Source organism: Allobosea sp. Tri-44 (genome assembly GCF_004123845.1).
Classification (GTDB): domain Bacteria; phylum Pseudomonadota; class Alphaproteobacteria; order Rhizobiales; family Beijerinckiaceae; genus Allobosea.
Window position 1 is genome coordinate 1 of sequence record NZ_NBDP01000005.1, and the last position, 56,952, is coordinate 56,952.

The window sequence follows — 56,952 nt, forward strand, 5'->3', positions numbered from 1 at the left end:
CTCAGGAAACTCGCCAAGCTCCTGCCGAAGGGACCGCAGCTCAGGCCGGCATGAGAGGCCGAGGTTCGATCGGCCAAATCCGAAACGCTCTCGCGTCGCTCTCCAGGCCGACTTTTTCAACGACATCGGCCAATAGCGGACTTCGGTGATGTCCGCTTACCGGCAGGCCAGTTGAGGACCCGCCTCAATGGCTCGCGCTGGCCCCTTGCGGACTCTGGTGATGTCTGCTCCTGGGTGTCCTGATGCTTTAGTCTTCCGACGCATACCGAGAATTCGTCAGGCCGGCAGCCGAGCCTGTTGCGGGTGAAGCTTCCGGGCCGCTCAAATGATGCGAGCCAGAGACCGGTATTGCTCGACGCGTGTGGGGACGGTCTCGCGCAGCGGTTCGAGAGTTGATAGCCGCAAGAACGTGTTGTGACAGACCAAGCCATTCGGCATTGTCTTGCTCCGCTCGATATCGGCCGCATATGGTCGCAAACGGATACGGTGGCCTATCGCCTTGGCTTCTGCGCCGTTCCAGCCTGTTGAAGCTGCGGCGGCCCGGTCGAAATTCTGGGGGCCTTCGATGAGCGATGTCTCTCATCGCATCGTGAGTATTCTGACGGCGAACCCGTTTTTTGCGGGCTTCGAGCAGAGTGCGCTCGAGAAGATCGCGGCTATCTGCAGGCAACGACATCTGGCCGCGCGGGAGATTCTGTTCCTCAAGGGCGATCCGGGTGACGGGCTTTATGCCATTCGACGTGGCTTGATCCGCATCGGGACAGTGGATGATCTCGGCCAGCAGATGACGATGAACGTCCTGGGCGGCGGCGACGTCTTCGGCGAAATCACCTTGCTCGACGGCCAGGCCCGCACGGCTGATGCAGTGGCGATGGAAGACACCGACATGTTCTTCCTGCCGCGGCACGACTTCTTGAACTTGCTGAATCGTGAGCCGCCGATCGCCTTGCAGCTGATCGACCTCCTCTGCGCCCGGCTGCGCGATGTCATCGGCCGGCTGGAAGAAACGACATTTCTTCCTTCCGCAATCCGGCTCGCGCGACGCATCCTGGTGCTCGCCGCCGACTACGGCACGGATGTCCATGCGTCCCAGGAAGAACTGGCATCTCTCACCGGCGTGACGCGCGAAACGGTCAACCGCCACCTCCAGTCCTGGAAGCGTAGCGGCGTCATTTCGTTGGGGCGAGGACGACTGCTGATCCAGGATATCGACGATCTGCGGCGTCTGGCAAAGGTCGACGCCGCCTAGTGGCGCCAGTAAACACCGCAGCTCGACTTGCGCGCTTACCCGGTTGCCGCTTCGTCCGCAGCGAAAACCCGAATTGGTCGGTCGAAGCCCTGCAGGACGCGCGCATCCAATTCAACGAGAGGCGCCCGCCCGCCGGCTGCCTCCGCAGCGGCCATATCGACGAGGATTTCGGCATTGCCTGCGCTTGCGCACAGGCGCGAGGCAAGATTCACAACGGTTCCAATCGCGGTGTATTCGAGTCGACCTTCGGAGCCGATACGCCCCACGGTCGCAGGCCCCATCGCGAGCCCGACCCCGAAGCCGAGACGGTGATCCAACGTCTGTCGATCGCGCAAGAGGGACTGGACGGTCTTCTGCATGTCCCGCGCCATATTGACGGCGCACAAAGCCGGATCTGGACGGGACACCGGGGCATTGATCAGGACCATCATTCCGTCACCTGAGAAATGCGTCAGCGTGGCGCCGTGGTCGATCACCACCCGGTCCAGCGCGTCGTAGTATTCGCTGAGGAAACTCATGACGATTTCGGGCTCGGCGCGCGCCGAAAAGGCGGTAAACCCCCGCAGATCGCCGAACACGACCACCACCTCGATACGCCGACCGTCGAGCACGCTGTCGTCGCCGGAGCGGTCGACCAGTTCGGCCACCTGCGGCGCGAGAAATCGCTTGAGCCGGCCGATCCGTTCCGAGCGTTCCTGCGATACCGCCAGATCGCCGGCCATCTCGTTGAAGCGTGTCGCCAGCCGCTCGAATTCGTCGCCCGTGGCGATGTCGATCCGGTGATCGAATTGCCCGGCGCCGATCCGCGCCACGCCCTCTTCCAGAACGCGGATCGGCTCGATCATGCGTTGTGTGAGCCAGTAGGCCAGCGCCGCCGCGAGGCCGGCACCGACGATGAGGAAGGCGCCCGTCCGCCACAGGGCCGCATAAATCGGCGCGAAAGCCTCGGCAACCGGCTGCTTGACGACGACGCTCCAGTCGACGCCGGGTATCGGCGCCATTGCGGCCAGAACCATATGGCCACCGATGTCGCGTCCTGAGGTCGCCTGGCCGCTTTGCGCCGCAATCCTCGCCCTGAGTGCCTGGAGTGGCCGTATCGCGGTCTGGTCGGCTCGCAGGACCAGACTGATATCGGGATGAGCGATGAGGCGCCCCGGTTGGTCGAGAACGAAAGCGCTCCCGGTCCGGCCGACCCGGATCGCCGAGATGACGTCCCAGATCAGTTTGAGATTGACCTCGGCGACCGCCACGCCGACCGCCGAGCGGGTGCCGGCGACAGCAATGGTCAAGAAGGGTTCGGAGCCGGCATGGAAGGTAACCGGGCCATACCAGGCGCCGCCCGGACTGACGTTTCTGAGCGCTGGGCTGGCCGAGTGGTCCGTGCCGCCCTCAATCTTGTTGAGTCCCATGCGCGATATGAACAGGCGCTCTCGTCCGGTGGCGTCGACAAGGGTCAGGCTGACCACGGCAGGCACCTGGCGCAAAAGGCGAAAGGCGTCGAGCCTGCGCCTTTCATCCGCGCCGTCAGACCATGGCAGCTGAACGGTCCACACTAACTGATCGCGGATCCCGTCCAGGAAGTCCTGAATTTTCGCAGCGGCGGACCGGGCTTCCGCTTCGAGAAGGTCGTTCAGCCTGGCCTTCTGGTCGTGATGGCCGAACCAGGCTTCGCTGCCACCGGCGACAAGAAGGGGCACGACGACCGCCGCGAACAGCGCGATGAAATACTTCGCGAAGAGCGAGCTCCGTGGAGCGGATGGCGGTTGAGTCACCGTGACAGCTCATGCGCCGGCTTTCCGGCCAAGTTTATTCGATCACCACGTCTGCACTGCTCAAAATCGAAGGCGGCACGGTCAGTCCGAGCTGCCCGGCCGCCTTCAGATTGACGAACAGCTCGACCTTCGTCACGCGCTGGACCGGCAGATCGGAGGGCTTCTCACCCTTGATGATCCGGCCGGCATAGATCCCGGTATGGCGGTGCGACTGCCGGAAATCACCGCCATAGCTCATCAGGCCGCCGGCGTTCGGGAAATCTCGCGCCTGGGTGATGGCGGGTACTTTATGACGTACGGCAAGCTCGGCGAGGCGCCGACTTCGGTAGGCGAAATAGGGATCGGACGTGAAAATCAGCCCGGGTGGCTGCATCAGGGATACGGCCGCGAACAGGGTCTCCAGTTCCGGCTCGCTGCTGGCATTGAGGAGACGCAGCTCCAGTCCGAGACTGCTCGCGGCGGCCTGCAGGTTTCTCGATTGCGAAGCCGAGGTCGGGCTCCTAGGGTTGACGGCGACGGCAAAAGTCCTGGCGGCCGGAAACAGCTCGCTCATGAACTCCAGCCGTTTGAGCGAGACTTCCACGCTGAGGCTGCTCACACCGGTGAGATTGCCACCTGGCCGGGACAGGCTGGCGACCAGGCCGAGCGCAACAGGATCGCCACCCATCTCGAAGACGATCGGGATCGTCTTGGTGGCGGATCGTGCGGCGAGCGCGACCTCCGCACCACCGGGCGCGACCATGACGGTGACCTGACGATCGGCCAGATCCATCGCGAGCGCCGGCAATCGACTGTACTGGCCTTCGGCCCAGCGGAAATCGATCGCGACGTTGCGGCCGTCGACGTAGCCTGCTTCGGCCAGGCCCTCGGCAAAGGCAGCGAGGCGACTGCCGTATGGCTCGGGCGATTCCGAGCCGAGATAACCGATGACCGGCGTGGTCTTCTGCTGCGCACGGGCGGAGATCGTCGATGCCGCCATCGCGCCGAGCAGCGCGATGGTCTCGCGCCGCGTCGCTGGAACAGTCTGGCGCAAGAAGCAGGGCATGAACCGCACGGCCGTTCCCCTTCCGACCGAGATCCGTGCAGGTCGGAAAGCGCCGAACCTGCACAGATGCGCTTATATCATGCCGGATAAGCCGTGTCGTTGAACCAGTCCGCGGGGGGCCGATCTGAGGAGCCACGAAGGTCGTGGATCCTCAGTTCGAGCGGCCTGGCTTCGTCGATGCGAAAGACGCGCTAGCGTGTGGTTGGAGCAGCCGCCCGGGCACAGACGCGGACCGAGGCGGCCGAACTCAATTCAGCCCTCGTGTGACGACGACCTCGAGATAGCTGCTCGGCACCACCATGGTCGCATCGCCCGATCGGTTGAACTGGTCGACCAGCGCCGTCAGATCCTGTGTGAGTGCCTCCCGGGCTGGCGGATCCAGTGTCGCAAACGCCTTGAGCACCGGTCCGTAATAGCTGGTGAAGACCTGGAGCCAGTGCTCCGGCGAGCGATAGCGGAAGACGAAGTCGCGCCGCGTCGTCTGGACCGAGGCGCCAGCCGAACCGAACAGCTCGGCCAAGCGTTCCTCGGTGCCCCAGAGGGCGGGCGATCGCAGCCCGGGAGCAGGCGCGACATGCTTCCCGATCGTTTTGAAGAGCTGACCGATGAAGCCGTCCGGCGTCCAGTTGGCGAGGCCGATCTTGCCGCCATGCCTGCAGACGCGCAGAAGCTCTGCGGCCGCGCGCTCCTGGTCGGGCGTGAACATCACCCCGAAGGTGGACATGACCGCGTCGAAATGGCCATCCGCGAAAGGCAACGCTTCGGCATCGGCTTCGCGGAAGGCGATATCGAGGCGCTCGGCCGCGGCACGCTCGCGGCCACGCTCGAGCAAGGCTGCGACATAGTCCGTGCTGGTGACGTCGCACCAGCGGCGAGCCGCTGCGAGACTGGCATTGCCGTTTCCGGCGGCGACATCGAGCACGGCCTGGCCGCTGCGCAGATCAAGCGCCTCGCATAGACGCTCGCCGACGATCTGCAGGGTCGTTCCGACGATGGCGTAGTCGCCGGACGACCAGGCGCCATGCTGGCGGAGCTTGATCGCCTCGTGGTCGATCTTCTGCGGGGCAGCGGCTTGAAGCATGGTGGACATTGGATGTTTCTCCCTGTGAGGTTCGCTCGGTAGGCTCGGATGAACGGGGGGCATGGCGCTTCGGGGGGCCTCGCGCCGGGCAGTGAGTGGTCATGGCCGCGGATCGACGTGCCGAACGCTGAACTCGATCTCCGAACGGCTGATGCCGATATCCTTCAGCATCCTGTCGTCGAGGCCCGACAATGCGCTTGCCGCGTGGCGCATCTGCGCCCCGAGGGCGATCCTGCGCAGCCGTCCCGACAGCGCCTCGATCAGCCTGGTCGTCAGAGGGCGCCGGGCAGGTTTGCGATGAGGCGGGACGAAGGGGCCGTGGACCTCATAGAGAAATTGCTCGCCGAAGATCTGGCCAACGGCCATGCGTCCGACCAGCCGGTCGAGCATCGACTTGGTGCGAGGCCGCAGCATGTCGGCCAGGCTGTCGATGTCGGAAAGAAAATCGCCTTTCAACGCATGCATTGTGCCGCTCCATTGCTCTGTCCGCCGCCTCCTCGGGCGGTGTTGCGGCGTTGTGGCGGCTCAAGGGGCATCTCGTCTGTGAGGTGCCGCACATAGGCGATTCAGCGTGATGGCGCGGCCGATTATGGAACTGTGGTCGGCAGGCCTGCCGACGACGACGGGTCAGGCGTTGAATGATCCGGGCGGTTGCGGGGATGCCGCCACTACGGGCTTATCTCTTAGCTTCGGCGGACGATCGTCAGGGCCAGAGCGTCTCGCGTCCATCAAGGCTCGCTGCGCCTCGCCCAAGGCCCACGCATTTCGTTCTGTGATCCGTGCCACATACCTTGGGCCAGACTGCGTCTCTCTAGCGCTTCAACAGAACATGGGAGCGCAACGTGGGCCGCATCGTCGAAGAGAGACTTGAGCAATTCCATCGCAGAGCGATCGAGCAAACGCACCGCGCGGGGTTGTGTGCTTATCTTTTAACTGAGGATGGCAGCGTGGTGCGTTATTGGCCCAATCGAAGAAATGAATTGATCATGCCTAAGCCGACTTCTGGAATGTTCAGTCTGACCTACGTCGTCAGGATTTCAGGGGCGCCCGGAAGCGTAGACCAGTCGCCGACTTTATAGGGACGGTGTCGAGGCAGGCATGCCGGGACGCTGTAATTGTTTTCGGCTGCATCGCCACATCGCTTGTGCGGCCCTACTTGATATAGTTAGCCCGGAGGCAGCGTCAAAGACTCCGCTGAAGCCGCGTCATATCTGGTGCGCCGCTGACCAAGTTCAAACGTTGCCGACGCCTAACTTGGTATCTTGGCGAGCGGGTTCTTGAGCCCGTGCTGAACCCGGTAGTCGGAATATTTCTGCATGTGCATCCTGAGTAAGGATCGCGTTGGCCAGGGTTCTTCGAGGAAGGCTTCGCGTTCCTGCTCCCAGCGACCGGGCTCGACGCGTTCTTTGACCACGTCGAACGCCGCTTCAGTCTCCTCGCGCAGGACCTCCCACAGGCGCGGGCCCTGGAAGCCGTACTCATCCGATAGGACGAGCGCGACCTCATGGAGATGGCTGACGAACGCGGCGTCGAGCACGAACATGCGTACCGGTTCGACATCGCCGCTGAAGACGGTCGGCAGGATGCCCTGATAGACATAGGGTTTCAGCGCGTATCCGCGTTCGTTCAGCCAGGGCGCGAAGGTGCGGCCGTCGCCAAAATCGCGGATGAGCAGGCCAGCGGGCTTATTGCCGGCCTCGAAGACGACGGTGGTGTTCTGTTGATGCGCCTCGAGCGCGATCCCGTAGAGCAGGTAGATCGCGACCACCGGCCGGGTCACAACCCGGACATAGTCCCGGAAGAAGGCCTCGACCGCCGCCTGCGAAGCGCGCGATCCGTCACCCTCGATCAAGGACGTGATGAACGGCCGGCCGGTCCCGGGCAAGCCGGTGAACAAGGTCGCGACCGTAACCGGCAAGCTGCCGTCGGGAAGGGAGAAGGCCGCTTGCGTCGACCGATAGACGACGGAGAGATGCCGCCCTGGCGCATCGTCCTGACGGGTGGCATGCTTGTAGTACAAGCCGACCTCTTCGGGGAAGATATCGAGCATGTTGTCGAAGCCGCTCTCGGCCTCGAGGATCGCGCTGATCACCGCGCTGATCCGCGGCCCCATTTGGATCGACTTGGCCTGAAGGCTGCGCTGCTCGCTGGTCATCCAGACCGCGACCGGCAGCTTGATGAACGGCGCATCGGCAGGCTCGCCTGGCATCATGGTCCGGAATGACATGCTTGGCCGCGTCAGGAGGTCCGGGCCATCGAGGATCAACACCCCCTCCTCGATTTCGGCCGCGTAGGTCCCGCGGACGAAGGCCTCGAGGTGCCAGCCATGAATGGGCAGAGGCAGCCAATCCGCCTCGACAACCCCCCTTGCCTCCAGCCCGGTCTGCCAGTCCTGCCAGAGTTCCGGAAAATGAGCAGCGAACCAGTCCCGGTAGCTGGCCACCTGGAGCACGTGTTCAACATAGGCCATGTCGGCGCGCAGCGCGGCGATGCGGACCTGGACCTGCGCATCGAATTCGGGCGAGAGCCGTGAGACTTCCTCGGAAGGGAGGCCAGGCCTTGCTTTCCAGGTCGGGTAATAGGGATGCCCCTCCAGCGCGCCCCATTGGTCCAGGAATATGGCCGCGCCGCGAGGGCTGTGCCGACTGCGGAGATAGTCGGGCAGATTCGAGACGCCCGCGGCACGCATCCCGTGCTCGATCCGACCATTCCAGGCCGCACGTTGGCGCCGGGCCTGAACATCGTTGTGAATGCTGTTCTCCATGTCGGCCTTGAGGCCGGCGATGCCCTCGTCGCTCGGCGCGAAATCGAAGGAGTCGCGCAGAAGGTCGATCAACTCGGCATGGTCATCGATGACCTTCTGGCTGGAATCGCCCGAGATCAGCATGACCGGACCATGGTTGATCACGGTCCAGGCCGGGGCGAACCAGATCTCGGGAAAATACAGGATCGCGTTCTGGCGCCAGAGCGGCAGCCAGGCCGAGCGTCCGCCGGGCGAGCGGACGAGCATCCGCCGGTCAACGATGCCTTCGGCGAACAGGCAACGGATCAGGCGCCTCAGGGCGTTCCGGCGCGAATAGACGAGGCTCCCCTGGTCAGCGGATGTCGGCCGAGCATCGTTCTGCGGCAGAGCGGGCGGCGGCAGGTGGTGGTTCACTGCGGTTCTCCTGGCCAATCAGGGGGAAAATACGCGAGCGACGAGCCTCTCAGCCCGCCCATATAGGACACGTTCCAGGCGAAGATTTCTTCGAGGTGGGGCGCCCTGACGTTCAGGCGCCGCGCCATCTCGACCAGAAGCGCCAGGCCATAGGCGACATCCTCGTGGAACGCCCGGCTTTCGCGATCGATGGCATAGCCCTCGCCGCCGGCGATGGGCACGAGCGGAGCGGGAATGTCGTCATAGGCCCGATTGGTCCGCAGGATCGAGAGCATCGTGCCGGCATCGGCGATCTGGTCGCCATAGGCTTCGACGATCTCCTGCCTGAGAGGCTTGACCGAGCCCAGATCCAGCCCGAAGCGGCTCTCGACAGCGCGGCATAGCGCCAGACACTCCTCGTCCATTCGCTCGAGAAAATAGGCACCGAGCTGCGGGCAGTCGCGCCACCAGCACAGCGGATCCGGAATCGACCGGCCATGCCATTGAGCGTACGGCCCGATCAGCCCGTAAATCACGGAGCTGTGCATGATTGGATTGCCCGGCGTCAGGGTGATTTCCATGTAGTCGTCGAGCAGCGCGACCGGCACATCGAACAGCGCTTGCAGATACGAGAGCAGCTCGCCCCTTCGCTCGTGGCTCTCGCGCCGGTGGGTGCCGACCGACAGCTCCTGTTTGGCTCCCCCCATGCGGATGGATTTTCCGGGATCGAGGGCGAAGGCCGTATGCGGCACGTCCTTCAGACCCCAGATCACGGCATTGGGGCGGCCGCGCAGCGCTTCGGCCGCGAGCCAGTCGAAGCCGCAAAAGCCTGGGATCGCCCCGACATGGACCGGCTTGTCACGCGGGAGATGCTCTGCGATCGCCTCCAGCACGGCAGGTCGGACGTGAGCCGGCGCAGTGACCACTACCACATCGGCTTGGGCGACGGCCGCTGCTGCATCCATCGTCACCAAATCCGGCCGAGCGCTGAAGGCTTCGCCATTCGGCAACTGAACCGTGATTTCGCCGCCGCGCAGCCGGGCGACCACCTCTTCGTTGCGTGTCAGCAACGACACATGGACGCCGGGACGTCGGGCAAACAGGGCAGCGTTGAGATGCCCGGTCCGGCCAGCGCCACAGATTGCGACATGAAGCTGCGTCATTGCGCGTGCCTGCGCAGCCGCGGCGCCCGCCAAGGCGATGAACTTGATCGATCGAGCCGAGCTTCTTCCATCTCGCAACCACAACCATTGGTAGTTAAGGGGGATACGCCCAAGCCCTGCCATAGCTTCAGCGGATGCGAAGCGGCGGAGCTCTCCGCGGATGAAAATCACCCGCTTCGACGCCTGTCAAGTCAGTATTTATGGGAATCGGTTTCTAATATATTTCAAATTTTATAATACTGAATCGTTTTCATAGATACTCGATGAGCTTACGTGACGTTATTTGCTTTAGATAATTTCTAAAAACAACATTTATCTGGCAAACACTTCATTGGTGCATTGACACATCGCAGCTTCAATTACATATAGCGTCGCATTGGAGCTCCGAGGCGAAAGAAATCGCAGCTCCCAATCATTCCATAGAATCAGCTATCAGCCTGGAGAGGATGGTGTCGCCCACACCCATCATGGCAACCTGACCGACATCGCGATGCAATCACCGGTCGCATTCCGGTGATCGCGGAAAGCCCTGGAGTGGGCGCGCACCAGCTTGGAAGATCCAGATGCAGCCACCGGTCTCTTATCTGTTCGTTCCTGGGAATCGGCCGGAGCGTTTTGACAAAGCGGTCTCCGCTTGTCCCGGCGCCGTGATCCTCGACCTGGAGGATTCAGTCCACCCGGACAGTAAGGCTAGCGCACGCACGGCTATCAGCGCCTGGCACGAGGGGACGCCCTCCTCCGCCTGCCTGCGCTATATCCGCCTCAACGGAAACACCGTCGCCGGCCTGAAGCAGGATCTCGACTGGCTCACCGGTCTCGGCGCCTCCGAGCGCTGCGCCGGGATCATGCTGCCGAAAGTGGAATCCGCCGAGGTGCTCGTGCACGTGGCGGAGCGGCTCGCGAGCTGGAACAGCGCGGCGCATGTGGTCGCGATCATCGAGACCGCCAAAGGCCTGCATGGCGTCGACCGAATTGCCCCCGCGCCGCGTGTTGCCCGCCTCGCCTTCGGTTCGCTCGACTTCTCGCTCGACACCCAATGCCAGCATACCAACGAGGCCTTCTTGCTGGCCCGCAGCCGTATCGTGCTCGCGTCCCGCGTCGCTGGACTGCCGGCGCCGATCGATGGCGTCACACCTGCGTTCAAGGAGGCGGAAACGCTGCTGGCAGACGCCGCCCATGCCCGCTCGCTGGGGTTTGCCGCCAAACTCTGCATCCACCCCGCGCAGGTGGCGCCGGTAGAACGTGCCTTCCAGCCCAGCCGCGAGACTCTCGATTGGGCTCAGCGCGTCATCGATGCGGCCGCATCCGGCAACCATGCCATTCAGGTCGACGGCGCGATGGTCGACCTGCCGCTGATCGAAGTGGCCAGGAAAGTCCTGCAGCAGGACGCCCTTCCCGTTCCCCACTGACACGACTACCCGCCTATCGAGGTGCCTGCGATGGAACTCCATTTCTGCGAGCCGGGCCGGCTTCGGCCCACCGAAGATCACGACCGCCACGCCGTCGAAGCGCTCTACGGCAAGATCCAATCCGAGGATTGCTGGCGAGTCCCGCTCCTGGTTCACAAGGGCAGCCTGGCGATCCTCGACGGCCACCACCGGCGCGAGGTCGCCCTGCGGCTTGGCCTCGACTATGTGCCCTGCCTGCTGGTCTCATACGAGGACGGGATGGTCGAGCTCTCGTCCTGGCGGGAGGATGTCGTACCAACCTATGACAGCGTCATCGCCGCCGCCCTCTCGGGCAGGCTGTTTCAGATCAAAACGACCCGTCATCGGCTGAAAGCGGCTCAAGCGGAGCTCGCAATCCCACTCAGACTACTGGGGAGGGACGCTTTCGCCTGCCCTGACGAAACCGTCCCGCCAAGGTATCCGGTGACGGCGAACGGCCACCAGCTCAACCCGCTGTCGTAGCCGTGCGTGCCCCCCAGAAACGCGGGCTCCGCCAAGGCCGAAACGAGTGCGTCCGGCACGGCTTCACCACCAATCTCAACGAGGCATCGGGATATGACTGCCCTAGTTCTCGACGATATCCGCCAGTCCCTGCGCCCGCGATCGTGGCAGCCGGACACACTTCCTCCTATTCTGGACCCGCGCATCAACGCGCTCATCCAGGACGCCCCCAACACGTTGTTTTCGCTTGTCGAGCAATACGGCTCACCGCTCAATATCGTCTGGCCCGATATTCTTCAGGACAACGCTCGCAGGCTGGCTGGTGTCCTGCAAAGCAGCGGCGTCCCATTCCGCATCTTCTATGGCGCCAAGGTCAATAAATCCCCGGGCCTGGTGGAGGCCGCGGCCCGCGCCGGGATCGGTATCGACATATCGAGCCCGTACGAGCTTCGGGACGCGCTGCATGCCGGCACCCCGCCTGAGCTCGTCTGCGCTTCGGGACCAGCCAAGACCCGGGACTTCCAGCGGGAGCTGATCCGCCGGAAGGTGCTCATCTCGGTCGATTCCATCGAAGAACTGCAGGAACTCGACGGCTTGCTTGCCGAGTGCAGCGACGGCCCGGCCCGCATATTGCTGCGCTACCGGCCTGCGAGCGCAACGGCAAGTCGTTTCGGGATCGGAGCCGTCTCCTTCTCCAAGTGCCTGCGTCTCGTCGCCGCCCAGCCCGGCCGTTTCGCCTTCGAGGGCTTTCATGTTCATTTGAGCGGCTATCAGTATGACGGGCGCGTCAAGGCCGTCGCAGAACTGATCGATTTCGTCCGCGAGGCGCGCGCCCTGGGGCTCGATCCGCAACTGATCGATATCGGCGGCGGGCTGCCGATCCAGTACGTCGCCGCGCAAGTTTATGACGACTACCTCGCTGCACAGAGCGACTGGCACTACCGAAACGGTACGATCCCGAAGTCCTTCTACCCCTATGGAAGTCGGGTCGATGCGGCGCAGTGGCTCGAGCTCTTGCTGGCAGCGCCATGCCGGGAGGGGCTTGCGCTAGCCGAGCTGCTCAAGGCCGAAGCGCTCACGCTTGCGATCGAACCCGGGCGCAGCCTTGCCGATCAGGCGGCAGTCTCGGTCTTCAGGGTCAACCTGGTCAAGGCGCTGCCGGGCGGAACCCACGTCGTTTTCGTCGAGGGCAGCAGCTTCAGCGCCTGCGAGACCTGGTTCGCTTCCGAATTCCTGGTCGATCCAATCCATATCGCCCGGGATGGTGGCGCCGAGGCCGAGGTCTTGCCGATGCGAGCCTTCATCGCTGGCCATAGCTGCCTCGACGATGACGTCGTCACCAACCGGCTGCTCACCTTCCATAGACGGCCGAAGCGGGGCGACCTGCTGCTCTTCGCCAATACAGGCGGCTATCAGATGGATCTGCTCGAGAACGAGTTCCATCGCCACCCGCTGCCACGCCGGATTCGCGCCGATCGCGATGCCGCCGGCGCCGTCGTCTTCACCCCCGATGATGCCATGGAGTAATCAGATGATCGCGACCAAGGTCACCGATTTGATCGGCAATACACCCATGCTCGCACTGCCCGTACCGGCGCGGCAGGCAAGTCTGCTCCTCAAGGTCGAGAAGACCAATCCAGGCGGCAGCATGAAGGACCGCATGGCCCGCAGCATGATCGTGTCCGCGCTCGAAACCGGCCGACTGAAGCCCGGCGGCGCGGTGGTGGAATCCTCCTCGGGCAACACCGGCACGGGCCTTGCGATCACCGCTATCGAGTTCGGGCTGCGCTTCATCGCGGTCGTCGATCATCACGCCTCGCCCGACAAGGTCGGCATGATGCGCGCGCTCGGCGCCGAGATTCGCTATGTCGAAGGCGACTTTCGCGAGGACGAGGTCGCGGTCGTCGAGCGCCAGCGTCTGGCCGCGCAGATCGCCTCCGAGCTGCCGAACGCCATGTTCATGAACCAGTCCGACAATCCGGCCAATCCCGGCGGCTATTCCGAGCTGGTGCAAGAGGCGCTCACACAGGCGAACGGCACGATCAACGCCTTCGTCGGCTGCGTCGGCACCGGCGGCTCGATCACCGGCATCGGCAGAGGGCTCAAGCAGCACGACCCGCGCACCACGGTCATCGGCGTTGAGCCTGCCGGCTCGATTGTCTTCGGCCAGCCCGGCCATCCCTATTTTCAATCAGGCACCGGTACGCCCGCAGGCGATACGGTCGGCCTGGTGCTCGATTATGGCTGCATCGACGAAGGCGTGCAGGTCACCGATACCCAGGCTTTCGAGACGGCCCGCTTCATCGCCAGGACAGTCGGCCTGCTCGTCGGCGGCTCGACCGGCGGAGCGATCTGGAAGGCGCTCGAATTGATCCATTCGGGGAAAATCGGAGGCAATGTGCTCGTCATCGTCGCCGATGGCGGCGAGAAATATCTGCACAATATCTACCAGGACGCCTGGATGGCGAAGCGCAACCTGCTCGATCCGGGTATCGCCGAGACACTCGAGACATGGCTGGGCCAGCGACGCAAGCTCGCCGCCTGACCAGCTGCGCCCCGACCTGAACACGAGCATCGCCTGACACCATGACCGACCTTTCGACCCGTCTCACGGTCAGGCGCTTGCTCGTCCTGCAGTTCGTCTCGATGGGCGCGATGGAGATGAGCGGCCCGTTCTGGCCGCTCTATCTCAAGGGTCTCGCCCCGTCCGAGCAGGCGTTCCAGATCGCCAGCATCGGCGCCTATGTCGGGCCGATGCTCGGCATCATGCTGACCAGCACGTTCTGGGGCCGGATCGGCGACCGCCACGGCAACAAGCCGATGATGATCCGCGCCCTGCTCGGACTCTGCGCGACACAGCTGCTCATCGCCGTATCGAACGACGTCTGGGTGATCGTTGCGCTGCGTTTCCTACAGGGCGCCTGCGCCGGCTATCTCGCACCGGCGCAGGCCTATGGCGTGCAGATCGAGAGCCCCGAGCGCCGGGCACAGCTCTTCGCGCATCTTCAGATCGCGACCAATCTCGGCTCGCTCTTTGGCGCGATACTGGGCGGCCTCATCCTCGATCGAGCTCCCTTCCCGCTGATCAACGTAACTGCAGGCCTGCTCTGCGCTGCCTGCGCAGCGGCGGCCTGGCTTGGACTGCCGATCCCTCCAGCCAAGCCGCCTCAAGCCATCGGGCCGTCCAAAGCCGACAAGCATCCTTCCGGAGCGGCGGTGCCGGTTGCCGGCTTGCTCGTATTGCTCGGCCTCCTGCTCATGGCGCGGATGCTCACGCAGGTACCCTTCTCGCTCTATATCCGCGAGATTTACGGCGCCGCCCCCTGGGTGACCGGGCTGTGCTACGGCCTGGTCGCCTTAGGCTTCGTGATCTCGGCTTCACACTGGACCAGGGCGCTGTCCGGCAAGCCCCTCGATGCGATCCTGCGCTGGCTGCTGCTGGTTATCGCCGGCTGCGCGCTCGCCACCATCGCGATCGGCCTGACGCGTACGCTGTCAGTGATGGTCGGTCTCTTCCTCGCCTGGGGCATCCTGCTCGGCGCCACGACCCCCGTCGTGATGTCCGTCATCTCGGCGGCAACGAGTATGAATCGGCAGGGCTATGTGCTGGGGTTGAGCCAGTCCACGCAGCAGTTCTCCTCGGTGAGCGGCATCTTCCTCGGTGCCCTGCTGAGCGACATGGCAGGATTGAGTTCGATCTTCTTTTTCGTCTGCGCCTTTTATCTGCTGTCGCTCGTAGTCGCCGCCGCGCTTTGGCGGAGGGAGCTGAAATGCCGCCCCGGCCTGTCAGCGCTCGACACGCTGTAGCTTGTCTCGCGACACGCCGACAGCCGACGGCCGGGACAGCGATCAATACGGTTCGAGATTTAGTTTTGAATTCATGTAATTAAAGCAGTGACACAAAGCTGTCTTTGAATTTTCATAGTCAACAATTCGCCATGATCTGTTGACTCGATACTGACATCATGTTTCTCAGGCCGCAAATTTGATGCGTGAACTTGCAACCTCTCGCAGATCACGGCCTAGGGGACATATTCCAAATGATCTATTCTACACGTGCCCCGCAAGCATCCCTTTCGTCATGTTTTGGAAGAGTACTGCTTTGCTTGACGCCCCGCGCCGCGGCGCTGGCACTGGGTGCGACCGCTCTTTCTGTCGGCGCGCATGCGCAGGAGCCGACCTCGGCCATCCAACTCGGCGAGATCGTGGTTCAGGGCCAGGGCTCACAACCCGGCGTCTCGCCGCCCTTCGCCGGCGGGCAGGTGACGCAAGGAGCCGGCCTCGGCCTGCTCGGCACCACCACCACGCTGAAATCCCCCTTCAACGTCACCGGCTACACCGCCGACCTGATCAAGGGTCTCCAGGCACCGACCGTGGCCGAGGCGCTCATCCTCGACTCTTCGGTCAGGAGTTCGCATCCGGCGGGCGGCATCGTCGATTCCTTCAACATCCGCGGCCTGCCCGTCGGCGAGGGCAATAGCGGTGAGATCGCCTTCGACGGCGTCTATGGCGTCGCGCCGAATTTCCGCGTGTTCACCGACTATGCCGAGCGGATCGAAGTCCTCAAGGGCCCATCCGCCGCCCTCTTCGGCATGGCGCCGAATGGTGGCGTCGGCGGCACCATCAACATCGTCCCGAAACGTGCGGAGGCCGACCTGACACGGGTCGGCGTCGAGTTCTCGTCCAACTCGGTCTTTGGAACCTCGCTGGACTTCGCGCGCCGCTACGGCGCGAATCGCGAGTTCGGCGTACGGGTCAACGGCACGCTGCGTGGTGGCGACACAGTCGTCGACAAGCAGTCCGACCGCACGGGCATCGGCTCGCTCGCCCTCGACTACCAGGGCGAGCGCTTCCGGGCCTGGCTCTACCTTCTCGCCCAGCGCGACAATGTCGACGCGCCGAGCCGCCCTTTCCTGATGGCGGCTGGCGTGCCCGTCCCGCGCGCGCCCGACGGGCGGCGCAACGTGATCCAGCCCTGGGAATCGTCGCAGATCGACGAGCGCTCGGCCCTGTTTCGAACCGAATACGATCTGACCGACCAGATCACCCTGTTCGCCAATGTCGGCGGCTCGCAATCCGAGGTCGAGCGCTTCTTCGGTTTGCCCACCATCACGAACTTGAGCGGCGACACCACTCATACACCGCAATATTTCAACCTCGACGTCGACCGGCAGACCTACAATGCCGGTTTCCGGGCGCGCTTCGAGACCGGGTTCATCCGCCATCAGGTCTCGTTCGTGGCCTCGCATTACCATGACGAGCTGAGCCGGGCCCTGACCAGCGGGACCGCGGTCTCATCCAACATCTATAATCCCGTGCTGCGGGCGCCCCAGTTCGCGCCGCGGACAGCGAAGACAATCCTGTCCGAAAGTGACCTCAGCAGCCTTGCCCTGTCCGACACACTCTCGATGTTCAACGAGCGCGTCTTGCTGACACTCGGCGTGCGTCGCCAGACCGTCGAAGCGAGGAACTATGCGCCAGGCACGGGGATCCTGACCTCGTCCTATGATGAGAGCGCGACCACACCCCTCGTCGGGCTCGTGCTGCGGCCGCTCGATAACGTCTCGCTCTATGCCAACTACATCGAGGGCCTGAGCCGCGGCGACGTCGCCCCGGCCAACGCCCTGAACGCCGGCGAGATGTTCGCGCCCTACCGCGCCCAGCAGTACGAGGTCGGCGTCAAGGCGCAGTTCGGCAGCTTCGGCGTCGGGCTGGCGGGGTTCCAGATCACCAAGCCGAGCGGAGAACTCAGCAACGGCTTCTTCAGCGTCAGCGGCGAGCAGCGCATTCGCGGGCTCGAGTTCAACGTCTATGGCGAGGTCACACCGGAGATCCGTCTGCTCGGCGGCGCGACCGTGCTCGACGGCGAGCTGACGAAGACCACCACCGCCGCCAATATCGGCAACACGCCGATCGGCGTTCCCTCGCTGCAACTCAATCTCGGGGCAGAATGGGATGTGCCGTGGCTGCGCGGCCTGACGCTGAGCGGCGCGCTGATCCACACCGGCAAGCAGTTCGTCAACACCGCCAATACCCAGTCCCTGCCCGATTGGACGCGCCTCGATGTCGGGGCGCGCTACACGACCGAGATCGCCGGCAGGAAGACCGTGCTGCGCGCCAACGTTCAGAACATCACCAACGAGAAGTACTGGTCGAGCGTGGCCTCGTTCGGGACCTTCTATGTCGGCACGCCGCGCACCTTCCGGCTCTCGATGACGGTCGATCTGTGATACGGGGCGCGCTGCGCGATAGCGGGCGCCGGCCTGCCGACGGCAGGCACGGGATGGAGGGCGGGTATCGCGCCCTCGCCTGTCTTGTCGCGTTCTGTCTCGCCGTGCTGCTGGCCGCCACACCGGTTGCGGCGGAGCAGATCACGGTGACCGACATCGCGGGGCGCCCCGTCAGGCTGACCGTGCCTGTCCAGCGCGTCGTCCTCGGCGAGGGCCGGCACCTTCACCTCGTCGCCGCACTCGATCGTGACGCGCCCCTGGGACGCATCGTCGGCTGGCGCGACGATCTCATCAAAAGCGATCCCGACACCTACCGGGCCTATCTCTCGCGCTATCCCGAGATTGCGAGGCTGCCGCAGTTCGGCGGCCTGAACGAGGGCGGCTTCAGCATCGAAAAGGCGATCGCGCTGAAGCCGGATCTAGTGCTGCTCAACTTCGAAGCCAGGAGCGCCGGCGAAGAAACCGGATTGGTCGAGAAGCTCGCTGCCCTCGACATACCGGTCGTCTATATCGACTTGCGCTACAGCCCGTCTCAGAACACCGAGCCATCGATGCGCCTGCTCGGCCGCCTGTTCGGCAAATCTGAGATCGCCGAAGAGCTCGTCGCCTTCCGCGCGGCCCAGATCGCACGCGTCACCGAGCGCCTCGCCAAGGCCGGCGACCTTGCCAGACCGCTGGTGATGATCGACCGTATCCCCGGCTACTCGGACGAATGCTGCATGTCGTTCGGCCCGGAGAATTTCGGCAAGGTGGTCGAGATGGCCGGCGGACGGAATCTCGGCAGCGAGCTGCTACCGGGAACGTTCGGGACCATCAGCCCGGAAACCATTGTCGCGCGCGACCCGGATGTCGTGATCGCGACCGGCGGCAATTGGGACGCCTTCGCGCCTGGCGGCAACTGGGTAGGACTCGGTCCCGGCGCCGATCTTGCCGAGGCCCGGCGCAAGCTCGCCAACCTTGCGAGGCGGCCGGCCTTCATCAACTCGCGAGCGGTGAGGAGCCACCGCTTCTACGGAATCTGGCATCAATTCTACAACAGCCCGTATCAGTTCATCGCGCTTCAGCAGATCGCGCGCTGGCTCCATCCCAAGCTCTTCACCGACCTCGACCCGGACACGACCTTGCGCGAACTGCACGAGCGTTTCCTTCCGGTGCCATTCCAGCCGGGCTATTGGGTAGAGCTGCTTGCAAGGCGGTGACCATCGTCTCGATACTCGCGATGGAGCAGATCGAGGCCATTGGAGGCGGGTTAGGTCATGGCGCGAGAACGGTACCATCCGTTTTATAAGGCAGCCTGATGCTCGACACAGCTCGAGGCAAGACAAACCGCATGCTCGCACGAATGTCCGCTTCCGGGCGATCACCCACTGTCCGCTTATGGCGCACGGCTACGGTCGCGTTGTCTACCGCCTCGGCATCCGACATAGAATTCACCGCAAAGTCCGCGTGTTGCTCATCTGAGAGGCTGTCGTTCGCCATGTCCACGAGTGACCGTCGGGCATCGCCCGACCTCCCAGACGCCCGCCGTTAAGCAGTTCAGTCTGGCGCGCCCGGGCGAGCGAGCTGAAGGAAATGCCGCACCACCGGCCCCTCCTCCCCGGCATGGAAGCGCCTGACCTCGCTTTGAAGATCGGCGTCGGCCTTGGAGACGCGGCGATGCTGGCGCAGATGCTCGGCCCAGGACGAGACCATGAACCATTCGACCAGCTTGCCAGGATCGGCGGTGTCCTCGGTGATCCCCCAGCCATAGGCGCCGTCGCGGCGGCGCTCGACCGAGAGGGCGTGGATCGCACGCAGGAAGGCATCGCGATCGGCCTGCGGCACCTGATATTCAATCAAGATCAGGACAGGGCCGCGGTCATTGGCGATCTCGGCCGCGACAAGTGGCTCCGGCCAATGGTTCGACGGCGCCAGGTCCGCCTCGCCCGCCGGCAGCTTGATCCGGTGCATCACGAGGCCGGCGACGAGCAGCGCGCCCGCGCCGATCAGCAAGGTGCCGCGGATGCCGGCGGCTTCCGCCACCGCACCCCAGCCGAGGCTGCCGGCGGTCATCGCGCCGTTGAAGACGGTGAGGTAGACGGCGAGCGCCCGGCCGCGCACCCAGTTCGGCAGGATCGCCTGGGCGACGCCGTTGAGCGTGGTCAGCGCCACGATCCAGGCCGCGCCAAGCAGCAGCAGGACGACGAGGGCGAGCCATTGCGGCGGACCGAGCGTGAGCGCCGCCATCACCGCGGCGGTCACGACGGCGGATAAGAGCAGCAGCCCATCGGCATCGAGACGGGCGCGCAGGCGCGGCAACAGCACGGCGCCGCCGATCGCCCCGGCCCCGACCGCGCCGAGCAGGACGCCGTAGAAGCCGGCGCCGCCGCCGAGCAGGTTGCGCGCGACCAGCGGCAGCAGCGCCCAGACGGCGCTGGCGCAGGCGAAGAAGATTGCGGCCCGCAGCAGCACGACGTGGAGTTCGCGGCTCGCCTTGGCGTAGCGCAAACCGGCCCGGAAGGCCCCGGCGAAGCGCTCGCTGAGCGCGTCGTCCGCTCCCGGCGCGCGGCGCCACCAGATCAGCGCGCCGATGACGATGACATAGCTCAAAACGTCGGCGCCATAGGTGAAGCCGGCGCCGAAGGCGGCGAGGATCAGCCCGCCCAGCGCCGGGCCGATGGCGCGCGAGATGTTGATGCCGAGCGAGTTGAGCGCGACGGCGCTCTTCAGCTCCGCCTTGTCCACCAGCTCGGGCACGATCGCCTGCCAGGTCGGCGCCATCAGGGCCGCGCCGACACCGCCAAGGAAGGTCAGCCCGACCAGCGCCGGCACGCTGAGCTGACCGAGACTCGCCAGTGCCATCAGGGAGAGGCTCACCAGCGCAAGCAGGATCTGGATTGCGATCAGGAATTTGCGGCGGTCGAGGATGTCGGAGAGCACGCCGGCGGGGATCGCGAGCAGGAAGATCGGCAGCGTCGCCGCCGCCTGGACCAGCGCCACCGCGGCGGGCGCGCCGGAGAGGTCGGTCACCAGCCAGGCGCTGGCGACGTCGCGCATGAACGAGCCGATATTGCCGATGATTGTCGCCGCCCAGAGCACGGCGAAGACTCTCTGGCGCAGCGGCGCGAAGCTCGAAGCGGGCAGTGACGGGGCCGTCTCGCTCATCGGCTCAGCTCGTCCTGCGGTTGAGATCGTCGAGCGCGACCAGGATGAAGCCGCCGATCAGGCCGAGATGCTCGAAGAAGCTGTTCGTCGCCATCATCCGCCCCTGCCCGGCCGGCAGCTCCCAGAAGCGGATGGCGATGACGGTCGCGACCAAAGTGAAGCCGGCGAGCGCCAGCGCGGCGAGCCAGCGCCAGCGCCCGGTCAGGATCATCGCGGTCGCGACGAGTTCGAAGACGATGACGCCGACCGCGAAGAGCGGCGCCGGGGTCAGGCCGAAATGCGTCATCTCGGCGAGCGCGCCTTGAAAATCGAGGATCTTGGTGATCGGCCCCTGGATATAGGCGGCGCAGAGCAGGAGCAGCGCGAACCAGCGCAAGGCGCCGGCGATCGGTCCCGATGAACTGGCCGCGGCCATCGTCACACCGCCCAGCAGGCGCAGCCGAGCGCGCCCCAGAAGCTCCGGAGGTCGGCCACCGGCAGCTTGCTCGACCAGGCGCCGGCATGGTCGTGGCCATGGACGCCGCAGGAACTGGCGCAGCCGCAAGTGTTCAAGGCGGCCCGGCGCAGCGAGTTCTTGCCGGCCCCGTCAGGCTCGCCCCAGGCGCCGTAGCCCTTGAACGTCCTGACCGGCGACCAGTCCGGCATGGCCGGCGGCGGGGCGCTCTGGTCGAGGCTGGCGAAGTCTCTGGCGCCATAGACGATCCTGCCGCCGACGACGGTGAGGTCGGCGCTGATGAACGAGATCTCGTCCTCCGGGCAGGCGAAGAAGTCGCGATCGGGCACGATCAGGTCGGCGAACTGGCCGACCGCGATCTGGCCCTTCTTGCCCTCCTCGTTGGAGAACCAGGTGACCTTCTCGGTCAGCATTCGGAGCGCCGTCTCGCGGTCTAGGCAGTTGCGCTGCGGCGTCAGGCGCAGGCCGCCGACGGTCTTGCCGGTGACCATCCAGGAGAGCGAGACCCAGGGGTTGTAGGAGGCGACGCGGGTGGCGTCGGTGCCGGCCGAGGTCCTGACGCCCTTTTCCAGCAGACGCGCCACCGGCGGGGTCGCCTCGGCGGCGGCAGCGCCATAGCGCTCGACGAAATACTCGCCCTGATAGGCCATGCGGTGCTGCACGGCGACGCCACCGCCCAGCGCCGCGATCCGGTCGATCGAACGTTCCGAGATTGTCTCGGCATGGTCGAAGAACCAGTTCAGCCCCTTCAAGGGCACGTCCTTGTCGACCTTCTCGAAGACGTCGAGCGCCCGCGAGATCGTCTCGTCATAGGTGGCGTGCAGGCGCCAGGGCCAGCGGTTCTCGGCGAGGATGCGCACGACGCCTTCGAGATCGCCTTCCATTTCGGGCGGCATGTCGGGGCGCGGCTCGCGGAAGTCCTCGAAATCGGCGGCAGAGAAGACCAGCATCTCACCGGCGCCGTTATGCCGGAAATAGTCGGTGCCCTGCTTGTATTTGGAGGTCTTGGTCCAGTTGAGGAAGTCGTCCCTCTCCTGCTTCGGCTTCTGCGTGAACAGGTTGTAGGCGAGCCGGATGGTCATTTGCCCGTCATCGGCGAGCTTCTGGATGACGGCGTAGTCGTCGGGATAATTCTGGAAGCCACCGCCGGCATCGATCGCACCGGTGACGCCGAGCCGGTTGAGCTCGCGCATGAAATGCCGGGTCGAGTTGACCTGGTAGTCGAAGGGGAGCTTCGGTCCCTTGGCCAGCGTCGCATAGAGGATGTTGGCATTGGGCCTGGCCAGCAACAGACCGGTCGGGTTGCCGTTGGCATCGCGGGTGATCTCGCCGCCGGGCGGCTGGGGCGTGTCCTTGGCGTAGCCGACGGCGCGCAACGCGGCGCCGTTCAGCAAGGCCCGGTCATAGAGGTGCAGGATGAAGACCGGCGTGTCGGGCGCGACCGCGTTGAGCTCCTCGATCGTCGGCAGGCGCTTCTCGGCAAACTGGTGCTCGGTGAAGCCGCCGACGACGCGCACCCATTGCGGCGGTGGCGTCACTGCAACCTGGCGCCTGAGCATGCTCATCGCATCGGCGAGCGAGCGCACGCCGTCCCAGCGCAGCTCCATGTTGAAGTTGAGCCCGCCGCGGATGATGTGGAGATGGTTGTCGATCAGGCCGGGCAGCGCGGCGCGGCCCTTGAGGTCGATGACCTTGGTGTCCGGCCCGGCATGGACCATGACCTCGGCTTCGCTGCCTACGGCCAAGAAGGCGCCGTCCTTGACCGCGACCGCGCTAGCGGACGGGTTGCCGCGGTCGAGCGTGGTGAAGCGGCCATTGCTGAGAATGAGATCGGCACTCATCGGGCGGGCTCCTTGGCCGGGCGTTTGGGCGGCGGCGCTGCCGAGCAGGCCGGTCAGGGCGCCGGCAGCGGCGCCGAAGGTGGTTTGACGGCGTGTCGGGCTCATCAGGCTTGTCCCTTGTCCCTCTCATCGGTCGGCCGACGTGCCGGTAGAGCGCCGAAGACATGCTCGCCGCATTCGCGCTGCAGCCAGCCAAGGCTCAGGCCCTGGCCCGAGACCAGCCGCTTGGCGATCTGTACGATCTGCTCGCCAGCAAGGATGCCGAGCAGGCCGACGAGCGCGATGACAGGCGGCGCCGGCGAGCGCACGTTCATCAGCCCATAGACGACACCGACCAGCAGGCCGGCGCCAAGCGCCATCAAGTAGAGCTTCATCGTCTCCTCCGCGGCGGTTTCGCCGAAGGCGGGAGCGACGCCCGATGCGCCGCTCCCGGTCTCGTCAACCCCGGATGAAGGCGAGCAGGTCGGCGTTCAGCACCTCGGCATGGGTGGTCAGCATGCCGTGCGGATAGCTCGGATAGACCTTGAGCGTGCCGTGCTTCAGATGCTTGATCGATTCATGTGCTGAGGCGCCGATTGGGACGATCTGATCGTCGCCGCCGTGCAAGACGAGCGTCGGCAAGCCGATCGCCTTCAGGTCTTCGGTCTGGTCGGTTTCCGAGAAGGCCTTGATGCCGTCGTAGTGGGCCTTGGCACTACCTGCCATGCCCTGGCGCCACCAGTTCCAGATCACACCCTGGTCGACCTTGGCGCCTGGCCTGTTGAAGCCGTAGAACGGCCCGGTCGGGACATCGACGAAGAATTGCGCGCGGTTATCGGCGAGCGCCTTGCGGAAGCCGTCAAAGACTTCGATCGGCAAGCCGCCGGGGTTGCCCGCGGTCTTGACCATCAGCGGCGGTACGGCGCTGACCAGCACTACCTTTGCGACACGGCCCTGTGGCTCGCCGAACTTCGCAACATAGCGCGCCACCTGCCCGCCACCGGTCGAGTGGCCGACATGCACGGCGTTCCTGAGGTCGAGATACTCGACGACGGCCGAGGCGTCGGCGGCATAGTGATCCATGTCGTGCCCATCCCATACCTGGGCCGAGCGGCCGTGGCCGCGCCGATCGCTGGCGATGACGCGATAGCCCTTCGCCAGGAAGAACAGCATCTGGGCATCCCAGTCGTCGCTGCTCAGGGGCCAGCCATGGTGGAACATGATCGGCTGGGCATCCTTCGGTCCCCAGTCCTTGAAAAAGATCTCAACGTCGTCCCTGGTTGTGACGAATGACATGGTCAGTGGCCCTCCGATGCACCGAACATCGTCTTTGCGTAGATGATGCCAAGTCCGTAAGCGCCGCCGAATTTCTTCGCGATGCCGGTGGTCAGGTCATAGGTCCCGGTCCGGGCCCAGTCGCGCTGAAGTTCGAGGAGGTATTGCAGCGAGGTCATCGGCCGCGCACCGGCCTGGAGCATCCGCTCTAGCGCGCGCTCATGGGCCTCGTCGGAGACGTCGCCGCAGGCATCGGCGATGACATAGACCTCGAAGCCCTGGTCGATCGCCGAGAGTGCCGGCCCGACGATGCAGACGCTGGTCCACAGGCCGGCGAGCACGATGCGGCTCTTGCCGATCTCGTTGACCCGCGCAATGACCGCGGCGTCCTCCCAGGTGTTCATCGAGGTCCGGTCCAGCAGCTTCTGTCCGGGGAACGCCTCCGTGATCTCGTCGAACATCGGGCCCGAGAAGCTCTTCTCGGCAACGGTGGTCAGGATGGTCGAGACCCCGAAGCCAGCGGCGGCATGCGAGATAAGCGCCGCGTTGTTGCGCAGCTGGACGGCGTCGATCGACCGGGTCGCGAACGACATCTGTGACTGGAAGTCGATCAGGATCAGGGTGTGATCCTGCGGCGTCAGCAGGAGCTTGCCGGGTGCGGCGGTGGCATGGGACATAGAGGAATCTCCTGTTGGAACGACGGGAAGCTAATGCCGCATCGCGGTCATGACCATTAGTTACGCGCGGGATACTGCCTCTAAAATGGCCGACACAGAACAGAAGCAAGAGCCGCAAGCAGAAGGCTGCCTCGTCGATCCTTTGCTCAAATTCTTTGCGCAGGAATGGATGAGCCACATCGTCTTCACCCTCGCGCGCCACGGCACGCTGCGATTTGGCGCCTTGCGCAGGCATCTGCCCGCCGGCGTTTCTGCGCGTATCCTGTCCGCCAGGCTCAAAGCTCTGGAATCTGCGGGTTATGTGGAACGACGAGATTTGAGCGAGCGCGTGCTACACGTCGAGTACTCTCTCACGACGGAAGGCCGGGCAATCGACGCTGCGCTCTCGGCTGGAGAAACCCTGATGTCCCCCGATGAGGTCAGCTAGTCGCGCAGATGGCACAACTTCTTCCAGGAAGATGCACGCCATCACCAAGGACTTCGAACTGCGCTTGGAAGCTGACAGGCGGTAGAAGCCAGTCGTGAACGCCTGTTTCCTGGGTATGCGGCGAACATCCACTCCTGGCGCAACCTGATGAGAGAGCTCCACGGCAGACCTGTGCGGCCTGTAGCTCAGGTCGCAGCCTTGCGCGGAACGATGAGCTTGGCCCTGAGGATCTGGACGGTCTCGCCACGCTGGTTGATCGTGCGGCTGACGATGGTTGCAATGCCCCGCTCCGGCTTCGAACGCGACGGCGTGATCTCGACCACTTCGCTTTCCACATGCAGGGTATCGCCCGGCCGAGTCGGAGCCGGCCAGCTGATCTCTCCTCCAGCTCCGATGATACCGCCCATCAACGGCAGGCCGGCCTCGACATTGAGGCGCATCGTGATTGCAGCGGTATGCCATCCGCTGGCGGCGAGGCCTTTGAACAAGGTCTCCCTGGCCGCCTCCTCGTCGAGGTGGAAAGGCTGTGGGTCGAATTGAGCCGCGAATGCCTTGATCTGCGCATCGTCGATCGTATGGGACGCGCTTCTGAAGCGTTGCCCGACGACAAGGTCATCCAGATAGTATCGATCGAACGTGGCGTTGCTCATGGCTGCCTCCTTCACGTCGGGTTCCGCTGCGACCATCGCTGATCGCAAGATGTCAGTGAGCACCCACGCCGGCACCGCCGGCCTGGACCTTGCGGGTGAAGAGCAGCACGATGGCGGCAAGTGCCAGCACCGAGCCGATCACGGCGAAAGTATCACTGAAGCCAAGGATCAGAGCCTGACGGTGCACGGTCGCGCCGATCGCAGCGATCGCCTTCTGCTGTGCGAGCGCAATGTCGGTCACACCATGGGCCGTGAAGTACTGCGTCAGATGGTCGATCCTGTCGCGCACTTCCTCCCGGTAGACGGTCACCGACTGGCCGATGATGTTCGAGTGGAACTGCTCGCGCTTGGTCAGCACCGTCCCGAGTACGGCGGTGCCGACCGCTCCACCGAGATTGCGCAGCATGTTCGAAAGGCCCGACGCAGCAGCAGCCTCGCTCGGCGCGATACTGGCCGTCGTGATCACGGTGATCGGCGTGAGCACGAGCGCCTGGCCGATGGCGCGCACGATATTGGGCACGAAGAACTGGTCGCCGGCGCTGTCGAGCGACAGGGTGATGTTCAGGAAACAGCTTGCCGCGAAGATGCTGATACCGACAAAGCCGATATAGCGCGCGTCAAACCGCTTCATCAGCAGCGGGACAAGCGGAATGATGAGCAATTGCGGCAGGCCGGTCCAGGCGAGCACGAACCCGATCTGCTCGGCGTTATAACGCTGAACCTGGCCGAGATATTGCGGCAGGATGTAGACGGTGCCGAACAATGCGACTCCGACCAGCACGTTGACGACGACGCCGACGCCGAAATTGCGCTGCTTGAGAAGGCGCAGCTGGACCACCGGCTTTGCCACAGTGAGCTCGATGGCGACGAAGGCTGTCAGGAACACCGCTGCCATGATCGCGAGCTTGACGATGAACGGCGACTGGAACCAATCATCCTTGTTGCCTTCTTCAAGCACGGTCTGCAGCGCCGCAAGGCCGATCGCCATGGTGACGATCCCGGCCCAGTCGCCCTCTTTGAGCAGTGAGAGCTGCATGGGCTTCTTCTCGAGCGTGAAATAGAGCGCGACAGCCATCGCGATGCTCGGCGGCGTGTTGACGAAGAAGATGGTCTGCCAGCCGTAGTTCTCGGTCAGATAGCCGCCGATGGTCGGGCCGATCGCCGGTGCGAAGGTGACAGACAAGGCAAACAGCGCCAGCCCGAAGGGCTGCTGCGACTTCGGCAGCTTGGTCAGCACCATGGTGAAGGCCATCGGGATCAGGACGCCGCCCGCGAAGCCTTGCAGACCGCGCAGCAGGATCATCGTGCCGAGGTCGTGGGCGAAGGCGCAAGCCGCCGAGAAGATCGGGAACAGGATGGTGTTCACCAGTATGTAGCGCCGAAACGAGAACACCCGGCTCAGATAGTCGGTGAGCGGGATCACCACGATCTCGCCGATCAGGTAGGAGGTCGAAATCCAGGCGCCGTTGTCGACGCCGGTTCCGATGCCCCCTTCGATGTCGAGCAGCGAGGCGTTGGTGATCTGGATGTTGAGGATCGCCATGAAAGCACCGACCATACCGGCGCTCACCGCGATCCAGGCGGTCGCGCTGGCCTTCTCGGGCAATGGCGCCGCAGACGCGAGGGCGTCGGAGGAGCCAGGCGAAACCGTTGACGCTGTGTTGGACATCGTTCCCTCCTGCCATGTGTTGGCCGGTCAGCCGGGGCTCGCAGCCCTCAATCGGTGCGTTGAGGCGCCAGGGCGACCTCGGTCGTAGCTGGCTTGGTGTCGATGGTCGGGTAGACGGACATGCCGGGGCGAAGCACGACCGAAAGCGGGCGCTCCTGGTCGAGCACGATCTTCACGGGGATGCGCTGCACCACCTTGGTGAAGTTGCCGGTTGCGTTGTCCGGCGGCAGCAGTGCGAACTCCTGGCCGCTGGCCGGCGAGAGGCTGTCGACCTGGCCGCGGAAGATCTGGCCAGGAAACGTATCGACTTCGATTTCGACCTTCTGCCCGGCGCGGACGTCGGTCAGCTGGGTCTCCTTGAAATTGGCAATGACGTAGGCGGCGTCGGTCGGCACGACGGCCATGAGTTGCGTGCCGGCTTGCACATACTGGCCGACCCGCAATGTGCGGTTGCCGACGACGCCATCAATCGGCGCGACGAGGGCCGTGTAGGAGAGGTTGAGCTCGGCCTGATCCTGCACGGCCTTGGCGCCGTCGAAGGCCGCCTGGGCCTGGGCGAGCTCAGCCTTGATCACGTCGAGCTGGGTGGTCGCACTGGCAAGCGCTGCCGTGTCGCGTGTCACCGCAGCGCGGGCGCTGGCGATCCGGGAGGCGGCCTGCTGCGCGGTCTGGATGCTGCCGTAGCCACTCTTCGCCAGCTGGGCATAACGCTGGTCGTCCTGCTCGGCGAAGGTTTCGGCGGCCTTGTCGGCTTCGATCGTCGCCTTCGCAGCTTCGATGACGGATCGCTGGGCGATGAGCGCAGCCTGCTTGTTCGCGATGTTGGCCGTGGCGGCCTCGACCTGCGCCTTGGCCTGCTCGAGGCTGACCTTGAAGTCGCGGTCGTCGATGCGGGCGAGGACCTGCCCTGCCTTCACCGCTTGGTTGTCGCGCACAAAGACGGAGGCGATGTAACCGGACACTTTCGGGGCGATGGTCGTGCTGTCGGCCTTCACATAAGCGTCGTCCGTTGAGATCTGGAAGCGACCCGTCGTCCAATAACGCCATCCCGAATTACCCGCGCCCGCCAAGGCAGCGACAGCCACGCTTGCAAGAAGCAATGGACGCAACCAGCGCCTGCGAGCAGAGGCCGGGGCGCCGGTAACCAATGCCGGCGCCTGGGAAGCGGGGGGGAGACCTTCCTGGGAGACCTCGGCGGTCGGCAGGGCCCTTTCCGCAGTGAAGACTGGCTGATGCTGGCCCATAGGACCGGTCCTTTCCTGTGCAGCAAGGACGAGCTTCTGGCTTGCCTTGATTTGGCCCGTTCATCAGCAGCTGCTGAGGGGCACGGTGAATCTAGGAGGGAGGCTAACGCTGCGGAATCGAACGCTCGTATCCGCAGCTCATACTCGCGTATGATCGGGCTCAGGCGAGCTGAAGCCGATACCGGGCGGCAGGCTCGGCGCGAGACAGGCCTGGCATCAGCGCTTGGCGCGCCGCTTCGAAGGCATCCCAGTCGCTCAGCTCCGGCAATGCCGGAATGGTTGCGAACTCGCCCTGGTCCAGGCCAGCGAGGGCGGCATCGACCATCGCAGTCGCGGACATGACGATCTCGCCCGGCAGGTGCTCCACAGGTGTGCCGGCGATGCTCCAGAACTCCGTCGCCGTGGCGCCGGGCAGCACCACCTGGATACGCAGGCCCTTATCGGCGAACTCGTGGCGCAGCGACTGGCTGAAGGCGAGGACGAAGGCTTTCGAGCCGCCATAGACGCCGTTGAGCCGCTCTGGAGCAATCGCGACGATCGAAGCGATGTTGATGATGGTGCCGCCGCCGCGTGCGACGAAACCGGGCACTGCGGCATAGGTCAGGCGCGTCAGCGCGTCGACGTTGAGGGCGATCATGTCGCTCATCTTGTCGACGTCGGCCTGCAGGAGTGGAGCCGTCGAGCCGACGCCGGCGTTGTTGACGAGGGTCGTGATCCGCGTATCGCTCCGCAGAACGGCTTCGATCCTGGCGACGTCTTGCCGCTTGCCGAGATCGGCAGCAACGACCTCGACGGTCCGCCCGGTCTCGCCGGCGATCTCAGCGGCGAGCTTGCGCAGACGCTCGACGTTGCGGGCCACCAGAATGAGGTCATGGCCGCGCCTGGCGAGGCGGTTGGCATAGATGGCGCCGATGCCGGACGAGGCGCCGGTGACGAGGGCAAATCCTTTGTCGAGTGTAGTCATCATCTGTTCCTTCGTTGCTTTTTCTGCCCGTTCGGGCTGACAGGGCAGACAGATAGCTCTCCTTGCTGACGTCTCAAATGTCGTTTATGCAACCTTTTAGGACGGCCCTCTGAGCAAGGATATCGCCATGCATCGCGTCGGCTTTGTCGTTTTCCCCGGCTTCCAGATGATGAGCCTTGCGGCGCTTTCGGCCTTCGAATTTGCAAATCTGGCGGCACCGGAAGCCTTCTATGAGGTGACCGTCCTGTCGGAGAGCGGTGGGCCGGTGAAGAGTTCGATCGGCCTCGCCATCGAGACCGCCCCCCTCGACGACACCGCCTATGACACGGTGATCTTCGCCGGAGACCTCAAGGGTTCGGCCGGACCGGACGAAGTGACGGAGTTCGTGCGACGCTCGGCGATGGCAGCCCGTCGGGTCGCCTCGGTCTGCACGGGTACCTTCGTACTGGCGCAGGCGGGTGTCCTGGACGGCCGGCAGGCGACGACCCATTGGATCTGGGCTCGCGATCTGGCTGCACGTTACCCCAAGACCAGGGTCGAGCCGGATCGCATCTTCATCGTCGATGGCCCGATCTGGACATCGGCGGGGATGAGCGCCGGCGTCGACCTCGCGCTCGGCATGGTCGAGAAAGACCTGGGCCCCGAGATCGCGCGGCTGACGGCCAGGAAGCTGGTGCTCTATCATCGTCGGGGCGGCGGCCAGTCCCAGCATTCCGCGCTCCTGGAGATAGACGCCAAGTCCGACCGCATCCAGTCGGCCCTGGACTATGCCCGGCGCAACCTGTCCAGCCGATTGAGTGTCGAAGATCTCGCCGAGGCGGCGCGGCTCAGCCCGCGTCAGTTCAGCCGCGCCTTCCACACCGAAACCGGCCAGTCTCCCGCCAAGGCGGTGGAGACCCTTCGACTGGAAGCGGCACGGGTGATGATGGAGCAGACCAGCCATCCGATCGAGGCGATCGCCGAGCAGACCGGCTTTGCCGATCGCGAGCGGATGCGGCGCGCCTTCGTGAGGACCTTTGGCCAGCCGCCCCAGGCGATCCGGCGCAATGCGCGGGTGCTGCCCTAGAACGTGCACCCGTCTTGGACGAGAGGATCAACTCAGGAAGCCGGAGGCGCCGTCCCAGAGCAGCTTCAGCGCGGTCACGACCAGCAGCCCGTAGCAGGCGCGATAGACCTGGCGCTGGTCCAGCGCGCCATGCAGCCGCCAGCCGAGCCAGATGCCGGCCGGGATGGCGGGCAGACAAATCGCCATCAAGGCCCAGATCTGGCCGCTCGGCTGCACCAGCAGCAGCCACGGCGCCGCCTTGAGCAGGTTGCCGACGGTGAAGAACATGCTGGTCGTTCCGGCGTAGAGTTCCTTGCCGAGGCCGAGCGGCAGCAAGTACATCGCAAGCGGGGGCCCGCCCGAATGCGCCACCATGGTCGTGACGCCCGAGGTGAAGCCGGCCGCGACCGCCTTCGGCGTCGAGCGCGGCCGAACCGTCACCTCACCGCCTCGCAGGAGCCAAAGGCCGACGAAGATCAGGGTGATCACGGCCATCACGATGGCGATGGCGCGATGATCGAGGAAGCGGAAGACCAGATAGCCGACGCCGATGCCGGCGATGAGGCCCGGCACCAGCGGCTTGAGGTCCGGCTTCGACCAGGTCGACGCCTTCCAGTAGCGCAAGGCGTAGAGGTCCATCGCGATGAAGAGCGGCGCGAGCAGGCCGCCGGCGGTGATCGGATCCATCACGGTCGACAGCAGCGGAATGCCGACGATGGCGAAGCCGCCGCCGAAGGCTCCCTTCATGAAGCTGATCAGGAGCACGCCGGCAAAGGCGACCAGGATAGTGGCGACTGTCAGGTCCATGGCACCGTCTCCAAAGCGGATGGCTGCCTGAACCCCTCAGCACCAAGGCAAATGCTGGCTTTGGAGGGTGTCATCACCCCCTCCCCCGTCCGGTCCGCGGGACGAAGCCATGGACGGCCGCTTCGATCTGGCTTCTGTTGATGCCGATGTCCTGCAGCGCCTGCTCGTCGAACTCGCGCAGGTCCGCGATGGCGGCGCGGTGATCGAGGTAGCGCGCGATGGCCCGGTACAGCGCGCCCGGCATGCGGAGCAATGCCTCGGAGCGCTTCGCGGTGACGGGGTGGGTGATGGCCGGCAGGAAGGCAGACATGTTGGCCTCCGTTGGATTGCACCGGGTCAGACGTCGGCAACACGCTCCCGTCACGTCGGCGAGGTGATCGCCGGCCGTCGTAACCCTCGCGATTTCCGGTGCGGCTGGGTTGATATGAACAAGATGATCCGATACTATGATCGGAGCAATAGAAACATTGTACTCGGTGCAATAAATGTCGAGATCCGAATATCTGAAGCTGGCCGACGCGATCGCCGCGGATATCGCCGACGGAACGCTCAAGCCGGGCGAGCGCCTGCCGCCGCAGCGCAACTTCGCCTATGAGCGAAAGATCGCCGTCTCGACGGCGAGCCGGGTCTATGCCGAGCTGCTGCGCCGCGGCCTCGTCGTCGGCGAAGTCGGCCGGGGCACCTTCATCTCGGGCGAGGCCAGGCGCGGCATGGCGGCGCCCGGTGAGCCGAGCGGCACGCGGATCGATCTCGAGTTCAACTACCCGATCCTTCCCAGGCAGATCGCACTCATCGCCAAGAGCCTGGCTGGCCTGGACGAGAGCGCGGCCTTGGATGCCGCCTTGCGGCAGGCGACCAGCGTCGGAACGCCGGCGGTTCGCAGCATTGGCGCCGCGTTCCTGTCACAGGGCGGCTGGTCTCCCGCCCCCGAGCAACTGGTCTTCACAGGCAATGGGCGCCAGTCGGTCGCTGCGGCGCTCGCCGCCCTCGTACCGACCGGCGGCCGCTGTGGCGTCGAGGCCTTGACCTACCCTTTCATCAAGGGGATCGCCGCCCGGCTGGGCGTCACGCTGGTGCCGCTGGCGATGGACGCGGACGGCATGCGGCCCGATGCGGTGCAGAAGGCGCATCGCGAGGCCCATCTCTCGGCCCTCTACATCCAGCCGGCGGTCCAGAACCCGCTGGGCACGACCATGCCCAAGGCGCGCCGGGCCGACCTGCTGCGGGTGGTCGAGGCGCTCGGCCTGCCGATCATCGAGGACAATGTCTACGGCTTCCTCGACGACGAGCCGCCGCTGGCCGCGCTCGCGCCGGAGTCCTGCCTCGTTATCGACAGCCTGTCCAAGAAGGTTGCGCCCGGCCTGACGCTGGGCTTCATCACCGTGCCCTTGCGGTTGCGCGAAAGCGTCAAGGCTTCGGTGCGGTCAGGCGGCTGGACGGCGTCGGGCTTCGCCTTCGCCGCCGCCCAGCGGATGATGAGCGACGGCACCATCGCCGAGCTCGCGAAGCTGAAGCGCCTCGACGCGCGTGCACGTCAGAAGCTCGCGGCCGAGCGCCTCTCCGGTTTCGAGATCGAGGCCAACACGAACTGCTATCATCTCTGGCTGACCTTGCCGGCGCATTGGCGCTCGCAGAGCTTCGTCGCGGCCGCGGCAAGGCGCGACATCGCTTTGACCCCCTCGAGCACCTTCGCGGTGACACCCGGCCATGCGCCGAACGCCGTCAGGCTGGCCCTGGCGACACCGACCATGGAGCAGCTCGACATCGGCCTGCACACGCTGGCCGCGCTCCTGAGCGCCGGAGAAGACGACTACGACTCGACCGAATGAGGCAGGTATGGGCGTGATACCATTGCCGCTGGTCAGAGCTCGAACAGATGGCGGATGCGCTCGGTGAGGCGCGATACGGTCAGCGGCCCGGCGACCTCAGGAGCCCTCTCGGCATGGTATCCCCCGTCGCTGCGGCGCGCCAGCAAGGTGCCGAGCTCGTCCGCCATGGAGGGGCGGTCGCGCAGCAAGGTGGCGAGACTGTCCTGCGTGATCTCGTAGACGACGACATGGGTCAGCGCCGTGACCGCGCCGGGCTCGCCCGCGCCGGTCAGGAGCCCGCCTTCGCCGAAGAAATCGCCAGGCGCCAGGCGTCCCAGCTCGCTGTCCTTCGCCTTGTCGTGGCGCGTGACGGTGGCGACGCCACTGCGCATGATCATCAGCGATGTCGGCACCGAGCCCTGCGCTGCCATCACCTCGCCCTTGCGGAAGCTGCGCCGCGTCGTGGTCTGCGCCAGCGTGTCCTTCTCCTCCTCGCTCAGCGCGGCGAACAGCGGGATCGCGTCGAGCAGGCGCCGGGCCATGCTGCGGTCGCCCGGCTCCTCCGTGTCCGGCCTGGGAGGCGCGGGCAGGCCCGCCGTCGCAGGCGCGGCGAAGTCCAGGCCGGCGGATTTGGCGTGCCGGTAGATCAGATCGAAGATCTCGCTGCGCGCCGGGCCGACCGCCGCGATGTCGGCGACCTTGAAGGACAGCTCCAGTTCGATCGCGCCGGCATCGAGCGCCCTGACCTGAGCCGCCGGTTCCGGGCTCATCAGGATCGAGTTGCTGCTGAGCAGGACCGAGCGCATCACCTCGACCATGGCCGAAGGCGCCCGGCTCGGCCTGAACCTGACCGTCAACGAGACGCCATGGCTGCGCTGCGGGCTGCTCAGATTGGTCAGCCTGGCTTTGGCGAGGTCGCTGTTGGGGACGATGACCAGGTCGTTCGCGCCGTTGAGGAGGTGCGTCGCGCGCCAGTTGGTCTCGACGACCTTGCCCTCGATGCCATTGCCGAGCGAGAGCCAGTCCCCGACGCCATAGGGCTTGCTGAGATTGAGCGCGATGCCGGAGAAGACGTCGGCGAGCGTGCTCTGCAGCGCCAGGCCGAGGATGATGGCGAAGACGCCGGAGGTCGCGATCAGCGTGCCGACCGGCGCATCGAAGACATAGGCGACGACGGAGAGGATGGCACCGACATAGATGATGCCGACGACGAGATCCTGCAGCAGCCGGCCCTCGCGCGGCTGGCGCTCGAAGATCAGGAAGACACGAACGACACTGATCAGCGACCAGGCCGCGTTGGTCCACCAGATCACCTTGGCCAGCCCGACGAAGACGCGCTGCAGCTTGGAGGCCTCGGCCGGGCCGGGCTCGTAAGGCACGATGCCGTGGTGCAGCAGCAAAACCGTCAGCGCCACGAAGAAGACGAGCTGGCCGACGAGGCGGCGGGTCGGATGGTTGCGCAGCAACACCCTCGTGACCACGGCGCCGACCAGCGCGAGGATGCCGGTCGAGACAATCGGGTCGCCGAGCATGCCCATGATGTCATGAAAATCTAGCATGGCGGTGGTTGTCGGTTGCCCCGCGGCCTGACGGTCATGCCCGGTTCTGCCTCTTGACCAGCCGCCGGCGTCTCCGTCGGCGGCCGGAACCCAAAGTTTCACACCAGGGTAACGGTGATGTCGATGCCGGCTTTGAGCGCTTTGGAGTATGGGCAGGTCCGATGGGCCTCGTCGACCACGGCTTGGGCGACCGCGCGATCGAGCCCTGGCAAGCTGACATTGAGGCGCGCCCGCAGGAAGAAACCGTCTTCACCGAAATTGAGATCGACTTCGGCGTCGATCGCCGGCTCGACCGGCTGTGTGACCTTCAGCTGCTTGGCGGCGAGCCCGATGGCGCCCTCGAAGCAGGCGGACCAGCCGGCCGCGAGCATCTGCTCGGGATTGGTGCCGGGGCGGCCGGAGCCGGGAGGCGAAAACTTGACGTCGAGCGCGCCGTCGGAACTGCGGGCGACACCGTGCTCGTGGCCTCCGGTCACATGGGTCTTGCCGGTGTAGAGCAGCTTCTCGCGCTGCCTGACGTTGGCTGAAGCAGTCATAACGATTTCCTTTCAAGTGGGGCTCGATCGATGAATTTCGGCGTCGAGCCTTGCGCCGATCCGTCAGAATCCGCCGGCGTCGATGACCGCCTGGGCGAAGCGCTGCGGCGCTTCCTGCGGCAGGTTGTGGCCGATGCCACCCTTGAACAGCCGGTGCTCGTATCTGCCGGTGAAGCGCCTGGCGTAGGCCGCGGGCTCGGGATGGGGCGCGCCGTTGGCATCGCCTTCGAGGGTGATGGTCGGCACCCCGATATTCGGGAAGGCGGCGAGCTTTTTCTCGATGGCGTCGAACTGCGGCTCGCCCGGCGCCAGTCCGAGCCGCCAGCGGTAGTTGTGGATCGAGATCGCGACATGGTCGGGATTGTCGAAGGCCGCCGCCGAGCGCGCAAAGGTGGCGTCGTCGAACCGCCATTGCGGCGAGGCGAGCTCCCAGATCAGCCGGGCAAAGTCGCTTGTGTACTTGGCGTAGCCGGCCGCGCCCCGCTCGGTGGCGAAATAATACTGGTACCACCATTGCTGCTCGGCCTTGGGCGGCAGCGGCGGCCTGTTCGCCTCCTGGCTGCCGATGAGATAGCCGCTGATCGAGACCATCGCCTTGCAGCGCTCGGGCCAGAGCGCGGCGATGACGTTCGCCGTCCGCCCGCCCCAGTCATAGCCGGCGATGATGGCCTTCTCGATCTTGAGCGCATCCATCAGCGTGATCACGTCGACGGCAAGCGTCGCCTGCTGCCCGTTGCGCGGCGTCTCCTGCGAGAGGAAGCGGGTCGTCCCGTAGCCGCGAAGCGAGGGAATGATCACCCGATATCCGGCCTTGGCCAGGATCGGGGCGACATCGACATAGCTGTGGATGTCGTAGGGCCAGCCGTGCAGCAACAGCACCGGCGGACCGTCCGCCGGCCCGGCCTCGGCATATCCGACGTTGAGGACGCCGGCGTCGATCTGTTTCAGCGCCGCGAACGACGCATTGGTGCCCGGCACGGCGCGCGGCGGCGGGGTCTGCGCCTCCGCCGCGTCGGTCAGGCAGAGCCCCACCGCGGCGAGCGAAAGGGCCGCGCTGCCGACGAACCGGCGGCGCGCCTGATTGATGTCTGCGGGGATGTCGATGTCGCTCATGGAAGAGCTCCGATGGCTTTCGATCATAAGGGACGGGTGAGGTGGGCGCGCTCTGTGTGGCGCCGCGTCACGCGGGCTGCCGCAGCGAACGGAATGCCGCCCGCATTTCGGCGGTGAACAGCGCCGGCTGCTCCCAGGCGGCGAAGTGGCCGCCCTTCTCGAGCCTGTTGAAGTACACAAGTTGCGGATAGGCCCGCTCGGCCCAGCTGCGCGGCGCCGCATAGATCTCGTCCGGGAACACGCTGACCGCGACCGGGAGCTGGATACCCCTGGGGTCGAAGAAGCCCCCGGCCGGGTGATGCGCGTTGTCCCAGTAGAGGCGCGCCGAGGAGATCGCGGTGTTCGTCAGCCAGTAGAGCGTGACATTGTCGAGGACGTCGTCTCGGCTCAGCCCTTCCGTCTTTCCGTCGAAGACGCGGCCGATCATCTCCTGGCTGCGCGCGTCGTGATCGATCATCCAGGCCGCGAGGCCGACCGGGGAATCGACGATGCCGTACAGCGTCTGCGGCCGGTTGTTCATCTCGATGGCGTAGCCCAGGCCTTCCTTGTTGAAGACGTCGAGCTGGTTCCAGGCGTTGCGTTCGTCCGGCGACAGGTCGGCCGGAGGTGCCTCGCCGCGGGCGAGCGCCTGCGAGATCGAAACCGGGACGGTCGCCGGCATGTTGGTGTGGATGCCGACCAGCCCGGGCGGCTGCTGCAGGGCCATGGTCTCCGTGACGGCATTGCCCCAGTCGCCGCCCTGCGCGACATAGCGCGCATAGCCGAGACGCTGCATCAGCACCGCCCAGGCCCGCGCGATGCGCTGCGGGTTCCAGCCGGGCGCCGTCGGCTTGCCCGAGAAGCCGTATCCAGGCAGCGACGGGATAACGAGATGGAAGGCATCCGCCGCGCTCCCGCCGTGCGCCGTCGGATTGGTCAGCGGGTCGATGATCTTGAGCTGCTCGATGATCGAGCCCGGCCAGCCATGGGTGACGATCAGCGGCAGCGCATGCGCGTGCTTCGAGCGCACATGGATGAAATGGATGTCGAGGCCGTCGATCTCGGTGATGAAGTTCGGCAGCGCATTCAGCCGCGCCTCGACCTTGCGCCAGTCGTAGCCGGTTGCCCAATAGCGTGCGAGCTGCTGGACGGTCGCCAGCCGCACGCCCTGGGACTCGTCCGGGACCGTTTCCTTCTCGGGCCAGCGGGTCGCCACGACGCGCCGGCGAAGATCCGCGAGTTGCTCACCCGTCGCCTTGAAGCGGAAGGGGCGAATGTCGCTGCCCGAAGCGGCGAAAGCCTGCTGCGGCAGCAACACACTCGCCGTGCCCAGGGCAACGGCGCTCACTGCTGCCGCTCCCAAGATCTGACGGCGGTCAAAGCTCTCGGATGCATCCGTTTCCGTGCTCATGGTCTGCTCCTGGATTGGGGTAGGCAGTAAAATCGGGGCGACACGCGCCCCAGCGCTTCCGGCTGTGGCCGTCGACCTGCGCCGAGGAACAGGGCGCACTGGGAACCTAAGGATGAGCGCCGCGCAGCAGAATCGGACACTCGTATTGCCGGGCTCATACCCGCGTATGATCGGCCACGCCGGCTGGCTGTTCCGGCTGCCGCAGTCGAAGTCGGGCCTGCCGTACCGCCATGGCATCCGGCGCGGCAAAACTGCGATATAAAAGCAACCGGGACGAGAGGCGGGCTCAACCAAGTGATCTTTCGGCCAGGGGGAGCCGATGCCGTTGTTTTCACCGATCGCGGCGGCCGCGCTCGCGATCGTCATCTTCGCCGTCGATACGCTGACGCCGTTCGATATCGCGATCGCGGTGCTCTATGTCGCCGTGGTGCTGCTTTTGCTGAACTGCGTCGACAGGCGCAGCCTGCTGCTGATCGGCGCCGGCTGCATGGGGCTGACGCTGCTCAGCTTCCTGATCTCCCATGGCACCAGCTTCCAGCCGGGCCCGGTCGCACGGTGCCTGGTCAGCCTGGCGGCGATCGGCATCTCGACGCTGCTGGCGGCCAAGGTGAAATCCGCCATGTCGGTGCTGGGCGAGAGCGAACGGCGCTATCGCCATATCTTCCGGGCAGCGGGCGTCGCGATCCTCGAAATGGATTTCGCCGCCGTCGGCGCGGCGATCGCCGCCGGCAAGGCGGCTGGTGACAAGGACATCGCCGCCGCCAGGGCCGCCGATCCGGGCCTCGCCCGGCGCATGCTCGGCGCAATGCGACTGATCAATGCGAATGACACGAGCCTGAAGATGTTCAGCGCCGCGAGCGTTCCCAAGCTCGGCGCGGCGCTGCCCGGCCTCGTTCCACGCGAGATGGAGGAGGGCCTCTGGTCGATGCTCGCGACGCTCTGGGAGCACGGCGTCGCTCATGAGGCAGAAAGCGTGATGGACACGCTGGACGGGCGCCGGCTTACCGTGCTGGTCACCATCGCGGTTCCCGCCGACAGGCCCGACCTCGGCCAGGTGCTGGTCACGATCATGGACATCACGGCCCGGCGCGAGACCGAGGACGCACTGCATCATGCACAGGCAGAACTCGCCCACGTGACCCGCGTGGCGACGTTGGGGGAGATGACCGCCTCGATCGCGCACGAGATCAACCAGCCGCTCGCTGCGATCGTCACCAATGGCGAGGCCGGTCTGCGCTGGCTCGACCGGCCGGTCCCTGAATTACAGGAGGGGCGGGCCTCCCTGCGGAGCATGGTCGACGACGCCAGGCGTGCGGCAACGGTTGTCCAGCGGCTTCGCTCGCTGGCGGCCAAATCCGTGCCGCAGCACGCGCCCTTCGCCCTTGACGAACTGATCGGCGAGACAGCGGCGCTGATGCGGCGGGAGCTCGATCGGCACCAGGTGAGGCTGATCCTCGGACTGGAGACGGGCTTGCCGCCTGCGCTCGGCGACCGCGTGCAGATCCAGCAGGTGCTGATCAATCTCATGGTCAATGCCTGCCAGGCCATGGATCAGGTCGAAGATCGCGCGCGTGATCTGGTTATCGGTTGCAGCGTCGTCGACGGCGCGCTTGAAATGATGGTGGCGGATTCCGGGCCGGGCTTCGATCCCGAGACGGCGTCGCGTCTGTTCAATGCCTTCTTCACCACCAAGGCCAACGGTATGGGGATGGGATTGTCGATCTGCCGCTCGATCCTCGAAGCCCATGGCGGGCGCATCCGGGCCAGCGCAACGCCCGGCGCGGGCGCGACCTTCACCGTCTCGCTGCCTCTCCACAAAGAGCCGTCTCGATGACCAGCCCGCAGAGCCCCACCGTCTTCATCGTCGACGACGACCCTTCCATACGGGAGGCACTCGACAATCTGTTCCGATCGGTCGGCCTGCGCGTCGAGGTTTTCGCTTCCACGGCCGAATTTCTGACTCGCCCGCCGGCCGAGACCGAGAGCTGCCTGGTGCTGGACGTCCGACTGCCGGGCGTCGGCGGACTCGAGTTCCAGGGGCAGCTGGCGCGGTCGGGCAACAACATCCCGATCGTGTTCGTGACGGGCCATGGCGACGTGCCGATGTCAGTGCGGGCGATGAAGGCCGGCGCGCTCGATTTCCTGATCAAGCCGTTCCGCGACCAGGACATGCTCGATGCGGTCTCGCAGGCGCTGGAGCGCGACCGCGAGCGCCGCGCGGCGGAAGGCCGGCTCACTGGGCTGAAGGCTGCCTACGACACCCTCACGGCCCGCGAGCGCGAGGTCATGGCACTCGTCACGACCGGGCTGATGAACAAGCAGGTCGCCGGCCGGCTCGGCATCAGCGAGATCACGGTGAAGATCCATCGCGGCCACGTCATGGAGAAGATGGGCGCGCGCTCGCTCGCCGAGCTGGTGAAAATGGCCCAGGCCATCCAGCCGCCTTCCGGCTGAAACCGGATCGGGACGGGCGAACTCAAACCTCTGTATGATTCCCGTTCGCCGTCGGGCAACGCATGAAATAGCGCGAGGGTTCGGACGAGTGGTGCCGGCCCGGTGGGAAAAGCTGTTCGATGACCAAAACCGTCGCCATCGTCGATGACGATGCTTCCGTGCGCGACGCGACGCAGAATCTGGTGCGGTCGCTCGGCTTGGCTGTGCGGAGCTTTGCCTCAGCCGAAGATTTGCTGGCGGTGCTTCCGACGGTGTCGATCGATTGCGTCATCACCGACGTTCAGATGGGAGGCCTCGGCGGCGTCGAGCTGACAGCGGCCTTGCGGTGTTCCGGCCGGACGATCCCCGTGATCTTCATCACCGCCTTTCCGGATGAGCACGTCCGTGCACGGGCCCTGGCGGTCGGCGGAATCGGCTTCCTCTGCAAGCCCTTCGAGAGCCGGACGCTGATCGGCCTCATCGAGCGGGCCCTTTCCTGACGAGCCGGCAGCCCATGGCCCTGGTGACGTAGCGATAAAGTCACTACGCAAGCCATCATACAGAAGTATAGGGGAGCAAGATCATCATATAGACTGATTCAATCATGGTATGATTGAGACATTCGGCAGTTTAATAGCCTTCCCTCCCCTGTTCTTGGCAGTTCTTGATGTGGGTCGACGCTTCGCCGGCCCCGCACCGTGCGGATGATCCGCACCTCGAAATTGAAGTGCCAGAGAGAAGGAGAGATCGAATGAACAAATTGATGATAGGGCTGGCCGTGGGCGCGAGCCTGCTCGCAGGCAGCATGGCCCATGCGGAAGACGACAAGCCGACGATCGTGCTCGTGCACGGGGCCTTCGCCGACGGCTCGAGCTGGAACGGCGTCATCAGCCGTCTTGAGAGGGACGGCTACCCCGTCATCGCTGCCGCCAACCCGCTGCGCAGCGTCAAGGGCGACGCGGCCTCCATCGCCGGTATCTTGTCGAGCCTGAAGGCCCCCGTCGTGCTCGTCGGGCACTCCTATGGCGGCTCGGTCATAAGCGAAGCTGCCGCCGGCAAGCCAAACGTGAAGGCGCTCGTCTACGTGGCCGCCTTCGCGCCAGATGTCGGGGACACCGGTGCCGGTCTATCCGGCAAGTTCCCCGGCAGCACGCTCGGGCCCACACTGGGGCAACCGGTACCGCTCGAAGGCGGCGGCAACGACCTCTACATCCGGCAGGACAAGTTCCGGGCTCAATTCGCCGCGGACGTCCCAAAGGACGAGGCGTGGCGGATGGCTGCGACGCAGCGCCCCATCACCGAAGCGGCGCTGAACGAGCCATCGACTGCGCCAGCCTGGAAGACGATCCCCTCCTGGTTCGTCTATGGCGACAGGGACAAGAACATTCCGCCCGCGGTCAACGCCTTCATGGCCGAGCGCGCACATTCCCGGGGAACCACCGTGATCAAGGGCGGCTCGCACGTCGTGATGGTCTCTCATCCCGACACGGTGACGCGGGTGATCGAGAAGGCGGCCGAAGCAGCGGTCTCGGTCACGCAGTGACGCCGAATACAGGGCGCCGCGCGCGGCGCCCTGCCATCTTGGCGGGCAAGAAAAGGCAGATCCGTCACCTGCCGGAGCAACTGGTCTCACCGTCGGGATGCTGCTGCGCACTGCGCCGCTGGAAGGCTTCGACTTAGCTGAAGCCGAGCCGCCATGGCCATCCAGAGTATCGGCGACAAGTTCACACCAAGATGATCTTGCTCATACCAAGATATGATCCAGAAAGCCGCCGGCATAATTGGCTTCCGGCGCAGATGATAAGAAATCAGCAAGACGGGCGAACGGCCCGCCAATCCAAAGGAGAGACGTCATGGATCCCATTTCACGTCGCCACATGCTGGCAGTGACCGCCGCCGGAGGCCTCCTCACGACGACCATCGGCGGCAACGCGCAGTCTGGCCTGCCCCGGTTCAGGGCTGGGGATGGCGGATACGCGCGACAGGCGGTCGAGCTGCCTCCGGGCGAGAAGGTCGCGTATCACGATCCCAAGGACGTGGCTGAGATGCCCGATTTCCGCTTCTCGCTCGACGGCAACGTCCCGAAGGTCACCTCCGGCGGCTGGGCGAAGGAGGCGACCGTCCACCAGTTCCCGATCAGCAAGGGGATCGCTGGCGTACACATGTTCCTCGAACCGGGCGCCTCGCGCGAGCTGCACTGGCACGCCATCGCCGCCGAATGGGCCTTTGTCATAGAAGGCCGCTGTCAGACGGTCGTTCTCGATCCGTCAGGTGCGAGCGAGATCAACAATTACGGGCCAGGCGATCTCTGGTTCTTCCCGAAGGGCCACGGCCATTCGATCCAGACGATCGGCGACAAGCCCTGCCATTTCATCCTGTCCTTCGACAACGGCGCCTTTTCCGAGCACGGAACCTTCTCGATCACGGACTGGATCGATGTCGCGCCCAAGGACATGCTGGCGCTCAACTTCGGTGTGCCGAAGGATGTCTTCGATGCCTTCCCGAACGGCGAGACCTACATCCAGGCGGGACCGGTGCTGCCGGCGTCGGATGCCCTCGACGCACCCTGGCCCAAGGAGTCGACGCACAAGTTCAGCCTGTTGCGCGACAACCGTGCGGTGCGCGACTTCGACGGCGGCACCTTCCGCCTGGCGACGGTCGATGAATGGCCGATCTCCAAGTCGATGTCCGGCGGCGTGATGGTCATCAAGCCGGGTGCGATGCGGAAACTGCACTGGAACGTGAACGCCAACGAATGGCATTATTACCTGCGCGGCAAGGGGCAGGTGGCGCTCTTCGGCTCGGGCGGGCGCGGCAAGGTCGCCGAGTTCAAGCCGGGCGACGTCGCTTACATCCCGCAGGGCTTCGGCCACGCGATCAAGAATGTCGGCGATGAAGACCTCGAGATCGTGCAGACCTGGGATAACGGCAAGTTCGAGGAAATCGATCTCGACAAGTGGGTGAATTCCAGCCCGCGCTATCTGTTGGGCAACAATTTCGCCGGAGTGCCCGACGCGACGATCACCAGTCTCAAGCGGACGTAATCTCGCCGGTTTCGGAGCGGCGCCAGCCTCAGATCCCACTCGATGCTAGCGGCAACTGCAAAGCACCTGATTGGGCCATAACTCGGCTGGCGCCATTCCTATGCCCACAAGGCCAGCGGCCGACCGATGCCCGCGCTGGTAGGATACGAGCTTCGATGGACTTACGATTGGAACCTTAGTCACTGCTATGGGTTCCCCGACCATGGTGGGGTCCCATGTCAAAAACAACGCTCGAAAGCACGATCCTGAAACTTGCACATCGCTACGCGGAACCTGCCGATCTGTTGAAGGCCGTCCGCAAGGAGCATCCGGTCGCCACCAAAAAGGACATTATCCATGCGGCGTTGCGCACGATGATCGAAGCTGCGGAAAGCGAGGGCGGCGTTGCCCGTCACCTGCATCGACTTGTCATGGATAACCGCAGCGGCGAGTTCGAAGGCGCATAAACGTAAGAACCCACCTGGCCTCGCTCTACAATACGGGTTTGAAGTCGGCATCAGCAAACGCGGCTAGGCGCGGCAAATCTCGACTTCAGTTGCTTGACCGAGATGTCCATTTGCAGGCTTAGACTCAGCGTCCGCTGCTGGCGCACTGTCTACCAGCGCCACCGTGTCGCAGCGGGCCACTGTTCGGTATGGACAGCCATCAGGCTTCCGCACACTCCACACGGCCCGGACTTGCCGGCGAACGCCGCGAAAGTCCATCAATCGGCGGCGGGCCAGCGACCGTCGCTGCCCGCGCTTTGAGCTGACGTTAGAGCAGGGCTCAACGGCCGACACTCAGCGCCCTCGCTTGATCGTCCAGACATCTGGCAGGGAAAGTGCCGACGGAGCAGTGGCGACAAGCATCCGTCGACGCCTTTCCCGAAGCGTTCCTTCCGCGGCACCGTCAGCCAGTGCGAGCCCGCCTTCAGGGGCCGTACTCGTCGCCGCTCAAACCACCTTGGCGCGCAAGGTACCGATGCCCTCGATATGACCTTCCATGATATCGCCGCGCACGATCGCACCGACGCCGGAGGGGGTGCCCGACATGATCAGGTCGCCCGGCTGAAGCTCGAACAGGCCGGAAAGATATGAGATCATCTCCGGCACCTTCCAGATCATGTGGTTCAGGTCGCCCTGCTGGCGGATCTCGCCGTTGACCTTGAGCCAGATCGCCCCGTTCTCGGGATGGCCAATCGTGCTCGCCGGAACGATCTCGCCCATCGGCGCCGAATGTTCGAAGGCCTTGCCGATCTCCCAGGGCCGGCTCGCCTTCTTGCACTCGTCCTGCAGGTCGCGCCGGGTCATGTCGAGGCCGACGGCATAGCCGTACACATGGTCGAGGGCGTCCTCGACGGGAATGTCCTTACCGCCCTTGGCGAGGGCGACGATCATCTCGATTTCGTGGTGAACATTGCTGCTGCGCGGCGGATAGGGGAAGTCGCCGCCGTCGAGGACGACATTGTCGGGGTTCTTCTGGAAGAAGAAGGGCGCCTCGCGGGTCGGGTCTCCGCCCATCTCGATCGTGTGGGCGGCATAGTTGCGGCCGACGCAATAGATGCGGTGAACCGGGAAGCGGCTTTGCGTCCCGCGCACGGGAAGCGAAACCGGCACCGGGGCCTGGACGACATGGTTCTGAGGCGTGGCGATGTTCATCTTGCAGGATCCTTCGTTGGCAAGAGGGTTGGTCAGCGCGAGGCGGCGTAATAGGCGAATCGACGTTCGAGCCCGGCCAGCAATTCGTTGAGGGTGAAGGCGAAGCTGAAGAGCACGAGCAGCAGCGCCCAGAAATGCTCCATCAGGAAATGCGACTGGTAGATCTCGAACAGCGTGCCGAAGCCGACGACGGAGACAAGCAACTGTCCGATGACCACGCCCTTGACGGCGCGGATCATGCCCAACCGGATGCCAGCCAGGATTTCGGGCAGCGCCGCCCAGAGATAGATCCGGCTGAAGGCCTGCCAGCCATTGGCGCCGAAGCTGCGCGCCATCTCGACCAGCGAGGGTGAAATGGCGCGGACGCCAGCGCGAGTGTTGAGGACGATGATCCACATCGAGAACAGGACGACGACGAGGACGATCGTCGTCTCGCCGAGCCCGAACAGCACCATGATCACCGGGACCAGTGCGCTGAGGGGCGCCGAGAGGAAGAGGTTCACCCAGGGCAGGAGCAGCCGGTCGGCGATGACCGAGCGGCCCATCAGGATCCCCAGCGGTACGCCGATGCCGATCGCGATGGCATTGCCGAGCAGGAAGGCGCGGCCGGTGATCAGGAGCGCGTCGAGGAACGAAGCGGTCGGGACGATCTCGAAGACGCGCCAGATAATGCGCGACAGCGGCGGCAGGATGAAGCCGGCGTCGGTATGGCCGGCGATCTCCCAGATCACGGCCCAGACGATCAGCGATGTCATCATGGGAAGGCGGATGCCGGAAATGACCATGGCCGCCCCCTAATCCAGGTAGTGCTTGAGCTGCTGCCAGATATCCTCGACGACATCGAGATAGGCACTGTCGCGCCTGATCTTCTCCGGGTCGCCGCCGCGCACGATCCTCGGCTCGATGATCGCCGAGACGCGGCTCGGCCGGCGCGAGAGCAGTGCGATCCGATCCGAGACGTAGACCGCCTCTTCGATGCTGTGCGTCACGAAGATGAACGACTTGCCCTCGTTGGCGACGAGTTCGAGCAGCTCCTCCTGGAACTTGCGGCGCGTCTGCTCATCGACGGCCGAGAACGGCTCGTCCATCAGCACGACCTTGGCGTCGACCGCGAGCGCCCGGGCAAGGCCGACGCGCTGGCGCATGCCACCCGAGAGCTCGTGCGGATATTTCCGCTCGAAGCCCTTGAGGCCGACGCGCGCGATGTGGCGCTCGGCGATCGCCTCGCGCTCGCTATGGGCGACGCCGCGCAGCTCGAGCCCGAAGGCGACGTTGCGGATGACGCTCGCCCAGGGCATCAGCGCGAAATCCTGGAAGACGAAGGCGCGTTCGGGCCCCGGCCCCTTCACCTCGCGGCCGTCGACGAAGACCTGGCCGCCACTGGCCGGGATCAGGCCGGCGATGATCTTCAGGAGCGTGGTCTTGCCGCAGCCGGACGGGCCGAGCAGGGTCGTCAACCGACCTTCCGGAAAGTCCAGCGATATGCCGCTGAGCGCCTCGACGCCGCCGGCATAGGTCTTCGAGACACTCTTGACCTCGACGATCGGCCGCGTGGCGAGCGGCGGGATCGGCGCGGAGCCGGACATCTGCCGCGGTTCAGCGGGGGCGATATTCGGGGTCATGCGCGGCTCTCCGGTCGGAACAGGGTGACCTCGATCCGTTCCAGCAGCTCGATGAACAGGACCGAGAACACGATGATGGCGAGAATGGCCGCGTACATCTTCGGATAGTCGGCGACCGACTGGTTGTAGGAGATCACGTCGCCGATGCCGGTGGGCGTAATCAGCAACTCGGCGAGGATCACGCCGATGAAGGCGGCCGCGCAGCCGAGCCGGAGACCGGCGAAGATCATCGGGCTCGCTGCGGGCAGGATGACGAGGCGGATGCTCTGGCTGCGCGTGGCAAGAAAGGATCGGCCCATTTCCAGAAGCGATTTCGGCGTGTTGCGCACCGCCCCGAGCGTGTTCAGCACGATGACCGGCATCGCCATGATGCAGACGGTCATGATCTTGGCGGTGAGCCCGATGCCGTAGGCGAAGGTCAGGACCGGGATGAGCGCGGCCAGCGGCGCCGCCTGGGCGATCACGAAGAGGGGTGCGATCAGCCATTCCGAAGGCTCGTGCAGACCCATCAGCACGCCGAGCGCCACGCCGAGCAGGACCGAAACGGCAAGGCCGATCACGAGCGGATGGAGTGTGATCAGGAAGGCCTTGTAGAGCGTTCCGTCGGCGATGATCGCACTCAGGCCGCCCATGGTTTCGAGAAAGGTCGGGAAGGCCGGGCTCAATGGAATCCGCCCGGCATACTCCCAAAGCGCGAGCACCGCCGCGAAGGAAACCAGACGCAAGACGAGCGGGTGGATCAGCGCATCGCGCCAGTAGCTGGCCGGAGGCTCACGGCGCGTCGGGAGGGCAGTGGCAAGGTCGGAAATCTGCAAGGGAGGTCACTCCGCTTGTGCGAGCCGCGTTGAGGGGTAGGCCGGGCCGTCATCGCCCGGCATGCCGGTTGGCTGGACAGGCGCGCGCTCGCCTAGCTGCCCAAGGCCTTGCGTGCCCGCTCGAGCGGCGCGAGATACCAGAAGTCCTCGACCTTCAGCTCCGCAGCTGGGCCCTGCATCTGTCCGGCCTCGGCGTAAAACTCGAAATCGGCCTTCGCGATTTCGGCGCTGCCGCCGGTCGGCGCATAGACGCCCTCCTTGGTCGCCATCGTGTAGAACTTGGTGATGCCCTCCAGCACCTCCTTGGGCTGGTCGGCCATCAGCTTGCGCTTGGTGCGCTCCTGTTCGACGATTCCCGGATTGGCCGCCATCTCCTGCCAGAGCCGCAGGAACTCGGTGACGATGACGTCCACCTGCTTCTCGTTCTTCTTGATCCACTCGATCTGCCCAAACAGCGTCTCGTCGGAGGCGGGCTCGCTGACGCCGGGAAGAACGTGGAAGCGGTCGCCCGCCTTCTCGAGCAGCAGATTCTTGTTGGCGAGATCGACGATGGTGGCTTTGATCTGGCCCTTCATCATGCCGATGATCCGGTTCTCGGAACCGGGCACATAGCTGCGCTCGCCGAACTGGATGCCTTCGCGCTTGGCGATGATGTTGCCGATGGCCTCCGTCCCCGTCGCGCGGGCGTGGAAGGTGATCGGCTGGCCGTTCATGTCCTTCCACGATTTGTAGGACTTGTCGGCGACCGGGAAGAAGACGAGCCGCGTGCCCTGGAAGAGCACGCGTAGCGGTGCCTTGCTCTTCTGGACGACGGCATAGGGCGTGCCGATGCCCAGATCCGCCTGGCCGTTGATCACGGCCTGGATGGCGAGATCCTCCTTCGAGAAATGCGTCACCTGATAGTCGACGCCTTTCTCCTTGGCGCGCTCGAGCGCGACGATCATCGCAAGCGTCTCGGTCGACAGCACGTCTCCGAGCGCCACCCGGACCTTGCTCTGTGCCTGCGCGGCCACGCTCCCGACCGTCAGGGCGGCGGCGACGGCGAACACGGCGGACAGCCTTCTTCCCAAGAGCTTCATGACGACTCCTCCCAGAGTTCGGTTTGGTCTTTTTGCGCGATCTGGTCGCAACCAATTTTATTTTGGGCAATGTCATACTGCATATTGATCATGTCAAGGCCGGAATGACTTCTAAATTGACCGGGAATTCGGTTCGCGGGTGTGGATTGTTTCAACCAATTGCAAAATGGTTGCAATCGTTGCGCATCCGTGGAATCAAGGTGCTGTCACTCACCACCGGTCGCCGCATGATGGATCAGACAGTCGCTTCTCCACCCGATGCCGCCGTCTCGGGCGTCCTGACGCAGCTCTATGGTTTTCTCGCTGCCGCGAGGCTGCCGGATGACGGACGCCTGCCGCCGGAGCGGGAGCTCGCCGAACTCCTCGGCGTCAAACGCGCCGAATTGCGCAAGGGCCTGGCGGTGCTCGAGCGCGAGGGCCAGCTCTGGCGCCATGTCGGCAAGGGCACTTTCGTCGGGCCGCGGCCACCGCAATTGCTGGACATCTCGGATCTGGCGCAGCGCAGCAATCCGATCCAGGTGATGAAGGCGCGCATCGGCCTTGAACCTGAACTTGCCCGCCTCGCGGCGATCAATGCTACAGCGGCCGAGGTCACCATGCTCGCCGAACTGAATACTGCCTGCCGCGCTTCGACGACCTGGCGCGAATACGAGGCTTACGACGCGCGCTTCCACCATCAGATTGCCGAGGCTGCGCATAACCCGATCCTGCTTGCGCTGCTCGAAACGCTGAACGCCGTGCGCCGTGCCGTCACCTGGGGGCGGCCACGGCCGAGCCACAGCAGCCCCCCCGCCGATCACCATAGCTTCGATGATCATGACCGGATCGTCGACGCCATCGCCCACCGGGAACCTGCGGGGGCCGCCGACGCGATGCGCCGGCATCTTCAGAACGTCGAGGACCGGCTGATCGGGCGCTCGCCATGAGACAAAGAGCGTCCCGAAAGGGCCGTCTCGCCACAGGGCAAGCTCTTCACTCTGCGCAAGCCCGCTCGGCGCCGGCTCCGGAAGTTCGCCGCATCTCGGCCGATGAGGCGTAGCGTCGCCATTTCTCCAGATTGCGTGGCTCGCGCATGGTCATCGTCCCGCTCTGGCTGATGGAGAATGGGCACGCTCCATCATCAGAGCCAATTCCGCACCACCTTCGGGCCAGACGCCAGTAGCCTCCCTATCGAAATCCCGGTTGGGCGCGATCGAGAAATTTGTCAGCTCGCAGAATCCTACATCTAAACGCTGGCGCCTAAATGACTATGGCGCGCTGGTCGATGCGTTCGACATAGAGATAGCTCCACCAGGGTTCGTGGATGCGCTTCGGCAATTGCTATCCGGGCTGAAATAGGACCACACAGCCCGACTGACCTCGTGGGCGTGAAGAAGCACGCGTGACGCCAGTCACAAAACGTGGTCGGGGCGACACGGTTCGAACGTGCGACCTGATGCTCCCAAAGCATCCGCTCTACCAGGCTGAGCTACGCCCCGAGTGTTACATGAACTATTATTTGCTAAGCTCTTAATTCGTCATCTTTGTTATGCCGCTCAGGGGGAATTGCTCCCAAAGCAGATGCGCTACTCGCAAGTGCAATCAATCACTCGCAAATCGGTTCCATCGGCCCATCTCGAAGCCGGCGGATGCGGAACGCAATATCACCAACCGCCGGCTTTGGGAACACGCAGTTGCCACGAGATCGCCGGGCAGAGTCCTGTGCTCTCGTCGCACCGCCATCTTCGGGCCAGCAACCAGCCGAAGCGACGATTCCAGCCGTTTCAGCCCAGCGCCTCGCGCTTCCGAAGAAGGTCGGTGAGCAAATCCTGTTGCTCGTTGAGCCGATTGGCGAGGCTCTCCTCGACCGCTGCGCCGGACGCGCCGGTCGCCTGTTCCATCAGCTCGGAGATGTTCCTGCGGACGATTGCGATTCGGTCGTCCAGCTCCGCCCGCTCAGCACTTCCCGGCATGTCCTGGTCTCCGTCCTGCCGCCACAGGGCGATCATAGACGTATCGAGGGCGTCAGGCGACCGGCAGCGTGCGCCGACCGGACGACCGCTCGCGACAGCCGCTTCCGATCAGAGCGCCAGTTCTGCGGGGCCGGCCGATGCCGCGCGCGCAGCCGTGCTTGAGAGCTGCGGCAGGGTTGCATCAGGCGATAGTGGCGAAGCCGGTGCCCCGAAGATTCGCGTGCCTGCCGCCTGCCCCGCCTCGAACAAGGGACGCATTTCGTCAGGATCGAAGCGCAGCGGATCCCTCGCCTCTGGCACAGTCTCGGGCAGTGCGACCAGCCGAAAATGCGCTCCTGCCGCAATAGCCTTGCCCTGCGCCTCATGCACGGAGCTGTAAAGCAATTGCCGGATGAGCTGGGAGACGCCGCGGCGGGCCAGCGCCAACGTCGACGCAGCCGGACTGCTAACGGCGGCGTCGCGGCTGACATGGCCGTTGGCGAGCACCCATATCGTGCTGCCGCGCACTGCCCTGCCAAGCATGAAGCTCTCGAACGGCACCGGTGCCATGACGCCGCCGTCGCTGTGGATCGAAACCGCACCGCTTCGCCTGTCGCGAATGCGCACGGGTTCAACAAGGCCGGGTACCGCGGCCGAAGCGACGAGGATGTCGACGTAATGGCTGCGCCGGTCCTCTTGGGAGGCGGCGATCGCACCCATGTCCCAGAACATGGTCTTGCCCGCCGTCATGTCGGTTGTCGCGACATAGAGCCGGCGGCCCTTGCGGTGCTCGGCCGCCACTTGGTCCAGCATGTCATCGCTGATCAGCTCGAGCAGCAGGCGCCGCAAGGGAGCCGGATCGTAAAGGCCGGTGCCGACCAACGTCTTCAAACCGTTGGAGCGAAAAATGTCGCGCGTCCGCGTCGTGGTGTAGACGCGTTCCAGCAGATGGTCCGAGGCCGGGCCGAGGAACGCCGCAGTCGCCTGCAGCGCGCCTGTCGAGGTCCCGGTGACGACATCGAAGACCGGGCGCTTGCCGCTCTGAGACCATGCCTGGAGCACGCCGGCTCCGAAGGCGCCATCTGCACCGCCACTGGTCAGGACCAGGATATTGCGGGCCGGCGCCCGCTTGCCGGGTTCAGCCAGCGGCGAGGCCGTGGAGGCGTAGCGCCCGGCACTGACGACGGGCTCGCCGGCATCGAGAACGATATCGCCATGACGGCAGGCGGAAAGGGCGAGCAAAGCCAGCACGGCCGAACCTCGCAAGAGCGGCCTCGTCCAGTCCGCCATTGACAGCCTCCGAGAGAGATTATCCTGCCAACGCCAGGATAGCGGTTGTCCGAAGCAATTACGGCTGCGATGTGACGGATGGCAGGGCGGTGCCGCTCAACGCTTGAACAGCGGGTGCTCGACCTTGTCGCCCGGCTTGATGCCGAGCTTCTCGGCGATGCCGGCATTGACCTCGAGCACCGAGAGGACCGGCTCACCGGACGGGATAGTCCGGGTCGAGAGCGGCTCGGCTCGCTCGGCGATGCGGGCGACCGTGCCGTCGGCGCGGATGAAGAGCATGTCGAGCGAGATGTAGGTGTTCTGCATCCACATCGCGACCGGCTCGGTGCGGGCGAAATCGAAGAGCATGCCGCGATCGGCCGGCATGAACTGGCGGTGCATCAGCCCGCGCGCCCGCTGATCCGGCGTGCGCATCACCTCGACCTGGAAAGCGTGACGGCCCGAAGCCGTGACGATGGTCAGCGGCTCGAGACCCGCGACGGGTGCGTTCTGTGCCTCTGCGGGTTTCAGCAGGATCGAAAGGACGCCCAGGGCCAGCGCGACGACGGAGGCCAGGCGCAGGAAACGTTCCACAACAGACATCATCGCGCCTCGCGCCAGACAGGCCACCCTGACGCAAGCCTTGCGCGGCCTCGTGGCGGTTCTGCGGCCAATGGCACGAAGCAATACCGTTTCGTCAAGCATTTCGCCCAAACGGCGGACACGCCATCTTTCTTTCGTCATCGCCTTGCGGCAGGGTCGGCGCCGACTTCCGGCCAAGGACGAATTTGCTGCCCGCTCGGCGAATCCGTCTCTGGCGCTGCCAATCGGGGGCTTGGCCCCAGCTACGCGCCCGCGGGCCTCGACGCATGCTTCAGGAGACCACCATGACGATTTCGCCCGGCCGACGCCTCGCCAGCTTCCGGCCGCTGTCCACGACCGCCCTGATACTGGTCCTCCTGGCCGGCCCCGCCTCCGCGGCCGATCTCCAGCTCGACAACATCAAGCTCGACCTCGGCAAGTTCGTGCTCTCGATCCCGAAGCTCGAGGTGAAGGGCACCTCGCTCGACCGCGATGGCTTCCTCGCCATCTTCCAGGGCAGCGGCGATAGCGCCATCGCCAGGCTCGGCAAGCTCGATGCCAGCGAGATCAGCGCGCCGACGCTGGTGATGGAGCAGAATTTCGGCCCGCAGAAGCAGGTCACGACTTATCGCAACATCAAGTTTGCCGACATTCGCGAAGGCCGGATCGGACGCGGCGAATCGAGCGACGGCACAATCAAGGTCGAGGGCGGCAGCACCGGCCCTATCAATGGCGAGATCAAGCGCACCAGCTTCGAGACGCTCGACCTGATGCAGATCGCGCGCGTCTTCGCCGAGAAGGCCAAGCCGGGCGAAACGGCGCCGCTGCAGCCGGTCCTCGGCAAGCTCGAGCAGGACGGCTATTCGCTCGACCTCGGCGAGCAGGGCAAGATGACGGCCGGCAAGGCTTCGCTGCGTGGCTTCAAGGCGCGCGTCGCCTCCGAGCCGATGGGTGAGCTGATGACGCGCATCGCGGTGCTGAGCGAGGAATCGGAAAAGGCCTCGCGAGATCTCAACAGCAAGGAAGACCCGGCGATCAGCGAAGCGCGTAGCCGCAAGCTGCTGCTCGCCATGGCCGAAATCGTTGACGCCGTCGACTATGGCAGCGGCGAACTCCGCGACCTCGTGATGGCGCTGAAGACACCGCCGAAGCCAGGTGCCAAGGCCGAGCCCGTCGACATGCGTATCTCGCGCATGGCCTTCGGCGAGGACACGCCGGAGAAGTCCGGCGTGGTGATCGAGGGCCTGCAGTTCGAAGGTAGCGGCGCGAAAGGCGTGATCGCCTCGCTCGGCTATTCCGGTTTCTCGTTCGAGAGCGTGGTGCGCGAGGTCAAGGCCCTCGGCGATGCCGCGGTTGATCTCAAGACGCTCGACTTCCGCCGCTTCATTCCGAAGCTCGGCACGGTCAAGATGAATGGCGTGCAGATGAGCGTGCCGCAGGACGGCAAACGCGGCCGCCCGGCCGGCGCCCCGATCCAGGTCGGCCTCGGCAGCTTCGAGCTCAAGGCCGGCGAGCAGGTCAACGGTATCCCGACCGACATGGCGCTGACGCTCGACAAGATCACCTTCCCGATCGTCGATAGCGCCGATAATCCCGCCGCCAAGGACCTGCTGGCGATGGGCTACCGCAATATCGACCTGTCGGCGAAGCTCGCGCTGGCCTGGCAGGAGACGAGCAAGGAGTTCGCGATCCGCACGCTTTCGCTCAGCGGCGCCGGCATGGCGAGACTCGACGCCACCGGCATGCTCGGCAATATCGGCAAGGAGGTCTTCTCCGGCGACCTCGCTCTGGCCCAGGTGGCGCTGCTCGGCGCGACCGCCAAGAATGTCGAGCTCAAGCTGCAGAATCTCGGCCTCGCCGAGAAGCTGATCGAGAACGAGGCGAAGAAGTCGAAGCGCAAGGTCGAGGATGTCCGACGCGAATACGGCATGATGGCGAGCCTCGGCCTCGCAGCCATCCTCGGTCCGTCCGACGGCGCCAAGGCGCTGGCGAACGCGATCGCCCGCTTCGTCGCCAAGCCGGGCACGCTGACCGTCAAGGCGAATGCCAAGTCGGCGAGTGGGCTCGGCCTCGCCGACGTCATCACGCTCGGCGACCCGACCGAGATCTTCGACAAGATCGACGTCCAGGCCACTGCCGAGTGAGGCGGACGGCTTGACCTTGCACGACATCTCCAGCCCGGACGCCGATTGGCGCCCGGGTGCGCTCGCGACCTGGTGGGCCGGCCTGCCCGCCGGCCCGCGCAGCTTCCTGCGGCGCTGGGTCAATCCGGACAACCAGACGCGTATCCATCTGGCGAAGCTGCTGGCGCGCCGGCCGGCGCAGATCACGGTCGGCGCCTTCACTTATGGCCGGCCCAAGGTCCGGTTCCCGGAGAGCGGGGCGCGGCTTTCGATCGGCCGCTACGGCTCGATCGCCGACGGTGTCGAAATCTTTCTGGGCGGGAATCATCGCACCGACTGGGCGACGACCTATCCCTTCCCCGCCCTGCCCGGCCTGTGGCCGGCGGCGCGCGGCATGAGCGGCCATGATACGACGCGCGGCGACGTCGCCATCGGCCATGACGTCTGGCTCGGCTCGCAGGCGATGATCATGTCCGGGGTGACGATCGGCCATGGCGCCGTCGTTGCGGCACGGGCCGTGGTGACCCGCGATGTGCCGCACTATGCGATCGTTGCCGGCAACCCGGCCAGGGTGGTGCGGCTGCGGCTGCCGGAAGTACAGATCGAAGCGCTGCTGGCGAGCCGCTGGTGGGAGCTGCCATCGGAAAAGGTCTCGCAACTCTTGCCGCTCTTGATGTCGGACCGTGTCGACGAGCTGGCGGCGGCGATCAGGCAGGCTTCAGCAGGCGGCGCTTGAGCCCCAGCGCCGGCTTCTCGACCAGATACCAGGACAGCGCCGCAACCAGCAGCGTCACGACGAGCGACGGTCCGAACAGCGTCAGTGCCCCGACCGTCGGGAACAGCGCGACGAACGCCTGCTGCACCGGCCAGCCATAGAGATAGACGCCATAGGACAGATCGGCGGGCGGCTCGCTGCGCCAGCGGGTCAGCGGCGGCGCCAGCGCCAGCACCAGAACGCCCCAGGCGGTGACGAGATAGAGCAGCGCCTTATAGGCCGGCGTCGGCTGGGCAACGGCCACAACGATGAGCGCAATGACGAGCCCCGGCAGCGACAGCGGCACGCGCTCGCGCCAGAGATAGATCAGCCCGCCGGTCAGGAAGATCAGCGGCAGGCGCAGAGCCGTCTCGAGGCCTTTCGACCCGTCGGGCGCAAGAATCTCGCGCAGGACCGTCGCGACGACCAGCGCCGCCCAGAGTCCCAGCACGATCCGGCGATGGGCCAGCAGGCCGACGAGCCCGATGCCCAAAACGCCGAGATAGCAGAGGGTCTCGTATTTCAGCGTCCAGACCGTCCCCATCGGAAACTTGAGCGGGTTCTCGGTGAAGACGCCCGGCAGCGGGGCCGAGCTCTTGAAGTTGGTCAACGTGCCGTTGATGAAGCGCCAGAGCTGCGGGTCGGCGAGATAGGCGGAGAGGTCGAGCTTGGTCAGCGCGCTGCCAAGCAGCAGCGCGACGACGAGCGTCGCCGCGATCAAGCCGGGCGCGATGCGCAAGGTGCGGGCGACGAAATAGTCGCGCCAGCCGCGCTGCTCATAGCTCATCGTCACCAGGAAACCGGAGATGGCGAAGAAGCCGTTGACCGCGTGCTCGCCGAGCGTGAAGCCGGTCGAATGGGCAAGCAGCTCGTCTTCGACCTTGCCGGTGGTGACGCTGAGGCCGTGCGAGACGACGACGGCCAGCGCCAGCAGCAGGCGCAGCAGGCCGAAATGGTTGTGCGGCAGGCTCAGCCCGTCGGCGGCACTGGCGGTGCGCAGGAAGCCTGTCACGCAATGACCTCCGCCTCGTTCAGCTCCTGCCGGGCGAGTGCGCTCTGGCCGGCGCGTGCCGCGAGCGCGCCGGCGACCGAGCCGGCATGCGCATACATCTTGTCCTGATTCAAGATCAGGCCGTAACCGATTGCCTTGGCTGCATTTTCGATGGTCTTGCTCAGGCCGGGTACAGGCAGGCCCCACTTGCGCGCCATGTGATACTCCGACCAGGCAAGATGCCAGCGCGCGGTGAAGCGCCGCTGCGGCGATGGCGCGCTGGAACGGCCGCGACCATGCCGGGCGCTGGCGCCGTCGACATGGATCAGTGCGTGACCGGCGTCGCGCAGGCGCCGGCAAAGGTCATCGTCTTCGTAGAACAGGAAGATTGCCGGATCGAAGCCACCCAGCGCCAGGAAGATCTCGCGCCGCAGCAGCAGGCAGGCTCCCGACAGGAACGGCAGGCAGGCATCGCCCTCGGGCAGCGTGATTCGGGCAGCCCGATTGAGATGATCGGGCGAAAGC

At 65.1% G+C, this 56,952-nt stretch carries 52 protein-coding genes and 1 tRNA gene (1 of these 53 only partly in view); 20 read left to right on the forward strand and 33 right to left on the reverse strand.

Annotation, left to right across the window (positions count from 1 at the left end):
* Positions 1-565: 565 nt before the first annotated feature.
* Positions 566-1,249 carry a Crp/Fnr family transcriptional regulator gene (locus B6S44_RS04600; protein ID WP_129155606.1) on the forward strand — a complete coding sequence of 228 codons (684 nt, stop codon included), beginning with the start codon at positions 566-568 and terminating at the stop codon, positions 1,247-1,249.
* A 35-nt stretch (positions 1,250-1,284) separates the two neighbouring features.
* Here the strand turns inward: B6S44_RS04600 and B6S44_RS04605 are convergent, their stop codons facing one another.
* From B6S44_RS04605 to B6S44_RS04630, 6 genes are all read right to left on the reverse strand, one after another.
* Positions 1,285-3,021, reverse strand: coding sequence for a cache domain-containing protein (locus B6S44_RS04605; RefSeq protein WP_129155607.1), 1,737 nt, complete (start codon positions 3,019-3,021; stop codon positions 1,285-1,287).
* A gap of 34 nt (positions 3,022-3,055) precedes the next feature.
* Positions 3,056-4,000 (reverse strand): ABC transporter substrate-binding protein, encoded by a 945-nt coding sequence (locus tag B6S44_RS04610; RefSeq protein WP_129155608.1) that lies wholly within the window; start codon positions 3,998-4,000, stop codon positions 3,056-3,058.
* Positions 4,001-4,313: 313 nt separating this feature from the next.
* Complete coding sequence (locus B6S44_RS04615; RefSeq protein ID WP_129155609.1) at positions 4,314-5,156, reverse strand: class I SAM-dependent methyltransferase; 843 nt, start codon at positions 5,154-5,156, stop codon at positions 4,314-4,316.
* Between the two features lie 90 nt (positions 5,157-5,246).
* On the reverse strand, positions 5,247-5,612 hold the full coding sequence (locus B6S44_RS04620; protein ID WP_129155610.1) for a DUF1127 domain-containing protein: 366 nt from the start codon (positions 5,610-5,612) through the stop codon (positions 5,247-5,249).
* A 784-nt stretch (positions 5,613-6,396) separates the two neighbouring features.
* The gene (locus tag B6S44_RS04625) at positions 6,397-8,304 is read right to left on the reverse strand and encodes an IucA/IucC family protein (RefSeq protein WP_248309446.1); all 1,908 of its coding nucleotides are present in this window, start codon (positions 8,302-8,304) and stop codon (positions 6,397-6,399) included.
* Positions 8,301-9,617, reverse strand: a complete 1,317-nt coding sequence (locus B6S44_RS04630) for an NAD/NADP octopine/nopaline dehydrogenase family protein (RefSeq protein WP_248309447.1) — start codon at positions 9,615-9,617, stop codon at positions 8,301-8,303. The genes B6S44_RS04625 and B6S44_RS04630 overlap by 4 nt, the downstream gene beginning before the upstream one ends.
* A 392-nt stretch (positions 9,618-10,009) precedes the next feature.
* On the opposite strand from B6S44_RS04630, the gene B6S44_RS04635 reads away from it, so the two are divergent.
* The 7 genes from B6S44_RS04635 to B6S44_RS04665 all read left to right on the forward strand — a co-directional run bounded on the left by B6S44_RS04635 (position 10,010) and on the right by B6S44_RS04665 (position 18,764).
* Positions 10,010-10,855, forward strand: coding sequence for an HpcH/HpaI aldolase/citrate lyase family protein (locus B6S44_RS04635; RefSeq protein ID WP_129155611.1), 846 nt, complete (start codon positions 10,010-10,012; stop codon positions 10,853-10,855).
* Positions 10,856-10,885: 30 nt separating this feature from the next.
* Complete coding sequence (locus B6S44_RS04640; protein WP_129155612.1) at positions 10,886-11,356, forward strand: ParB N-terminal domain-containing protein; 471 nt, start codon at positions 10,886-10,888, stop codon at positions 11,354-11,356.
* 93 nt (positions 11,357-11,449) lie between these two features.
* Positions 11,450-12,862, forward strand: coding sequence for a Y4yA family PLP-dependent enzyme (locus tag B6S44_RS04645; protein WP_129155613.1), 1,413 nt, complete (start codon positions 11,450-11,452; stop codon positions 12,860-12,862).
* A 4-nt stretch (positions 12,863-12,866) separates the two neighbouring features.
* A complete protein-coding gene (locus B6S44_RS04650) occupies positions 12,867-13,880 on the forward strand; it encodes a PLP-dependent cysteine synthase family protein (protein ID WP_129155614.1) in 1,014 nt (337 codons plus the stop codon).
* A 41-nt stretch (positions 13,881-13,921) separates the two neighbouring features.
* A complete protein-coding gene (locus B6S44_RS04655) occupies positions 13,922-15,142 on the forward strand; it encodes an MFS transporter (protein ID WP_129155615.1) in 1,221 nt (406 codons plus the stop codon).
* A gap of 299 nt (positions 15,143-15,441) precedes the next feature.
* Entirely contained in the window at positions 15,442-17,565 is a 2,124-nt protein-coding gene (locus B6S44_RS04660; protein ID WP_248309448.1) for a TonB-dependent receptor, read from the forward strand.
* Positions 17,566-17,618: 53 nt separating this feature from the next.
* Entirely contained in the window at positions 17,619-18,764 is a 1,146-nt protein-coding gene (locus B6S44_RS04665) for an ABC transporter substrate-binding protein (protein WP_129155617.1), read from the forward strand.
* A gap of 337 nt (positions 18,765-19,101) precedes the next feature.
* Here the strand turns inward: B6S44_RS04665 and B6S44_RS04670 are convergent, their stop codons facing one another.
* The 6 genes from B6S44_RS04670 to B6S44_RS04695 all read right to left on the reverse strand — a co-directional run bounded on the left by B6S44_RS04670 (position 19,102) and on the right by B6S44_RS04695 (position 24,935).
* On the reverse strand, positions 19,102-20,709 hold the full coding sequence (locus B6S44_RS04670; RefSeq protein ID WP_129155618.1) for an MFS transporter: 1,608 nt from the start codon (positions 20,707-20,709) through the stop codon (positions 19,102-19,104).
* 4 nt (positions 20,710-20,713) lie between these two features.
* Positions 20,714-21,124, reverse strand: a complete 411-nt coding sequence (locus B6S44_RS04675) for a DoxX family protein (RefSeq protein WP_129155619.1) — start codon at positions 21,122-21,124, stop codon at positions 20,714-20,716.
* A gap of 2 nt (positions 21,125-21,126) precedes the next feature.
* Positions 21,127-23,109 carry an amidohydrolase gene (locus B6S44_RS04680; protein ID WP_129155620.1) on the reverse strand — a complete coding sequence of 661 codons (1,983 nt, stop codon included), beginning with the start codon at positions 23,107-23,109 and terminating at the stop codon, positions 21,127-21,129.
* Positions 23,109-23,378, reverse strand: coding sequence for a XapX domain-containing protein (locus tag B6S44_RS04685; protein ID WP_129155621.1), 270 nt, complete (start codon positions 23,376-23,378; stop codon positions 23,109-23,111). Before B6S44_RS04685 ends, B6S44_RS04680 begins: the two co-directional genes overlap by 1 nt.
* A gap of 64 nt (positions 23,379-23,442) precedes the next feature.
* Entirely contained in the window at positions 23,443-24,279 is an 837-nt protein-coding gene (locus tag B6S44_RS04690; RefSeq protein ID WP_129155622.1) for an alpha/beta fold hydrolase, read from the reverse strand.
* A 2-nt stretch (positions 24,280-24,281) separates the two neighbouring features.
* Entirely contained in the window at positions 24,282-24,935 is a 654-nt protein-coding gene (locus B6S44_RS04695) for a hydrolase (RefSeq protein WP_129155623.1), read from the reverse strand.
* 85 nt (positions 24,936-25,020) lie between these two features.
* Here B6S44_RS04695 and B6S44_RS04700 point away from each other — a divergent pair, with 85 nt between their 5' ends.
* Entirely contained in the window at positions 25,021-25,362 is a 342-nt protein-coding gene (locus B6S44_RS04700) for a winged helix-turn-helix transcriptional regulator (RefSeq protein ID WP_129155624.1), read from the forward strand.
* Between the two features lie 185 nt (positions 25,363-25,547).
* Here the strand turns inward: B6S44_RS04700 and B6S44_RS04705 are convergent, their stop codons facing one another.
* The 4 genes from B6S44_RS04705 to B6S44_RS04720 form a co-directional block, all read right to left on the reverse strand.
* A complete protein-coding gene (locus tag B6S44_RS04705) occupies positions 25,548-26,012 on the reverse strand; it encodes a MaoC family dehydratase (protein WP_129155625.1) in 465 nt (154 codons plus the stop codon).
* Between the two features lie 52 nt (positions 26,013-26,064).
* Entirely contained in the window at positions 26,065-27,681 is a 1,617-nt protein-coding gene (locus tag B6S44_RS04710; RefSeq protein WP_129155626.1) for a DHA2 family efflux MFS transporter permease subunit, read from the reverse strand.
* Between the two features lie 47 nt (positions 27,682-27,728).
* Positions 27,729-28,925 carry an HlyD family secretion protein gene (locus B6S44_RS04715; protein ID WP_129155627.1) on the reverse strand — a complete coding sequence of 399 codons (1,197 nt, stop codon included), beginning with the start codon at positions 28,923-28,925 and terminating at the stop codon, positions 27,729-27,731.
* 160 nt (positions 28,926-29,085) lie between these two features.
* Entirely contained in the window at positions 29,086-29,889 is an 804-nt protein-coding gene (locus tag B6S44_RS04720) for an SDR family NAD(P)-dependent oxidoreductase (RefSeq protein ID WP_129155628.1), read from the reverse strand.
* 127 nt (positions 29,890-30,016) lie between these two features.
* Here B6S44_RS04720 and B6S44_RS04725 point away from each other — a divergent pair, with 127 nt between their 5' ends.
* Positions 30,017-30,955 (forward strand): GlxA family transcriptional regulator, encoded by a 939-nt coding sequence (locus B6S44_RS04725; RefSeq protein ID WP_129155629.1) that lies wholly within the window; start codon positions 30,017-30,019, stop codon positions 30,953-30,955.
* A gap of 27 nt (positions 30,956-30,982) precedes the next feature.
* Here the strand turns inward: B6S44_RS04725 and B6S44_RS04730 are convergent, their stop codons facing one another.
* Both B6S44_RS04730 and B6S44_RS04735 read right to left on the reverse strand, forming a co-directional pair.
* On the reverse strand, positions 30,983-31,741 hold the full coding sequence (locus B6S44_RS04730; RefSeq protein ID WP_129155630.1) for a sulfite exporter TauE/SafE family protein: 759 nt from the start codon (positions 31,739-31,741) through the stop codon (positions 30,983-30,985).
* A gap of 73 nt (positions 31,742-31,814) precedes the next feature.
* Complete coding sequence (locus B6S44_RS04735; protein ID WP_248309449.1) at positions 31,815-32,051, reverse strand: DUF1127 domain-containing protein; 237 nt, start codon at positions 32,049-32,051, stop codon at positions 31,815-31,817.
* 175 nt (positions 32,052-32,226) lie between these two features.
* On the opposite strand from B6S44_RS04735, the gene B6S44_RS04740 reads away from it, so the two are divergent.
* Entirely contained in the window at positions 32,227-33,570 is a 1,344-nt protein-coding gene (locus tag B6S44_RS04740) for an aminotransferase-like domain-containing protein (RefSeq protein ID WP_129155631.1), read from the forward strand.
* 32 nt (positions 33,571-33,602) lie between these two features.
* On the opposite strand, the gene B6S44_RS04745 is transcribed toward B6S44_RS04740, so the two are convergent.
* The 4 genes from B6S44_RS04745 to B6S44_RS04760 all read right to left on the reverse strand — a co-directional run bounded on the left by B6S44_RS04745 (position 33,603) and on the right by B6S44_RS04760 (position 38,147).
* A complete protein-coding gene (locus B6S44_RS04745) occupies positions 33,603-35,108 on the reverse strand; it encodes a cyclic nucleotide-binding domain-containing protein (protein WP_129155632.1) in 1,506 nt (501 codons plus the stop codon).
* 98 nt (positions 35,109-35,206) lie between these two features.
* Positions 35,207-35,644 (reverse strand): Ohr family peroxiredoxin, encoded by a 438-nt coding sequence (locus tag B6S44_RS04750; protein WP_129155633.1) that lies wholly within the window; start codon positions 35,642-35,644, stop codon positions 35,207-35,209.
* Between the two features lie 63 nt (positions 35,645-35,707).
* Positions 35,708-36,757 (reverse strand): alpha/beta fold hydrolase, encoded by a 1,050-nt coding sequence (locus B6S44_RS04755; protein ID WP_465246085.1) that lies wholly within the window; start codon positions 36,755-36,757, stop codon positions 35,708-35,710.
* 67 nt (positions 36,758-36,824) lie between these two features.
* Complete coding sequence (locus tag B6S44_RS04760; protein WP_164985726.1) at positions 36,825-38,147, reverse strand: epoxide hydrolase family protein; 1,323 nt, start codon at positions 38,145-38,147, stop codon at positions 36,825-36,827.
* A 319-nt stretch (positions 38,148-38,466) separates the two neighbouring features.
* Between B6S44_RS04760 and B6S44_RS04765 the strand changes: the two genes are divergently transcribed.
* From B6S44_RS04765 to B6S44_RS04790, 6 genes are all read left to right on the forward strand, one after another.
* Entirely contained in the window at positions 38,467-39,981 is a 1,515-nt protein-coding gene (locus B6S44_RS04765; protein ID WP_129155636.1) for a sensor histidine kinase, read from the forward strand.
* Positions 39,978-40,601, forward strand: coding sequence for a response regulator transcription factor (locus B6S44_RS04770; protein WP_129155637.1), 624 nt, complete (start codon positions 39,978-39,980; stop codon positions 40,599-40,601). The genes B6S44_RS04765 and B6S44_RS04770 overlap by 4 nt, the downstream gene beginning before the upstream one ends.
* Positions 40,602-40,720: 119 nt before the next feature.
* Positions 40,721-41,080 (forward strand): response regulator transcription factor, encoded by a 360-nt coding sequence (locus tag B6S44_RS04775; protein WP_129155638.1) that lies wholly within the window; start codon positions 40,721-40,723, stop codon positions 41,078-41,080.
* Positions 41,081-41,343: 263 nt separating this feature from the next.
* Positions 41,344-42,123 carry an alpha/beta fold hydrolase gene (locus tag B6S44_RS04780; RefSeq protein ID WP_206735086.1) on the forward strand — a complete coding sequence of 260 codons (780 nt, stop codon included), beginning with the start codon at positions 41,344-41,346 and terminating at the stop codon, positions 42,121-42,123.
* 310 nt (positions 42,124-42,433) lie between these two features.
* Positions 42,434-43,624 carry a cupin domain-containing protein gene (locus tag B6S44_RS04785; protein WP_248309450.1) on the forward strand — a complete coding sequence of 397 codons (1,191 nt, stop codon included), beginning with the start codon at positions 42,434-42,436 and terminating at the stop codon, positions 43,622-43,624.
* 215 nt (positions 43,625-43,839) lie between these two features.
* Entirely contained in the window at positions 43,840-44,070 is a 231-nt protein-coding gene (locus B6S44_RS04790; protein WP_129155639.1) for a hypothetical protein, read from the forward strand.
* Positions 44,071-44,556: 486 nt separating this feature from the next.
* Here B6S44_RS04790 and B6S44_RS04795 read toward each other — a convergent pair whose 3' ends face one another.
* From B6S44_RS04795 to B6S44_RS04815, 5 genes are all read right to left on the reverse strand, one after another.
* Entirely contained in the window at positions 44,557-45,261 is a 705-nt protein-coding gene (locus B6S44_RS04795; protein WP_129155640.1) for a fumarylacetoacetate hydrolase family protein, read from the reverse strand.
* Between the two features lie 32 nt (positions 45,262-45,293).
* On the reverse strand, positions 45,294-46,046 hold the full coding sequence (locus tag B6S44_RS04800; protein WP_129155641.1) for an ABC transporter permease: 753 nt from the start codon (positions 46,044-46,046) through the stop codon (positions 45,294-45,296).
* Positions 46,047-46,055: 9 nt separating this feature from the next.
* The gene (locus B6S44_RS04805; protein WP_465246086.1) at positions 46,056-46,883 is read right to left on the reverse strand and encodes an ABC transporter ATP-binding protein; all 828 of its coding nucleotides are present in this window, start codon (positions 46,881-46,883) and stop codon (positions 46,056-46,058) included.
* Complete coding sequence (locus B6S44_RS04810) at positions 46,880-47,698, reverse strand: ABC transporter permease (RefSeq protein WP_248309451.1); 819 nt, start codon at positions 47,696-47,698, stop codon at positions 46,880-46,882. Before B6S44_RS04810 ends, B6S44_RS04805 begins: the two co-directional genes overlap by 4 nt.
* Positions 47,699-47,790: 92 nt before the next feature.
* Entirely contained in the window at positions 47,791-48,777 is a 987-nt protein-coding gene (locus B6S44_RS04815) for an ABC transporter substrate-binding protein (protein ID WP_129155642.1), read from the reverse strand.
* Between the two features lie 23 nt (positions 48,778-48,800).
* On the opposite strand from B6S44_RS04815, the gene B6S44_RS04820 reads away from it, so the two are divergent.
* Complete coding sequence (locus tag B6S44_RS04820) at positions 48,801-49,703, forward strand: FadR/GntR family transcriptional regulator (protein WP_248309452.1); 903 nt, start codon at positions 48,801-48,803, stop codon at positions 49,701-49,703.
* A gap of 475 nt (positions 49,704-50,178) precedes the next feature.
* Here B6S44_RS04820 and B6S44_RS04825 read toward each other — a convergent pair.
* The 4 genes from B6S44_RS04825 to B6S44_RS04840 all read right to left on the reverse strand — a co-directional run bounded on the left by B6S44_RS04825 (position 50,179) and on the right by B6S44_RS04840 (position 52,583).
* Positions 50,179-50,255 (reverse strand) — tRNA-Pro (locus B6S44_RS04825).
* Positions 50,256-50,540: 285 nt separating this feature from the next.
* Positions 50,541-50,765 carry a hypothetical protein gene (locus B6S44_RS04830; RefSeq protein ID WP_248309453.1) on the reverse strand — a complete coding sequence of 75 codons (225 nt, stop codon included), beginning with the start codon at positions 50,763-50,765 and terminating at the stop codon, positions 50,541-50,543.
* A gap of 72 nt (positions 50,766-50,837) precedes the next feature.
* A complete protein-coding gene (locus B6S44_RS04835) occupies positions 50,838-51,998 on the reverse strand; it encodes a patatin-like phospholipase family protein (RefSeq protein ID WP_129155643.1) in 1,161 nt (386 codons plus the stop codon).
* A 96-nt stretch (positions 51,999-52,094) separates the two neighbouring features.
* Complete coding sequence (locus B6S44_RS04840) at positions 52,095-52,583, reverse strand: DUF192 domain-containing protein (RefSeq protein ID WP_465246087.1); 489 nt, start codon at positions 52,581-52,583, stop codon at positions 52,095-52,097.
* Between the two features lie 281 nt (positions 52,584-52,864).
* Between B6S44_RS04840 and B6S44_RS04845 the strand changes: the two genes are divergently transcribed.
* The gene (locus B6S44_RS04845; protein ID WP_129155644.1) at positions 52,865-54,703 is read left to right on the forward strand and encodes a hypothetical protein; all 1,839 of its coding nucleotides are present in this window, start codon (positions 52,865-52,867) and stop codon (positions 54,701-54,703) included.
* 106 nt (positions 54,704-54,809) lie between these two features.
* The gene (locus tag B6S44_RS04850) at positions 54,810-55,418 is read left to right on the forward strand and encodes a CatB-related O-acetyltransferase (protein WP_282568169.1); all 609 of its coding nucleotides are present in this window, start codon (positions 54,810-54,812) and stop codon (positions 55,416-55,418) included.
* Here the strand turns inward: B6S44_RS04850 and B6S44_RS04855 are convergent.
* Both B6S44_RS04855 and B6S44_RS04860 read right to left on the reverse strand, forming a co-directional pair.
* Positions 55,390-56,448, reverse strand: a complete 1,059-nt coding sequence (locus B6S44_RS04855) for an acyltransferase family protein (RefSeq protein WP_129155646.1) — start codon at positions 56,446-56,448, stop codon at positions 55,390-55,392. The genes B6S44_RS04850 and B6S44_RS04855 overlap by 29 nt on opposite strands.
* Positions 56,445-56,952 carry the 3' portion of a glycosyltransferase family 2 protein gene (locus B6S44_RS04860; protein WP_129155647.1) on the reverse strand. 389 nt of this gene lie beyond the right edge of the window, so the window shows 508 of its 897 coding nt (coding positions 390-897); its start codon lies beyond the right edge, outside the window; it ends in the stop codon at positions 56,445-56,447. Before B6S44_RS04860 ends, B6S44_RS04855 begins: the two co-directional genes overlap by 4 nt.

Coding starts and splice junctions, on each gene's coding strand:
- B6S44_RS04685 (WP_129155621.1), bottom strand. CDS start 23,378: ATGAAGCTCTACTTGATGGCGCTTGGCGCCGGCCTGCTGGTCGGTGTC.
- B6S44_RS04830 (WP_248309453.1), bottom strand. CDS start 50,765: ATGATCGCCCTGTGGCGGCAGGACGGAGACCAGGACATGCCGGGAAGT.
- B6S44_RS04705 (WP_129155625.1), bottom strand. CDS start 26,012: ATGAGCAACGCCACGTTCGATCGATACTATCTGGATGACCTTGTCGTC.
- B6S44_RS04615 (WP_129155609.1), bottom strand. CDS start 5,156: ATGTCCACCATGCTTCAAGCCGCTGCCCCGCAGAAGATCGACCACGAG.
- B6S44_RS04600 (WP_129155606.1), top strand. CDS start 566: ATGAGCGATGTCTCTCATCGCATCGTGAGTATTCTGACGGCGAACCCG.
- B6S44_RS04755 (WP_465246085.1), bottom strand. CDS start 36,757: ATGAGCGACATCGACATCCCCGCAGACATCAATCAGGCGCGCCGCCGG.
- B6S44_RS04770 (WP_129155637.1), top strand. CDS start 39,978: ATGACCAGCCCGCAGAGCCCCACCGTCTTCATCGTCGACGACGACCCT.
- B6S44_RS04610 (WP_129155608.1), bottom strand. CDS start 4,000: ATGGCGGCATCGACGATCTCCGCCCGTGCGCAGCAGAAGACCACGCCG.
- B6S44_RS04690 (WP_129155622.1), bottom strand. CDS start 24,279: ATGTCATTCGTCACAACCAGGGACGACGTTGAGATCTTTTTCAAGGAC.
- B6S44_RS04840 (WP_465246087.1), bottom strand. CDS start 52,583: ATGATGTCTGTTGTGGAACGTTTCCTGCGCCTGGCCTCCGTCGTCGCG.
- B6S44_RS04640 (WP_129155612.1), top strand. CDS start 10,886: ATGGAACTCCATTTCTGCGAGCCGGGCCGGCTTCGGCCCACCGAAGAT.
- B6S44_RS04750 (WP_129155633.1), bottom strand. CDS start 35,644: ATGACTGCTTCAGCCAACGTCAGGCAGCGCGAGAAGCTGCTCTACACC.
- B6S44_RS04650 (WP_129155614.1), top strand. CDS start 12,867: ATGATCGCGACCAAGGTCACCGATTTGATCGGCAATACACCCATGCTC.
- B6S44_RS04655 (WP_129155615.1), top strand. CDS start 13,922: ATGACCGACCTTTCGACCCGTCTCACGGTCAGGCGCTTGCTCGTCCTG.
- B6S44_RS04635 (WP_129155611.1), top strand. CDS start 10,010: ATGCAGCCACCGGTCTCTTATCTGTTCGTTCCTGGGAATCGGCCGGAG.
- B6S44_RS04845 (WP_129155644.1), top strand. CDS start 52,865: ATGACGATTTCGCCCGGCCGACGCCTCGCCAGCTTCCGGCCGCTGTCC.
- B6S44_RS04730 (WP_129155630.1), bottom strand. CDS start 31,741: ATGGACCTGACAGTCGCCACTATCCTGGTCGCCTTTGCCGGCGTGCTC.
- B6S44_RS04790 (WP_129155639.1), top strand. CDS start 43,840: ATGTCAAAAACAACGCTCGAAAGCACGATCCTGAAACTTGCACATCGC.
- B6S44_RS04620 (WP_129155610.1), bottom strand. CDS start 5,612: ATGCATGCGTTGAAAGGCGATTTTCTTTCCGACATCGACAGCCTGGCC.
- B6S44_RS04785 (WP_248309450.1), top strand. CDS start 42,434: ATGGATCCCATTTCACGTCGCCACATGCTGGCAGTGACCGCCGCCGGA.
- B6S44_RS04795 (WP_129155640.1), bottom strand. CDS start 45,261: ATGAACATCGCCACGCCTCAGAACCATGTCGTCCAGGCCCCGGTGCCG.
- B6S44_RS04720 (WP_129155628.1), bottom strand. CDS start 29,889: ATGACTACACTCGACAAAGGATTTGCCCTCGTCACCGGCGCCTCGTCC.
- B6S44_RS04670 (WP_129155618.1), bottom strand. CDS start 20,709: ATGAGCGAGACGGCCCCGTCACTGCCCGCTTCGAGCTTCGCGCCGCTG.
- B6S44_RS04805 (WP_465246086.1), bottom strand. CDS start 46,883: ATGACCCCGAATATCGCCCCCGCTGAACCGCGGCAGATGTCCGGCTCC.
- B6S44_RS04710 (WP_129155626.1), bottom strand. CDS start 27,681: ATGTCCAACACAGCGTCAACGGTTTCGCCTGGCTCCTCCGACGCCCTC.
- B6S44_RS04780 (WP_206735086.1), top strand. CDS start 41,344: ATGATAGGGCTGGCCGTGGGCGCGAGCCTGCTCGCAGGCAGCATGGCC.
- B6S44_RS04675 (WP_129155619.1), bottom strand. CDS start 21,124: ATGGCCGCGGCCAGTTCATCGGGACCGATCGCCGGCGCCTTGCGCTGG.
- B6S44_RS04745 (WP_129155632.1), bottom strand. CDS start 35,108: ATGCTAGATTTTCATGACATCATGGGCATGCTCGGCGACCCGATTGTC.
- B6S44_RS04815 (WP_129155642.1), bottom strand. CDS start 48,777: ATGAAGCTCTTGGGAAGAAGGCTGTCCGCCGTGTTCGCCGTCGCCGCC.
- B6S44_RS04775 (WP_129155638.1), top strand. CDS start 40,721: ATGACCAAAACCGTCGCCATCGTCGATGACGATGCTTCCGTGCGCGAC.
- B6S44_RS04835 (WP_129155643.1), bottom strand. CDS start 51,998: ATGGCGGACTGGACGAGGCCGCTCTTGCGAGGTTCGGCCGTGCTGGCT.
- B6S44_RS04700 (WP_129155624.1), top strand. CDS start 25,021: ATGGCCGACACAGAACAGAAGCAAGAGCCGCAAGCAGAAGGCTGCCTC.
- B6S44_RS04665 (WP_129155617.1), top strand. CDS start 17,619: ATGGAGGGCGGGTATCGCGCCCTCGCCTGTCTTGTCGCGTTCTGTCTC.
- B6S44_RS04760 (WP_164985726.1), bottom strand. CDS start 38,147: ATGAGCACGGAAACGGATGCATCCGAGAGCTTTGACCGCCGTCAGATC.
- B6S44_RS04765 (WP_129155636.1), top strand. CDS start 38,467: ATGCCGTTGTTTTCACCGATCGCGGCGGCCGCGCTCGCGATCGTCATC.
- B6S44_RS04735 (WP_248309449.1), bottom strand. CDS start 32,051: ATGTCTGCCTTCCTGCCGGCCATCACCCACCCCGTCACCGCGAAGCGC.
- B6S44_RS04680 (WP_129155620.1), bottom strand. CDS start 23,109: ATGAGCCCGACACGCCGTCAAACCACCTTCGGCGCCGCTGCCGGCGCC.
- B6S44_RS04695 (WP_129155623.1), bottom strand. CDS start 24,935: ATGTCCCATGCCACCGCCGCACCCGGCAAGCTCCTGCTGACGCCGCAG.
- B6S44_RS04740 (WP_129155631.1), top strand. CDS start 32,227: ATGTCGAGATCCGAATATCTGAAGCTGGCCGACGCGATCGCCGCGGAT.
- B6S44_RS04715 (WP_129155627.1), bottom strand. CDS start 28,925: ATGGGCCAGCATCAGCCAGTCTTCACTGCGGAAAGGGCCCTGCCGACC.
- B6S44_RS04725 (WP_129155629.1), top strand. CDS start 30,017: ATGCATCGCGTCGGCTTTGTCGTTTTCCCCGGCTTCCAGATGATGAGC.
- B6S44_RS04645 (WP_129155613.1), top strand. CDS start 11,450: ATGACTGCCCTAGTTCTCGACGATATCCGCCAGTCCCTGCGCCCGCGA.
- B6S44_RS04800 (WP_129155641.1), bottom strand. CDS start 46,046: ATGGTCATTTCCGGCATCCGCCTTCCCATGATGACATCGCTGATCGTC.